This window comes from Streptomyces sp. NPDC052496 (assembly GCF_040679095.1).
GTDB lineage: Bacteria > Actinomycetota > Actinomycetes > Streptomycetales > Streptomycetaceae > Streptomyces.
On record NZ_JBFAUH010000017.1, the window covers coordinates 172467 to 213621 of the forward strand.

Below are 41155 nucleotides of genomic sequence, written 5' to 3' on the forward strand. Positions count from 1 at the left end.
TCCTCGCGCATCTCGACGATGACGGTACTGGCGCCGTCCGGGTGCTCGGGACCGCTCTCCGGGCGGGCGTACGGGTAGCCGTGCAGCTGGACGACGCCGTGCTCGGTCTCGGCGATCTCGAAGCGGAACGCGTCGAAGGCGAAGTCGGCGGCGAGCCAGATGTAGCGGCAGCGGTGGGTGGTGACGGACGGGCCGAAGACGTCGGCGTGCGCGGTGCGGGTGAGGCTGTGCACCCCGTCGGCGGCGATCACCAGATCGTGGCGGGCGGCGAGGTCGGCGGCGGGCGGGGCCTGGGTGCGGAAGTTCAGCCGTACACCGAGGGAGTGGCAGCGCTCGTGCAGGACGCGCAGCAGCGTACGGCGGCCGAGGGCCGCGAAGCCGTGGCCGCCGGAGGTCAGGGTCCGTCCGCGGTGCACGATGTCGATGTCGTCCCACCGGACGAACTCGCGCTGGAGCGCGCGGTGCACCTGCGGGTCGGCGTGCTCGATGCCGCCGAGCGTCTCGTCGGAGAGGACGACGCCGAAACCGAAGGTGTCGTCGGGGGCGTTGCGCTCCCAGACGGTGATGTCCCGCTCCGGACGCAGGCGTTTGAGGAGGACGGCCGCGTACAGGCCGCCCGGACCGCCCCCGATGACGGCCACCTCGCGGGCGCCCACCCTTACTTCCCCTGCCACTTGGGGGGCCGCTTCTCGGTGAAGGCGGCGTGGAACTCTGCGTAGTCGGCGCTGTTCATCAGCAGGGCCTGGGTGGCGGCGTCCATCTCGACGGCGGCGCCGAGCGGCATGTCCAGTTCGGCGGTGAGCAGCGCCTTGGTCTGGGCGTGGGCGAGCGCGGGCCCGTCGGCGAGCCGCCGGGCGAGGGTGTGGGACGCGGCGTCCGCGCGGCCTTCCTCGGTCAGCTCGCTGAGCAGGCCGATGCGTTCGGCCTCCGGTGCGCGGACCGGTTCGCCGAGCATCAGCAGCCGGGTGGCGTGGCCGAGGCCGACCACGCGCGGCAGCAGGTAGGCGGCGCCCATGTCGCCGCCGGAGAGGCCGACCTTGGTGAAGAGGAAGGCGAAGCGGGCCGAGGGGTCGGCGACGCGGAAGTCGGCGGCCAGGGCGAGGACGGCGCCGGCCCCGGCCGCGACGCCGTGCACCGCGGCGATCACGGGGAACGGGCAGTCCCGTACGGCCCGTACGACCTGGCCGGTCATCCGGTTGAAGTCCAGCAGCTGCGCAGTGTCCAGGGCGAGCGTGGCGCCGATGATCTCCTCGACGTCACCGCCGGAGCAGAAGCCGCGGCCTTCGCCGCCGAGGACCAGGGCGCGCGCCGACCGTTCCCTGGACAACTCGGCGAGCAGGTCCCGCAGGTCGGCATACGCCTCGAAGGTCAGCGCGTTGAGCTTGTCCGGGCGCGCGAGGGTGACGGTGACGATGCCGTCTTCCCTGGTCACGCGGATGTGCTGCCATGCGTCGGTGGTACGGGCGGAACCTGTGAACGGGCTCATCGGGCTACTGCCCCCTTCAGCCGGACGGCTGGTGCGGTCACGCAAGCGCGCTTCGAAGCTATCACCGTTGCGTGACCGTCGTCACGAGTGCGCGATACCGGCACGGGGGCGTCGGCGCCGCCGGCAGGCAGAGGTCGCTGTCGGCCGGCAGGGGGTGCACGAGACGAACCGGGGCACGGGACGGTCCCTGCGTGGTGGAGGAAGACGCCCACGCGGGCAAAAAGAAAGGGCAGGAGGAGAACCCACTCCTTGCCACTACTAACATATATCGCACCGGGGGCCTTGCCGCAAGGCCCCCCTCGTGCCGCACAATCACCGTCCTGAGCTGGAGAATCTGCGGAGACGGTGGTTGTTGATGTTCGACGTGATCGTTGTCGGCGGCGGGCCCACGGGGCTGATGCTGGCGTGCGAGCTGCGGCTGGCCGGGGTGCGGGTGGCCGTACTGGAGAAGCAGCCGGAGCCGACGGAGGTGGTCCGCGCGCTCGGTCTGCACGTGCGCAGCATCGAGGTGATGGACCAGCGCGGTCTGCTGGACCGTTTCCTCGCGCACGGCACGCGGTACGAGGTCGGCGGTTTCTTCGCCGGGATCAGCAAGGCGTGGCCGGACCGGATGGACACCGCGCACGGGTACGTCCTCGGCATCCCGCAGCCGGTCACCGAGCGCCTGCTGACCGAGCGCGCCGCCGAACTGGGCGTCGAGCTCCGGCGCGGCTGTGAGGTGGCCGGGCTGAGCCAGGACGAGGACGGGGTGACCGTCGAGCTGGCGGACCGTACGCACCTGCGCTCGCGCTACCTCGTCGGCTGCGACGGCGGCCGCAGCACGGTGCGCAAGCTGCTGGGCATCGGCTTCCCCGGCGAGCCCACCAGGGTGGAGACGCTGCTGGGCGAGATGCGGCTGACCGCGTCGCAGGAGACGCTGACCGAGGTGATGACCGAAGTGCGCAGGACCCAGAAGCGGTTCGGCGCCGGGCACCTCGGGGACGGGTGGTACCGCGTCGTCGTACCCGCCGCGGGGGTGACCGAGGACCGTTCGGTGCCGCCGGCGTTCGAGGAGTTCCAGCAGCAGCTGCGGGCCGTCGCGGGCACCGACTTCGGCGTGCACTCACCGCGCTGGCTGTCCCGGTTCGGTGACGCCACCCGGCATGCCGAGCGCTACCGGGCCGGCCGGGTACTGCTGGCCGGCGACGCGGCGCACATCCACCCGCCGACCGGCGGGCAGGGGCTCAACCTCGGCGTGCAGGACGCGTTCAACCTGGGCTGGAAGCTGGCCGCCGCGGTCAACGGCTGGGCGCCGGAGGGGCTGCTGGACAGCTACGAGGCCGAGCGGCACCCGGTGGCCGCCGACGTACTGGACAACACCCGCGCGCAGATGCTGCTGATGTCCACCGAGCCGGGGCCGCAGTCGGTGCGCCGGCTGGTGGCGGAGCTGATGGACTTCGAGGAGGTCAACCGGTACCTGATCGAGAAGATCACCGCGGTCGGGGTCCGGTACGACTTCGGCGCGGGCCACGAACTGCTCGGCCGCCGGCTGCGGGACGTGCAGCTGAAGCGGGGCCGCCTCTACGAACTGATGCACGGCGGCCGCGGGCTGCTGCTGGACCAGACCGGCCGGCTCTCGGTGCCGGGCTGGGAGGACCGGATCGACCACGTCGTCGACGTCAGCGAGGAACTGGACGTGCCCGCGGTGCTGCTGCGGCCGGACGGGCATGTCGCGTGGGCCGGCGAGGACCAGCAGGAGCTGCTGGCCCAGGTGCCGCGGTGGTTCGGCGCCCCCGTCAGCTGAGCGTGCCCCCGGGGCCCGCTGGGACCGGCCGGGCGTCGTCGCTCCCGTCGCCCGCCGGTTCCGTACCTCCCGTACCGCCCTGGCCCAGCCGGGAGTGCCGGCGTCCGTACAGCGCGTAGACCAGGGCGCCGACCACCAGGAAGGCGGCGAACTGGAGCCAGGTCGCCGGGCCCGTGCCGTAGATCAGGTAGGCGCAGAAGGCGATGCCGAGGACCGGGCTGAGCGGGAAGAGCGGCACCCGGAAGCGGCGCGGCAGGCCGGGGCGGGTGCGGCGCAGCACCATGACGCTGACGTTGACGACGGCCATCACGGCGAGCGTGCCGATGGTGGTCAGGTTCATCACGACGTCCAGCGGGACCACCGCGGCGGGCACCGCGAAGAGCACGGCGACGATCCAGGTGCCCGCCACCGGGGTGGCGGTCTTCGGCGAGATGCGTTCGAAGACCCGCGGGACGAGCCCGTCGCGGGACATCGCCATCAGGATGCGGGTCTGCCCGTACATGACGGCCAGGACGACGGAGGCGATGGCGACGACCGCGCCGAAGGCGATGACCCCGCCGCCGACGGCGGAGCCGGTGACCTGGTTGACGACGAGCGAGAGCGCCGCGGGCTTGTCGCCCACCTCGCCGGCGGAGAGCGCGCCGATGGCGGAGAGCGCGACCACGCAGTACAGGACGGTGACCAGACCGATGCAGATCATGATTGCGGTGGGGATGTTCCGGCGCGGGTTCCTCACCTCTTCGCCCGCCGTGGTGATCGCGTCGAAGCCGATGTACGAGAAGAAGGCGACCGAGGCGCCGGAGGTGATGCCGGCGATGCCCTCCGGGGCGAACGGCGTGAGGTTGCCGTCCTGGAAGGCGGTGAAGGCGATCGCGCAGAACAGGACCAGGATGCCCAGCTTCAGCACGGCCATCGCGGCGGTCGCGCGGGCGCTCTCCCGGATGCCGCGCACCAGCAGCACCGCTGCGAGCAGCATCACCACGACGGCCGGGACGTTGACGATGCCGCCGTCGCCGGGCGGGCTGGACAGGGCGGCGGGCAGCTGCCACCCGACGAGGCTGTTCAGCAGCTCGTTCAGGTACTGCCCCCAGCCGACCGCGACCGCCGAGACGGAGACGCCGTACTCCAGCAGCAGGCACCAGCCGACGAGGAAGGCGGTGCGTTCGCCGAGCGTGGCGTACGCGTAGGAGTAGGAGCTGCCGGACACCGGAATGGCGCCGCCCAGCTCCGCGAAGGAGAAGGCGGTGAAGACGCAGGTGACGGCGGCGAGCACGAAGGAGACGAGGACGGCGGGGCCGGACTGGGCGACGGTGTCGGACAGGCCGACGAAGATGCCGGTGCCGACGATGGCGCCGATGCCGAAGCACACGAGCTGGAAGAGCCCCATGGTGCGCTTGAGGCCGTGGCCTTCGAGATCCGCGCCGGATTCGGCGACGAGGACGTCGGGGGACTTGATGCGCAGTCCGGACGGACCTGACGAAGGCATGGGGGTGGTTCTCATCTCTGGTGGTGCGTGGTGCGTGGTGCGTGGTGCGTGGTGCGTGGGTCTGGCGCGGGGATGCGGGTGCGGCGCATGGGCCGCGCGGGGAACGGGGCGGGATCTGCAGGCCCGAACCCGCGCTCCCGTTCGATGGTAGCCCGTACCCCTGCATGATCGCCCATGAGGCCGTATAGCCATGCAATACGGACGTACGGGACCGGGCCCGCGCGGCGCCGGGCCGCGCGGGCGGGACAGCGGCCCGCTCAGGCCAGGGTGGCGACCAGGACCGCCTTGATCGTGTGCAGCCGGTTCTCCGCCTCGTCGAAGACGACGGAGTGCGCGGACTCGAAGACCTCGTCGGTGACCTCCAGGGAGGTCAGGCCGTGCCGCTCGTGGATCTCGCGCCCCACGGCGGTGCCCAGGTCGTGGAAGGCGGGCAGGCAGTGCAGGAACTTCACGTCCGGATTGCCGGTGGCGCGCAGCACGTCCATCGTGACGGCGTAGCCGCCGAGCAGCGCGATCCGCTCGTCCCAGACCTCCTTGGGCTCCCCCATGGAGACCCATACGTCGGTCGCGACGAAGTCCGCGCCGCGCACCCCCTCGGCCACGTCAGCGGTGATCGTGACGCGGGCGCCGCTGTGCGCGGCCAGCTCCTTGGCCCGGGTGACGACCTCCTCGTCCGGCCACAGCCCCTCGGGCGCGACGATCCGTACGTCCATGCCGAGCAGCGCGCCGGTGATCAGGTAGGAGTTGCCCATGTTGTAGCGGGCGTCGCCCAGGTAGGCGAGCGCGATCTCCGTCAGCGGGCGGCCGGGCGCGTGCTCCTTGACCGTGAGCACGTCGGCGAGCATCTGGGTGGGGTGCCACGCGTCGGTCAGGCCGTTGAGGACCGGCACGCCGGCGTGCGCGGCCAGTTCCTCGACGACGGCCTGGGAGCTGCCCCGGTACTCGATGGCGTCGAACATCCGGCCGAGGACCCGGGCGGTGTCCCTGACCGATTCCTTGTGCCCCATCTGCGACCCTGCCGGGTCGAGGTAGGTGGTGGAGGCGCCCTGGTCCGCGGCGGCGACCTCGAAGGCGCAGCGGGTGCGGGTGGAGGTCTTCTCGAAGATCAGGGCGATGTTGCGGCCCCGCAGGCGCGCGACCTCCTCGCCCGCACGCTTGGCGGCCTTCAGCTCGGCCGCCAGGTCGACGAGGCCGTGGAACTCCTCGGCGCTGAAGTCCAGCTCCTTGAGGAAGTGGCGGCCCTTGAGGTCTGTCGCCATGGTGGGCTCCTAGTCGCGGCTGTCAGAACACTGGAAGTGTATACGATCAGACGTATCTCTATTCAGGCGGACCTCCCGCGCCGCACCCTTCCCTTCCTACCCGGCCGCGGCTCCCGCCCTACACCGGATCGCGCTCCACCGGGCAGCTCATGCAGCGCGGCCCGCCCCGGCCGCGCCCCAGCTCGCTGCCCGGAATGGTAATGACCTCGATGCCGCGCTTGCGCAGGAAGGTGTTGGTGGTGACGTTGCGCTCGTAGGCCACCACCACGCCCGGCTCGACGGCGAGCACGTTGCACCCGTCGTCCCACTGCTCGCGCTCGGCCGCGTGCACGTCCTGCGTCGCGGTCAGCACCCGGATGTCGTCCAGGCCCAGCGCGGCCGCCATGGCCCGGTGCATGTGCTCCGGCGGGTGGTCGGTGACCTTCAGCTCCTCGTCACCGGCGCCCGGCTCGATGGTGTACGAGCGCAGCATCCCCAGCCCCGCGTACTGCGTGAACGTTCCGCCGTCCACCATCGTCATGACCGTGTCCAGGTGCATGAAGGCCCGCCGCTTGGGCATGTCCAGCGCCACGATCGTCCGGGCCGACCCGGCCGCGAACAGGCCGCGCGCCAGCATCTCCACCGCCTGCGGAGTGGTCCGCTCACTCATCCCGATCAGTACGGCGCCGTTGCCGAGCACCAGCACGTCACCGCCCTCGATGGTCGACGGATAGGCCGCCTGCCCCTCCGACCAGACGTTGAAGCCGCCGCCGCGGAACAGCTTGTGGTGCCGGTAGATCGCCTCGTAGTGCACGGTCTCGCGCTGCCGGGCCGGCCAGCGCATGGCGTTGATGGACACCCCGTCGTAGACCCACGCCGAGGTGTCGCGGGTGAACAGGTGGTTGGGCAGCGGGCGCAGGACGAAGTCGTCGAGGTCCATCACGTGGAAGCGGACCGAGGTCGGCTCCGGGTGCGCCGCCAGGTACTCCCGCTTGGTCATCCCGCCGATCAGCGCCTCCACCAGTTCGGGCACGGCCATCGAGTCGAAGACGGCCCGCAGGTGGTCGGTGGCCAGCGGCCCGTACTCCTTCTCGTGGAAGACCCGGTCCAGTACGAGCGCGCGGGCCTCGGGGAGCTGGAGGGTCTCCGCCAGCAGGTCTGCGAACAGGTGCACCTCGACACCCCGGTCCCGCAGGATGTCCGCGAAGGCGTCGTGCTCGGCGCGCGCCCGGCGCACCCACAGCACGTCGTCGAAGAGCAGAGCGTCCTTGTTGGTCGGCGTGAGTCGCTTCAGCTCCAGATCGGGGCGGTGCAGGATGACGCGGCGCAGCCGCCCGGCCTCGGAGTCGACGTGGAATCCCATGCCCACCATCTTCGCCGTTCGGGGCCCGCGGCGGAGGACTCCGGAGGGACCGCGACACGGGGTTTCCGGGGCTGCCCGGCCGCGCGCCCGCTAGGAGCCCGCCACGAGGATGACCGCGATCAGGATCACCGCGACGGCTATCAGCGCGAGCAGCGCGGTGACCCAGAGTTTGCCGGCCGCGTCCTCCGCGCGGCCGTACACGTCGTCCGGAGGGCGGCTGTCGCCGGACTGCCGGTCGCGGGAGCGGGGGTCGCGGAAGCGGCGGCCGGTGAGCCGGAAGCGGCCGGTGGTGCGGCCGGGCGGTGGTTCCTCCCGCACCGCCGTCGCCGTCGTCGCCGGGTGGGTCGCGGCCTCGAACAGGGCGCGCCAGCCCTGGTCCCCGAAGCCGGTGGACCGGCCGTCGGCGATCAGCTGCCGCAGCATCGCGCGGCCCCGTCCCTGGTGGCCGTGCCACAGGTCCGGCAGGACGTGCCGCAACAGACCGGGGGTGCCGCCCCGTTCGCCGTACGGACGCACCAGCTCGTTGTACAGGTGCACGGCCGCCGCGACCCTCCGGCGGCCGTCCGGCCCGGAGACCGGGTCCTCGTCGCGGTCTTCGCCGTACGGGCCGAGGAACAGGTGTGCGCGCAGGAGCCGTTCGCAGACCTCCTGGGCGTCGGCGGCGGAGCGGTGCGGAGCGCGCAGGACGAGCGTCTCGGCGACCCGGTCGGCCTGTTCGGCGGGCAGGCCGCCTTCCAGGACTTCCAGGAGGACCCGGTCCGCGCCGGCGTCCAGGTAGTCCCCGGCGTCCTTGTGGTGCAGTGCCCGGCGCAGCTCGCCGGCGGTCACCTCGCGGACGAGTCCCGTACCGGCCCGTACGGCCGACCGCTCCTGGTCCTGCCGCATGTGGTCGAAGACCGCGGTGTCGTGCGGCTGGTTCTCGTAGAACCGGTCGCCGTGCGGCTGGTTCTCGTAGGACCGGTCGTCGTGCGGCTGGTTCTCGTACGGCCGGTCGTCGTGTGCCCGGCTCTCGTACGTCCGGCCGTCGTCGGCCCGGTCCTCGTAGCTCCGGTCCTCGTACGCCCGGCCCTCGTACGCCGTGTCGTACCGCTCCGTCCTGGACCGGTCGTACCGCGGCTCGCGGGGCTCGGTGGCCCGGTCCGTGCGGGTGCGGCGGTGGCTCCCGGCGTGGCTGAGCCACTTCAGCGCCTCGTGCACCAGGCGCACCCGTTCGTCGAGGCGTTCCTCCTCGAAGACGTGCCGTTCGGCCAGCGCGTCGCGCGTCCCGCGCAGCGCGCCGGGGTCGTGGCGGATCTCAAGGTAGTGCTCGGCCAGCCGCGCGGCGGCCTCCCCTGCCTGGTCGCCGTGGTCCGGCACCCGGCCGTCCCGGCCGTCCCCGCCGCGGCCCGGGCGCGCCGGGTCCAGGCGGGTCAGCTGCTGGTCGCGGGTGGCCGACACGGGCCACTCCGGTACGAAGACGTAGCGGAACGGCCGGGCGTCGCGGGTGTCGTGGGTGGCGAAGGACCAGCCGGGCAGTGCGCGTCCGGCCAGGTTCCACAGCGCCCACAGGACGTGCACCGGGCCGTCGCCGTCCGTGTGGTCGAGGACGGAGAGGCGCCGGCGCGGTGCGCGCAGGCGCTCGGTGAGCACCGCGGTCAGTTCGCCGGCGAACAGTCCGGCCCGTTCGGTGAGGGCCGGCGCCTCGGGCTCGGTGGCCGCCCGCAGCACCTGGGCCGGTACGCACTCCAGGGACCGGCCCTCGGCCTCCCGCAGGTTGATGTCGCTGCCGTCCCAGCGCCAGGCGTGCAGGCCCAGGCAGCGGGCGGGCGTCAGCACGGACGCGCTGCCCAGCAGCGCGTGGGAGGTGGTGCTGGGGCGGCCGCCGCGGTCCTGGTCGGGGATGCGGCGGATCAGCAGCACCGAACTCTCGTGCCCCGGCTCCCCCCGCAGTTCCACCCGGGCCAGGTTCTCGCGCGCCTTGTCGCCGGGCACGCTCAGCAGCGAGGCGACCTTGCGGTAGATGGGCTCCAGCCCGGCCCGGTTGCCCGACCAGGCGACCGGGCCCACGCCCGCGCCGCCGACGGCGAGGTCCGCGTCCCAGCGGAAGACGATCTGGTGCACCGGCGCGTCGGTCCCGCTCACAGTCCCACCTCCTGGGGGTCGGCTCCCGGCAGGAGCCCGCACATCGCGAAGACCGACAGCAGCGGGGAGAGCACCCGCCTCGGCCGTACGCCCTGGGGAAAGCCGCCCGCGTCCTCCTGGCCGCCGGTGGCCGACGCGAAGTGCAGGGTGCACCGCGCGCAGTCGCTGAACGGCTTGAGCCACGCGGGCCCGCCGTGGTGGCGCAGGAAGGCGTACACGTCGCGGCTCTCGTCGCGCAGCGCCCGCGCCGTGGGCCGGGCGCTCTCGGGCGCGGTCAGCCAGCGCGCCACGGCCGGCTCGAAGCGGATCAGGTCGCTCTTGCCCACGACGACCGCGGCCGCCGCGTCCACGTACGGCCCGTCGCGGGGCACCCGGTCCAGCACGGTGCCGAACGAGCGGTCGCCGAGGTCGTCGGCGCGCTGCTTGGTGCGCTCGCGTACGGCGTCCAGGTACGGCAGCGGCAGCGCGCGCAGCGGGTCGACGACGAAGAGGAACGCGTTGACGGCGGCCAGGAACCGGGTCACCCGGCCGGTACGTTCCAGATCCTCGCCCGACAGGTCGAAGAAGACCACGGGCCGGGTCGTACCGCCCCGGCTGACCAGCAGTCCGTCGGCGAACTCCGCGAAGTCCGTCTGCTCGGTGTGCGCCAGCATCTCGCCGGCCCGCAGCCGCAGCACCCGCTCGTTGAGGTAGGCGCGGTGCGAGTCGGTGTGCAGCGGGGTGGCCTTGAGGCCGTGGGCGTCCAGCGCGCCGCGCTCCACCTCGCCGATCATCGAGGCGAGCAGGTGGGTCTTGCCGGCGCGGGAGCTGCCGACCAGGGCCACGGTCAGCGGTTCGCCGTTGGTGAGGTAGGGGGCGGGCAGGTAGTGCTCGGGCATGCCCGCCGTGTTGCCGCACACCTGGAACGCCGCGCGCAGGGCGTCCTGGCGGCGCAGCGGGTTGTGCTCGCCCGACAGGTCGAGCCGGACGAAGCTGCTGGTCTCGTCGCGTACGTACAGCCGGTCCTCGTCGAAGCTGATCGGGTCGAGGCAGTACGGGCACACCACCGGCCGCCGGGGGCCGGGCGGCGTCGTGTAGGTGCTCACCGGCGCCCTCCCGTGCCCGTGCGGCCGGCGCCGAACAGGGCGCGCAGCCCGCGGCCCGGCACCCGGCCGGGCCCGGCCTCCGCCTCCGGGCCGTCGTCCAGGCCCAACGCCGCTCTCTTGCACGCCAGTTCCTCGTCGAAGGCGCGGCGTCCGGGCTCCAGGGGGTCGGCCGGGAGGGGGCGTCCCTGGAGCGGGTCCTGCCGGTTGAGCATCCGCAGCACCTCGACGGGGTGGCCGCGCTCCGCCGCCCTGGGCGCGTACGCGGTGGACAGCACGCCGAGCGCGGGCAGCCGCGCCAGGTCGCGCGGCGGCCCGTCCGGCTCCCCTTCGCGGCCGGTGACCAGGTGGTACATCACTTGGGCCACGCTCCACAGGTCGTCGCGCGGATCCGCGGTGCCGTGCCCGGCGCGCTGCTCCGGGGAGGCCCAGGGCGCCTCGCCCAGCGCCTCGCGGGGGTGGCCGGCTCGGGTGGCGAGGCACGGCTCGGGCAGCCGGACGTGCCGGCCGTCCCACCGTACGGAGTACGGGGTGAGGCCGCGGTGCACGACGCCGATGGCCTCCAGCAGCCGTACGGCCAGCACCAGTTCGCTGCGGATGCGCTCCTGCTCCTTGACCGTGGCCCGGCCCGCGAGCGCCGACAGCGGGCGGCCGCGCGCGGGTTCGTAGAACACGAACGGCTCCCGTACGTCCAGGTGGTAGCCGCCGAACCGGGCGAAGAGCTGGTGGTACGGGGCGTCGCCGAACGCCCGGCGCACGGCGAGTCCGACGCCCACCTCCGCCTCCAGCCGGTCGCGGGCCCGGTGGTCACCGCGCGCGGTGTGCGTCAGGCGGTACTGCAGCACCCGCCAGTCCTCGCCCAGCGTCACCGGCCTGGCGCGCAGCCCGTGCCGCTGCTGCCCGGGCGGCAGGTCGCCCCAGTAGGCCGCCGACAGCCGGGCGGGCGCGCCCTCGTCCGTGAAGAAGGCCAGTTCCGCGCGGCCGCGGGCCGGGCGGCCGCCGTTGCCCGCGGCGGCCGTCCCGTCCGCGGGCGCGGCGCCGTCGTGCGGCGCGCGGCCCGGCATCCGTACCGCGCGGTCAGGCGTCCGTACCCGGTCCTGCCGGTCCGCCCACTCGTCCATGACGTCCCCTCATTCGTTCGCGTTCGCCGGCAGTTCCGGCCCGGTGGTGCCGCTGCCGCCGCGCAGCCGGACCGTGCGTACCGATCCGGTGCGCAGCGGCAGCAGCCGGAAGACGCCCGCGTACCGGCCGGCCGGGGTCCACACCATGTCCTCGGCGCCCGGCCCCGGCCCGTCGTCGGACAGCGGGTCCTCGCCGCGCCGTGCCACGTCGGGGGCGAAGCGCACCCCGCGTCCGGCGTGCCGGTCGCGGGAGAGCAGCCGGCGGTGTTCGGCCGCGCACAGCGGCACCGTGCCGGTGCCGTCGCCGTGTTCGCGCAGGATCCGGGTGACCCGGTCGGGTGCCAGGCCGAGCAGGACGGCCGGGTCCGGCCGGGCCGCGGGATCGCGCGCGAACGCCGGGGCGGCGGCGACGCCGTCCCGGGCCAGCCGGGCGGTCTCGTCGTCGATCAGTGCCCGCACCTCGCGGTCGAGGGGCAGCGCGGTGGCCGCGCCGGGGTCGCGTTCGATGGCGCCCCAGTACGGGTCGAGGAGGTCGGCGATACCGTCGGCGAGGTCGCCGACGAGAGTGGCGACCAGTTCGGGCCCGCCGTCGCCCGCCTCGCGCTCCAGCCAGGGGACGGAAACGTCGTCGGGCGGCGGCGCGGCGGGGGTGGCGGCCGGGGTGTCGTCGCCCGGTGGCCGGGGCGGCGGCATCGTGTCGGCGAGCGGATCCCGCCAGGGGGTGTCGCGGCCGGTGGCCGGTCCGCCGTCCGGTTCCGGTTCCCCGTCCCAGTCGTCCCAGTCGTCCCAGCTCTGGGCCGTGGCGTCGTCGTAGCGGGGGTCGGCGCTCTCGAAGGAGTCGTACGCGGCGCGGGGCGCGGCGTCCTGGCCGTACGACGGGCCGAACCAGTCGTCGTCCGGCAGGCCGGCGGCCGGCGGGCCCGCGTCCCGGGCGCCGGCCGCCGTGCCGCCGTCGCGTCCCGCCGTCACCGGTACGGGTTCCCGGCCCTCCGCGGCGGCTGCGGCCCGGCGGATCATCCCGGCGACCGCCCGCGCGCCGTCGGCGCAGTACAGGCGGGCGTCCGCCAGCAGCCAGTCGTGGTTGACGGCATCGGTCAGCAGTCCGTCGAGGGCGCGCAGCGCGTCCCGGCCCCCGGCGCCGCCGCCCGCCGCCCACCAGGTGTCCAGGGCCTCGGTCCAGCGGCGTACCGCGAGCAGCGGCAGCACGATCAGCGCCAGCAGCAGGGTGCTCAGCCCTAGCCAGGCGGGCACCGCGAGCGCGTGGCCCAGCGCGATGCCGGCGCCCGCGCCGAGCAGTCCGGCGCACCACTGCGCCAGGGCGCCCGACCGGCCGCCGCCGTCGAGGCGGCCGTCCCCGGTGCGTCCGGGGCGGCGGGCCAGGGCGAGCGCGGTCAGCCCGGCGGCGGCCGACGCCGTCAGGGGCCCCAGTGCCCAGCCGGGGCCCGGCCACAGTCCGGCCGCCGCGGCGACCGCGAAGCCGCCGGCCAGTTCGGTGACGGCCGCGCCGCGCACCTCGAACGGGCGGGGCCCGGCCAGCTGCCGCGGCAGGCCGGGCGGGCACACTTCGTCGAGACGGCCGAGGCGGGCCGCGCTGCCGGCCGGGGTGGCCAGGTCGGCGACCGCGCCGAGCCGGGCCGCCGTCGAGCGCAGCGGCAGCCGCTGCGTCAGCAGCTGCTGGGTGTAGCCGCGCAGGCCGGGGCCGATCCGTTCGCGGTCGGCCTCCGGTACGCGGGGCAGGTCGATGCCGCGTTCGTGGAGCCGTCGGCGCTGTTCCGGGGGGAGTCCGACGCCGTCCCCGTCGCGGAGGGTCTCGGCGACGGTCTCGCGGTACGCGGCCAGTTCCGCCGCGGCCGCTTCCAGGCTCTCGGCGAGGTCCAGGCCCTCGGCCCCGCGCAGCAGGCCGCCCGCGCCACGCTGCCGTTCGTACGCGTCCTCGGCGTCCAGCAGCGCCGTCTCGCAGGCGCGGTGGCGCTCGTCGGCCTCGCCGCCCGGCCGCCGCCAGTCCTCGCTCTCCACGGGCCTGGCCGTGCCGGCGCCGACCAGCGGCGCCAGTACGGCGGGCACCCCGCCCGCCTCCGGGTCGGTGACCGAGACCCGGCCGCCGGGGTCGTCCTGGCCGACGAGGCCGGCCAGCGCCTGCCGCCGGACCCGGTCGCGGGCGGTGGGCGACAGGTCGTGCTCCAGGACGCGCAGGGCGGGCACGGCCACGCCGTCGGGGATCTCCGACACCGCGTGCAGCACGGCGTCGAACACCGCGGGGGTGGCGAGGATGTCGAGCAGCGGGCGCAGCGCGCCCTCGTCCTCGTCCGGGGCGGGGGCGGCCACCGTGCCGCAGTGCGGGTCGAGGATCCACAGCACGCCGACGGCGGGCGGGCGCAGCGGCGAGGGCCGGTCCAGGGCCCAGGGGGTCGGTGCGGGCGGCACCGCGATGCCGTCCCCCGGTTCCGCGGGCGGGGCGCCGACCGCGACGCACAGCGCGCGGCCGGTGCCGTAGGCCAGGACCTGTTCGTAGACGCGCTGGTGGCGGGCGAGGCCGGTGGCGGTGTCCACGAGCAGGAAGCGCTCGGCCTCCTGGGCGGGGGCTCCGCCCAGCGCGGTGCGGACGGCGCGGTGCAGCCCGTCCGCGCCGTCCAGGCCGGCGTGGCCGCCCCGCAGGTCGAGGGTGACGACCGGTGCGGCGATGCGGGCGCTCACAGCAGGTCCTCCTCCCTCGGCTCCTCGTCCCACGGGTCGGCCCACAGGTCGCGCCCGTCGTCGCCCGCCGCGCGGCCGTCGCCGGGCTTGGCCTGCGGCTCGTACGGGTCCTTGGAGTGGCGGGACAGCGGCTCGTACGGGTCCGGGTCGCGTGGGCGCGGGGCGCGCCGCTCGGTTCCGTTCCGGTCCCGCTCGAAGCGGTCCCGCTCCTGTCCGCCCGGATCGTTCCGGTCCCGCTCGTACCGGTCCCGTTCCTGCCCGTCCGCACCGTTCCGGTCCCGTTCGTACCGTTCTCGTGCGGGCCGGTCCGGCTCGTACGGCTCGGTGTGCCGCGTACGTGCTTCCGCACCCGTTCCGTGCCCGTTGGCCTGGTGCAGCGGGGCCGGGGAGGCGCCGGTCTCCCGCGCCTGCTGCGCCTGGGCCAGGGCGCGCAGCGAGGGCCGGTTGGCGCGCAGGCTCCTGGGGAAGCGCAGGTCGAGGGCGCCGTCCAGGGTGGTGGTCCAGAAGTGGAGCAGCGGCTCGATCCAGTCCTGCTCGTCCTCGTTCAGGTCGTGGGCGCGCTGCCGGAGCCGTCTGCCCTCGGCCGGGGCGACCCGGCGCAGGAAGGTCCAGAACAGCGGGTGCGGTTCCCTCGGTGTGGTGCTCAGGTCCTCCGGCAGGGCCTCCATCAGCACCGAGCAGAAGTCCTTGACCGCCGAACCGGCGTCCAGCAGCGCCCAGCGCTCGTACGCCCGCAGCAGGTCGGACCAGCTGGAGACGTCCCGGTCGTACGGCTGGAGGGCGAGGGTCATGGTGGCCGAGTCGCCGCCGCGCAGCCGGAAGCAGACGCTCTCCGGGGAGAGCGGGTCGCCGGTGACCTCGACGCGCCCGTTCCACATGGCGCTCAGCATCCGTTGCAGCACCCGCTGCCGGTCGCTCTCCGTGCTGGCCAGCCAGGAGTCGCGGTAGCCGGTGCGCTGGCGCCACTGGAGGTGGTCCTCGCGGCCCTCCCGGTCCCTGGCCCGGCCCCATAGGCGCAGTACCTGCCGCACCTCGGAGATGTCGGTCAGGCTCATCTCGCTGCGGAACAGCACGACCGTGATCGACTCGGTGACCACGGCCCGGAACTCCGGCGGCAGCCGGTTCTCGTCGCGCGGCAGCAGCAGCGACTGCTCCAGGAAGCGGTCCACGCTGCCCTTGGCCTTGGTCTGCGGGCGGACGATGAGGGTCTTGAGCTTGCCGGTGCCGTCCGGGGTGAAGCCGGCCGGCAGCAGCCCGGCGAGCTGCGAACGGAACTGCTCCAGCCACTTCTCGTCGACCGCGTCAGCGGCCTCCTCGTCCCCGGACGCCGCCGCGAGGAGGTCGCCGAGGGACGGCAGCAGCGGCCGCTCGTGGTGGACACCGGCCTCCCCGAACAGCTTCTTGATCCGGCCCTCCAGGACCTGCTTGACCTCCTTGACGGCGGCGCGCGGCGAGCGCTGGACGGCCTCCAGGGCACGCTCCCAGTGCCGCGGTTCGACGATCCGGGCGAGCAGCGCGGCCTCGTCCTGGTTGTCCGGCATGCCTTCGCGCTGGAGCAGGCGGGTCAGGACGTCGTCGTAGAAGGCGTCGAGGGAGTTCTGCGGCGGGAGCAGGTACGACACGCCCGTACGGTCCTCGCGGTACAGCTCGCGGCGCCGCTCGCGGAACTGGCCGTTCTCCCCCTCCTCGTGGTCGCGGAACGCCCGTACCAGCGCGGCGAGTTCCTTCAGCGTACGGTCGGCGATCGGCCGCCAGCGGGACTCCTGCGCCTTCCACCGCTCGTGCCAGGTCCGGTTGGCCGCCCAGCGGTACCAGGCGTTCTGCTCCTGGATGGCGGCGTCCACCTCGGGGTCGCCCCAGCGCGCGGGCACCACGCCGCCCATCCGGCGGCCGATGCGCGGCACTTCCGGCGGGTTGGTCTCCACCCCCGGCGGGCACTCGGGGTGGTTGCGCCGGTTGTCGAGCATCCCGGAGAAGCCCGCCTGGGCCACCCGGTCGCTGTCGCCCGGATTGCCGGTGAACACCCGCTCCAGGCGGAACGGGTCGTGCTCCTTGAGCAGGTGCAGCAGCGCACGGCGCGGGTTGAAGCGCTCCGCGCTCTCCGCCAGCCGGCGCGAGAGGTCCTTGCCGAGCAGGCGGAGCTGGCTCTCCATGTTGGCACGCCGGTTGTTCAGTTCCTCGCTGATGGCCCGGACGCCCTTGGGCACCTGGTCGGGTGCCTTCACGGGCCGCGCCTCGCGGACCCACACGTCCTCGATGCCGGAGCCCTTGAACGCCTCGACGACGAGGGCACGGTGGTCCTCGCCGCCCTGCCGGGCCCGGTCCAGCAGGCCCCGTACGGCGCAGGCCAGCATCCGGGCGGCGACGATCTCGGCGAGTTCGTCGACGGGTACGGTCATGGAGGCCGCGAGGCTGGTGGACATGCCCTGGAGGCCGATACCGGTGGCGGCGGCCGCCGACCGGCTGGCGCCGCGGTTGACGAAGCTCGCGGCGAAGGACTGGTACGCGTCGTCGGCGCGCCCGCGGGCGTTCTCCTCCCCCAGGTCGGTGCCGATCAGGGACGTGACCATGGCGGTGATGGAGCGGCGCAGGTCGTCGGGGCGCATCCCGGCGGTGCGGCTGAAGAGGAACGCGGTCTGGACGGTGGAGGTACGCAGGCTGACCGGCACCATGTCGGGGTACTTCACGCTCAGCGAGCCGCGCTGTTCCACGTCGCCGAGGTCGGCGGCGGCGTCGGCCGCGTTCTGGTCGTCGACCAGGTGCGAGAGGTCCACCAGGGCGCGGGCGGCGTTCAGTTCGGCCTCCCGGCCGCCGCCGGACTCCGGCGGGAACGCCGACGGCATCACGACCAGCGGGTAGATCTTCGCGCCGGGCAGGTTCACCGAGTGGAAGGCGTGCCCGATCAGGTGCAGGAAGTCGTAGAAGATGCCGGCGCCGGTGCCGCCCGCGACGGAGAACGCCACGAACACGTCGTAGCCGCGGATCTGTCCGCCGCCCAGCTCCTGGAGGTCGCCGGCCGACTTGCTGAGCGCGTCGATCGCCTCGCGCAGCGGGCCGAGCACCTGGTCCGGTCCGTTGCGCAGGGTGGCGAAGAGCGCGGCCCGGCCGACGGTGGGCAGCTGCCCGGCGCCGGTGTGCAGCGGGGAGACCCGGGGCTCGTCGACCCGCGGGGGCAGCCAGCCCGCGGTCTCCTCGTGCTGGGCGATGCGCAGCATCCGGGTCATCTCGGGTGAGTTGTCGTAGGTGGGCAGCAGGTTGTGCACGGCCCGGGACGTACGGGCGAACGCCGCTGCCTGCGGGCCGCGGGCGCTCAGGTGCGGCAGCCGGTCCAGTTCGGACTCGCTGAAGTCCGCGTAGACGAACTGCAGGCAGTCGGGCAGCTGGAAGGGAACCCGTTGTTTGCCGCGGCCGACCAGGTCGGTACCGTCCGGGCCGCACAGTTCGCGGCGCAGGTTCCGCTCCAGTTCGGCGCCGATCCGGGCGCCGGTGCCGCCCAGCCCCACGAACAGCATGGGCTGGTAGATCTTCATGTCGTCGCTCCCCTCGTCCGCCCGTCGGGGGCGGCCTGTGCTGCGAGATGTGGTGCCGCCGGTGGTCCGGACTGCCGGCCGCCCGGACCATGGCGCCGTGGCGCGGGCGCCTCAGAACGCGGAGTCATATCCGGACGCCCCGCCCGTCCCGCCGGAACCGCCCGAGCCGCCCGGACTGCCCGCGCCGCTCGTCCCGGCCGGCCGGCCGGTGCCGTGGGCCGGGGCGCCGCGCCGGCCCCGCGCGCCGGCGCCGTTCGCGCCGGTGCCGCCCCGGCCGGTGAAGCTGCCGAACCGGCCGGCCGTGGCGCGGGAGCCGGCTGCCGTGCCCGGCCGGCGCCCCCGGCCCGTACGTGTCCGGCCCGGCCGGCTGCCGCCGCGGGCGAACAGCTCCAGGTCGTTCCCGAGCCGGGCGGGCGCGCCGCGCGGCACGGACTGCTCCTTGCCGTCCGGGCCCCGCAGCCGCAGCCCGTCGCCCTTGCGCCGGAGCCGGTACGTCCTCGCCGCGCGCTTGCTGCGGACCTGAAGACCGGGGCGGTCCGAGGTGGGGTCCTCCACCGCGAACCAGAACCTCTTCGTACGGGAACCGCGCACCTCCAGTTCGTCCAAGGGCCGCCCGCCGCGGCGCAGTTCGAGGACGAGCCCCTGCAACGAGCTGCGCACCCCGCCGTACCAGACGCGTACGGCGATCACGGCGGCGACGGCGAGCACCAGGCCCGCGCCCCCGATGACCGCCCACCACCACCGGTCCCACCAGGTGGGCGCGGGAGTGACGGTGACGGTCAGGAAGGCGGAGCCGACCTCGCGGCCCCCGTCGGTCCGGTCGGTGACGGTGATCCGGCCGCCGGTGTCGCCCGTGGGCGCGCCGGTGCCGAAGGACACGGCGAAGGGCACCGGCTCCTGGGAGCCGGGCGCGACGGTGACGGTGGCCGGGCTGATGCGCAGCGCCGCCGCCGAGGACTGGTCGGCCAGGCCGAGGCGCAGGGTGTGCGGGCGGCTGTCGTTGTTGCGGGCGACCAGCTTGCCGGTGACCGTGCCGCCCGGGTGCACGTCGTGGCCCTCCAGCGTCACACCGGCCGCCACGGGCGCGGTGCCCGGGACCGTCCGGGTGTCGTAGGGCCGCCGGTCGCCGGTGACGCCGGGCGCCGCGATCGCGCCGGTCAGCCGCAGGGCGCCGGTGGCCGTCTTCGGCACCGTCACCTTCCCCCCGTACAGGACGTCGCCCGCCCGGTCGTCGGGGCCCGCGCCGTCGTCGCGCAGCGGGACGTCCACCGGCTCGAAGCCGTCACCGGACAGCTGGGCGGCGGCCCGTACCCCGGCGAGCTGTCCGGGGTCGGTGATCACCACACCGCGCCGGGTCTGGAGGCGCATCCGTACGACGACGTCCTCACCGGGTCTGGGCGCGGACGGCTCCAGGGTGACCGAGGAGCGCAGCACGCCCTGCCAGATGGCCCGTACGGTGGCGGGCTGGTCCCGGTGCCCCTCGGGCGCGGACAGCCGCACCCGCCACGTCCCGGGCAGCGGGTCCTTGACCCGCAGCGCCTCGACCGGCCCGTCCTGGCCGCTGACCTCGAAGCGGGAGCCGTCGAAGTCGCCCTGCAGGGGCACCTTGCGGCCCTTGGGGTCGTAGTACGTGGCCGTCACCCGCGGGTCGCGCTTGGTGACGGTGATCGAACCGTCGGTCGCGATGGGCGGGATGGTCACCGTCAGGTCGCCCGGCGGCTTGGCGCTGGTGCCCTCCTCGACGCGGGCGCAGCGGGCGGCGGCGAACGCGTTCTGGAGCGCCTTGTCGACGTCCGCCGCGCCGTCCACGACCTCCGGCCGGGGCCGGGAACCGGGCAGGTCGGCGCAGCCGTTGCGGTAGCCGCCGTCGGCCATCTGCTGGAGGGCCTGCTGGTCGATGCCCTTGCCGAAGCCCAGCGGCCAGATCTGCACGTGTTCGCGGCGCGCCTGGTCGAGGACCTCGCGCAGCCGCTTCTCGCCCTCCTGTCTGCGGGCGTCGGGGTCGGCTCCGTAGGCGGGGCTGTCCTCGACGTTCAGCTTGCCGTCGGTGAGCAGGAAGACGACCTTGGGCGTGTCCTGCGTACCGCTCTCGCGCAGCCGGGTCAGGGCCTGGGTCAGGGCGGCCGGGAAGTCCGTGCCGGGGCCCAGGCTGCTGCCTTCCCGGTCGGTGAGCCGGCGGGCGCAGTCGCTGATGCGCTGCCGGCCGGCGGCGTCGACGACGGTGGGCGGGCACACTTCCCGTACGGGCTGCTGGCCCTCCTTCTCGGCGCTGCCGAAGCCGATGACGCCGGCCCGGGACCGGTCGGAGATCTCACCCTGGCCGATCAGTGCGGCTGCTTCGGCCTCACGGGCCAGCGCTTCCTCGCCGATGCTGGCCGAGGCGTCCACGACGACGGAGAAGTCGACGGGCGCGGGGCCCGCGGACGGTGCGGCCGGCGTCGGGACGGCCCACGCGGGCGGCGGGCCGAGCGGCACGGCCGCGCAGAGCGCGGTGAGGGCGGCGACGGCGGCGCGGCGCGCCCCGCGCCGGGTCCGCGCGGCCGCCGGTGCGGTCCGATGCGTCATGTTCACCACAGCCCCCCGGTCAGGGCGCAGCAGCCGCCGGCCGCCAGGCAGCCTACTCCCCAGCGCAGCCAGCGGTACTTGGCCCCGAGGATGCGGCCGAGCGCACAGGCCTGCTCGACGGCCCACTGCCCGGTGTCCCGGCCCGCGAGGGCCACCTGGGGCAGCAGCGCCTCGGCGGTGACGCCGCGGGTCAGCTGCGGGAAGAAGGTCAGCTGCCCGTCCGCCGAGGTACGGGTACGGGGCAGCACCGCCGCCACGAACATGGCCATGCCCAGCGCCCACAGCACGGTGCCGGCCAGCAGCAGGGCGGTCCCGGCGGCGGGCAGCACCGGGAACCGCACCTCACGGCCGAACAGCAGGACCAGCGCCGCCGTGGCACCGGTCAGCATGACGGACGCCTTGGTGTCGGCCCGGCTGATCTCTTCGCGTACGACCTTCAGCAGGCGCTCGGCCACGAAGTCGGAGCCGGCGGCGGTCACGCATGGGCAGGGGGTGGGGCAGGAGCAGGGGGCGGGGCCGCGGGTGGAAGTGGGCGGAGGGACGGGGGCGGGGGCGGGGGCTGATATGCGGGCGGGGGTGGGTGCGGGATCGGCTACAGGCGCGGGTGCGGGCGGAGCGCTGGTGGTCATCACTTTCCCCAATCCAGGCCCGCGCCACGGCCGCGGCGCGGTGCGGGGCCGTCGCGGTCGTCGTCGCGGCGGTCGTCGCGGCGGTCGTCGCGACTGCATTCCCGGTGGTCGTCGTGCCGGTCGTCGTACCGGCTGCCGTACCGGTCGTCGTACGGGTCGTCGTGGAAGTCCCCGGGCCGGCCGGTGTCGTAGTCCTCGCGTTCGGCGGCCGACTGGACGCGGTCGGGCTCGTAGACGCGGCCGCGGTCGTCCCGCTCGTGCGGGGCGTCGCGGCGGGCGGCGTATCCGTCACCGTCACCGGACTCGTCGTCCTGGCCGTCCCGATAGAGCTCACGGTCGCCGTCGTACACCGCCTCCCGGCCGGAATCGGAACGAGGTCCGGCATCACGGTCCCGGTCCCGTTCTCGTTCCTGTTCCCGGTCCCGTTCCGGTTCCCGTTCCCGGCCCCGTTTCGGCTCCGAGTCCGGATCCGGCTCCTGCGCCCAGTCCATCCGCTGCCGCCCGCGGTCCCGGCCCTGTTCGCGGTCCGTTCCGCGCTCCTGTTCGCCGCGGGGTCCGCCGCCTTCCAGCGCGCGCCGCCGCGGCTGTTCCAGGAGGTGGTCGGACGCCCGCCCCACCACGCCGCTCGTCGTCGACCGCAGGAAGTCGATGGCGGCCAGGGTCTGGTCGTTGAGGTCGTGGCGCTCGATCAGGCCGCCGTCGACGAAGCGGAACACCGTCTCGATCGACAGGGCCCGCTCCTCCCGGCGTTCCTGGCGGAACGCCTGCTGGATGTCCCACTCGTGGGCGGAGTCGCGGGCCATGAAGTACGCGAGCCGCCGGTCGTCGCCGCCGCTGAGCATCTCCTGGAGCTCGGCGGCCTTCATCCGGGTCAATTCCTGTTCCTGCCGTTCCCTCTTCAGTGCCTCCACGTGCTGCCGGCGCGCGAGGTCGCCCTCGTGGTCGATCTCGGTGCGCTGCCGCTCCGCGCTGATGCCGCGTTCACTCAGGTCGATCCGTACGAACACCTCGGTCTCCAGGCCGAGTTCGCGTCCGAGGCGCAGGTCGGCCAGTTCGTCCTCCACCGCCCGGTCCGCGCGTTCCGCCTCGCTGATGCGGTAGCGCCTGGTCACTCCGCGCAGCTCCCTGAGCAGGACCGGCGAGAAGTACTGGGCGAGGTTCCAGACGTTGGCCCGGACCGCCGCGTACGCGTCCACGACGCGCCAGCGCACCTCCACCTCCACGCGGAAGGACTCCGCGTCACCGGCCGCGGGCAGTGCGGTGCGGAACTGGGTCACATGCCAGCCGGCCCGCACCTCCATCACCTTGAAGGGCCCCCTGAACAGCGGCTTGTCCACGTCCTCGCGGCGGTCCGGCCAGATCACGCTGTGGCCGCCGTTGTTGTACGTGAGCACCGCGGCCACCTGCGTACCGGGCCGCCGGAACCGGCCGGACGACTCGTACTCCCGCACCAGCGGGCCCGCCACCGTCCCTCCGGGCCCCTGGCCGTGTCCCCCTGGCGCACCCGGCCCCGGGACCTGCCCGTCACCGTGCCGCGCGCCGTTCCGGCCGTCTTGCGTCATCGTCGTCCCTCTCCTTCCAGCACCGCCCGCATCCGCGCGGCCGCCCGGGGGGCGAGCGGTTCGTCACTGTCCCGCTCCAGCCGGGCGACCAGCAGCAGCAACCGGTCGCGGTCCCGCCGCCCCGTCACCAGCAGCGGCAGGAACCCGCACAACACGTCGAGCTGCCGCTCGTCCTTGGCCGCGCGCCGCATCCAGCCGCCCGTCTCCTCCAGCGCCGCGGCGCCCGCCCGCGCGGTGTTCAGCGCTTCGTGCACCAGGTCGGCCAGCCAGGGCGCCCGGTCGGGGTGGGCCGCGGCCAGGGCCGCCGCCAGCGGCCAGGAGCCGTACGACTCCAGGACGGCGCTGTCGCCCTGGAGCCCCCACAGGTGGGAGGTCCGGGTGGACAGGGCGCGCAGCACCACCATCAGCGCGAGGTCCTGCCGGATCCGCCGCCGGTCGCCGAGCCAGCGGGCCAGCCGCCTGAGCACCACTTCCGGCTCGGGGCCCGCCAGCAGCCGCACGACGCTGTACGAGGCGACTTCGGCCGCATCGTCGTCGTCCTCCCGGCAGCCGATGTACGCCAGTTCGTCCAGGGAGCCGGCGACCGAGCCCGCCACCATGCCGTAGCCGTGGGCGAACGCCGCGATCTGGCAGGCGGCTTCGTCGTCGCCGCGTGCCCAGCCGCGCAGCAGGCCGCGCACGGCGGGCCGCACCTGCGGGTCGCGGGCGGTCTCGGCCAGCGCGGTGGCCGCGGCCATCTGCTGCACCGGGCTCTCGGCGCGGGCCAGCGGCAGCAGCAGTTCGGAGAACCCGTACAGGTAGTCGCGCCGGCACAGCGTGCCCGCGACGATCGCGGCGGGCACCCACATCTGGGGGCGCTGGTCGTCGCACAGGGACCGCAGCCAGCGGGTCAGCGGGCCGCGTACGTTGTGGTAACCGTCCCACGCCTCGTACAGGACGGCGGTGGCCAGCTTGCGGCCCTGGAAGCGGCTCACCCGTACGGGGATGGCCGCGTCGCCCAGGTCCTCGACTCCCGTGCCCGGCACGGCGCGGGCGGCGGCCAGCCGGGCCTGGGTCTGCGCGGTGAACAGCGGGCGGCCCGGCGCGTACTGGGGGTCGAGGGTGACCGCCAGCTCCCAGGCGAGCAGTTCGCCCACCTCGGTCACCAGGCTCTCGGCGGCGCCGTTGAAGACCGCGAGCGACAGCCGCAGGGCCGCGGCGCGCAGGGCGGGCAGCGCCTGGGGCAGGGTGCCGGGCCGGTCGGCCCCGGCGAACCACTCCCGCGCCTGACGCTGCGCGAACCCGGCACAGGCGGCGAGCAGTTGGCCGTCGTCAGCGTCGCCCCTGGCGTGCGCGGCGAGGTGGCAGGCGAGCCGCGCCGCCTCGCCGGGCCGCAGTGCGTCCAGGCCCAGCGCCTGCTGCACGTCGGCACGCCGGGCGTTGTCCCGGGCCAGCTGGAGCAGCTGCACGGGGGCGTCGGCGAGCAGGTCGGCCACGTGCCGTTCGAGGACGTCGTCGGCGGGCGGGGGCGTGCACTGCGCGCCGTAGCGGCCGCGCACCAGCCGGTCGGCGAAGTCCCCGGCGCCCACGACCAGGACGCCGTACGCCCCGCGTCCGGCGAGCAGGGCGCTGAGCCGGTCCAGGTGCAGGTCGGAGGGCCGGGGTCCGGCCCCGCGCCCGTTGCCGCCCTGGTCGGGGACCGCGGCCTGGGCAGGTACGGGGCCGGCGTCCTCGGCGGGCAGTTCGAGGAGGTAGCCGCGGCCGGCCTCGAACTTCTCCTGGGCGACGCTGTCGAGCGCGGTCGCCGGGTCGAGGCGGGACACCCCGGCCGCGACGTCCCGGAGCAGGGCGAGCCCCGTGGAGGTGCGGCCCGTGCCGTGCTCGCCGCAGAGCGCCAGCAGGTGCGTGCGCCGCAGCCGGGTCCGCATCGCGTCGTAACCGGGGGCCCGGCAGTAGACCCGGCCCAGGCGCTCCAGTTCCTCGACGGGCACCGGCCCGTCGACGAAGACGTCGTCGGTACCGACGCGGACCTGCGTCTGGTAGAAGGTGTTGCCGTCGAAGATCTGGCTGTCGCCCTCGACGTGCAGATTCGTACGGGCCTCGCGGGCGGTACGCGCGCCGCCCGCCTCCCCCGCGCCGCCCAGCGGACTGCCCTTGGGGGCGCCCAGGCGGGGCTTCTCCTCGGGCTGTTCGGTGCCGTCGCCCTTGCCGTCCTTGTCGTCCTTGCCGTCCTTGGCCGGCTTCCCGTCCCTGGGCGGCCGGCCGGCGTCGTCCCGGCCGCCCGGCCTGCCGTCGGGCTGCGGCGGGGGCTGGTCGCCGGCGGGCGGCGCCCCCTCGTCCGTACCGGTCACCGGTCACCGCCTTCGGGTGCGGCTTCGGTGCCGGGGGTGTGGGCGCGGGGCGGTCCGGGCTCGGTGGCGGGGGGCGGCGCGGGCCGGGATGCGGGAGGCGGCTTGGCGGCGGTGCCGGCCTTGCGGATGCCGTTGAAGTCCCCGCCGATGTGGAAGGTGCCGCCGTCGACGGTCTGCTGGTCGCCACCGATGTAGCCGAAGTGGTACTTGGTCCGGTACGGGGCGGGCGCCGGTGCCGTACCGGCTGCCGTCCCCGCCTCTTCCCCCGCCCCCTCCCCCTCCTCTTCCCGTCCGGAAGCGGGCGGCGGGACCGCACCCCCATGCCCCGCCCCGCCGCCCTGCTCCGGCGGCGGGTCCTGGACCGCGCGCACCCCCGTCGCGTACGGCCGGTCCCGCGCCGGCACCGCCGGGGACGGCGGTGCCTCGTGCGACGTCTGTGCCGGAAGGGGCGGGAACGGCAGCCGGGGGACGTGGAACCACGCCTCCGTGTCCGTCTCCTTCTCCGACACCCGCGCCCGGCGGTAGTGCTCGGGCTCGATGCAGGTGCCGCCTTCCGCCACGACGTCGTGGTACAGCGCGTCGGACACGACGAACACCAGCGGTGCCCGGCCGGCCAGTCGCATGACGCCGCGGGCGGTCTCGCTGTCGCACAGCCGGCAGGCGAGGTCCACGGCGCGCCCGGCCAGCCCCTTGGCGTCCTGGGCGACCGGGCCCGCGTGCATGGCGACGCGCATCCGCAGCGGCTCCGCGCGCCCCTCGTTGACCTGGCGCAGCTTCTGGTAGACGCCTTCGAGCCACGGTCCCACCAGGTGCGCGGACGGCACGTCGGGCGCGAGCGCGACCAGTACGCCGTCGCCGCGGTCCTCGATGTGGCAGGACCGCTCGGTGACCCCGGCGGCTTCGAACCCGGCCTCGAAGACCTCGTACATCGCCTCGCGCATCCGCAGCTTCGCCCGCCACCCCAGCAGTCCGGAGCCGCAGACGTCTCCGTTGACGACGAGTCGGTGCAAGGCTTCCGTGCTCACTGGACCTCCTGGTTCGTGCCGACATGAAGCAGCATGGCCGGGGCGGGAAGGCGGGGCTGTAGCCGTTTACACAGCCGGCGGAGATTGCTCGGGGCGTATCGGAGCGGGGCCGGCCGGGGTGCGGCCGGCGACCGTGCGCCCCTCGGCGAGCAGTCGCAGCAGCGCGAGGTCGAGCACGGCCAGCCGCCGGGGTCCGGTCTGCACGACGCCCTGTTCACGCAGCAGGCGCAGCGCCTTGGCGACCGCTTCGCGGGTGGAGCCGACGGCCGCCGCGAGGTCGTGCTGCGGCAGCGGCAGGTCGACGTCCACGCCGCCCGAACCCGGGTGGCCGGTGCGCTCGGCCAGCTCCACCAGGCGCGCGGCGAGCCGTTGCAGCACCTTCTCCGAGGCCAGGGACCGCCGTTCACCGTCCGAGCTGCGCAGCCGGGAACTGAACTGCCGCATGATCAGTACGGTCGCCACCGGCCGCGCCGCCAGGTAGCCGCGGAACCGGTCACCGGGGACGACGACCCCGTCCACCGGCCCGAGCGCGGTGACCGTGGCGCTGCGCGGCCGGTGGTCGACGGCGGCCTGGTCGCCGACGACCTCGCCGCTGCCGCGCAGCGCGAGGATGAGCCGTACTCCGCGCTCGGTCTCCAGGGAGACGCTGGCCCAGCCGTGGACGATGGCCACCACGAAGGTGGTGGTGTCGTGTTCCCTGAGGACGACCTCGCCCGGCGCGTAGCTGCGGCCCCGGCCGAGCGCGAGCAGCGCCCGCCGGTCCTGCGCCGGCAGCGCCTTCAAGAAGGGCCTGCCGTCCTCGAAGAGGCTCATCCGCCCCCTCCCCCCGCTGGTTCGCACACCCCGGCCCCGGACGCCCGTCGGCACGGCGGACGCTCCGCCCTTGTGCATCTGGTCGCCCCAGGGCCCCGACCCGGTTCCTCAGCCTGACGGAGAAACGGGCTCGTCTCTGATTTCTTTCGTTACAGGCGGGGGTCTTGCGCAAATTGATCGAGCTGCGCTCGGTCGAGTGACAGAAGATTAGGGTCGCGATCAGCCCCCGTCAACGCTTTCTCCTCCCCCAACTGCCCGTGTTCACAAGCCATTTGACCTCACCGAACACGTGTACCTGAGGCCGCCCGGTCCCGCGCGGGCACGACGGCCGCGGCCCACACCGCGAGCCCCGCCATCGCCGCGACGAGCCACCAGCCGTACCGCACCGCCCCCGCGTCCAGCTGCCGCTGCCCGCCCGTGACCGCCACCAGCGCCGCCACACCGAGAGCCGTACCCCCCTGCCGGGCCACCATCAGCACCCCGGACCCGAGCGAGAGCCGGCCCGCAGGCAGCCGGCCTGCCGCGGCGAACATCACCGGCTGGTACAGCCCGGTGCCGACGCCCGCCAGGACCAGCCCGGGCAGGAACCCGGTGGCGTAGTGCGACCCGTCCGCCGGAGCGGCGACCAGCCACCACACCGGCACGGCGACGAAGCTCAGCGCCCCGGCGAGCGCCGCGCGCCGCTCCCCCACCGCCCGTACGATCCGCCCGGACACCGCCGAGACGACCAGCACCGTCAGCGGCCACGGCGCCAGGGCGAGCCCCGCCTTCTCGGCCGGGTAGTGCCACACCTCGGTGAACAGCAGCGTCGCGCCGAGCGTGGTGGCCGCGTACGCGACGAAGTAGGCGAGCAGGCCGAGTGCGGCGGCGGCGAACCCGGGCGTACGGAAGAGGTCCGGGTGCACCACAGGATCCCCGGCGCGGCGTACGTGCACGGCGCACAGCACCCCCGCGGCCACTCCGGCGGCGAGGAAGCCGAGGGTGCCGGGCGCGGCGTAACCCCACTGCGGCGCCTGGGCACAGCAGGTCACCAGCGCACCGATGCAGACGAGGACCAGGGCCGTACCGAGCGGGTCGAGCCCCGGCCTGCGCTCCCGCCCGGCGTCCGCCGCCGCGCGCGGCAGGAACCGTACGCCCGTGGCCACCGCCGCGACCACCACCGGCACATTGACCAGGAAGATCCACCGCCAGTCCGAAGCGGCCAGCACCCCGCCGACGACCGGCCCGGCACTGGCGGCGATCGCACTGACCGCCGTCCACACCCCGACGGCGGTGGCCCGCTCCCGGGCCGGGAAGGCAGGCAGCGCCAGCGACAGCGAGGTGGGGATGAGCACGGCCGCCGCCACGCCCTGCGCGACCCGGGCCGCGATCAGCACCGCCAGGGTGGGCGCGGCACCGCACGCCGCCGACGCGAGCCCGAAGAGGACCATGCCGACGAGGAAGCTGCGGCGGCGGCCGGACGCGTCGGCGAGCCGCCCGCCCGGGACGAGCAGGGCGGCGAGCACGACGGTGTACGCGTTGAGCACCCAGGAGAGCGCGGCGGGGGACGCGGACGCGAAGTCGGCGCCGATGGCCGGGAACGCGATGGTGACCGCGATCATGTCGAGTACGGCGAGGAACTGTGCGGCGGAGGCGATGGCCAGCACCAGCCAGCGGCGCGGGTCCGGCGCGGCCGCACGCTCCGCGGGGCCCGTCGCACACGGGCCGCCGGCACCGGCCGCGGAGACCGCCGTACGCGGAGCGCCCGTACCGGCCGCGGACACACCGCGCCCCTGGCGGGAAGAGATCGGATTCGTCATGCGCAGCAAGCATCGCGGCCCCGCACCACCGTCACGAGTGGCAGGACTGACAGCACCCGCTACATTACTGCCATGCCTTCCCTGGCCATCGCCGTCACCGACGGACTGCCCTTCTTCGAACTGGCCATCCCCTGCCACATCTTCGGCACCGACCGGCCCGAAACCCCCGCCGACTGGTACGACCTGCGGCTCTGCGCCGTCGGCACGGACGGCGCGCCCGCCCTGGCCCGCTCCTGGTTCAGCACCCACGCCCCCTGCGGCCCCGAAGAACTGATCACCGCCGACACCGTCCTGGTACCGGCCGCGGCGGACGTGCGCGGCGACCCGCCGCCGGAGCTGACCGAGGCGCTGCGCACCGCGCACGCCCGCGGCGCCCGCCTCGTCTCCCTCTGCTCGGGCGCCTTCACCCTCGCCGCCACCGGCCTGCTGGACGGGCGGACGGCCACCACGCACTGGATGTACGCGGCGCTGCTCGCCGAGCGCTTCCCGGCCGTCACCGTCGACCCGGCGGTCCTGTACGTCGACCACGGCGACGTACTGACCGGCGCCGGCTCGACCGCGGCCATCGACGTCTGCCTGCACCTGGTGCGCGAGGACTTCGGCAGCCGGGCCGCCAACACCCTCGCCCGCCAGCTCGTCGCCCCGGCCCACCGCCCCGGCGGCCAGGCGCAGTTCATCGAGACGCCGCTGCCGAACCGTACGGACGACTCGCTGGCGCCGCTCCTGCACTGGGCGGGTGAGCACCTCGACGAGCCGCTCACCGTGGCCGCCCTCGCCGCCCGCGCCCACACCAGCCCGCGCACCCTCGTCCGCCGCTTCCACGCGGCGACGGGAACCACGCCCATGCAGTGGCTGCTGGCCCAACGCATCGCCCGCGCCCGCGAGTTGCTGGAGACGACCGGCCTGCCGGTGGACCGGGTGGCGGAGCTGTGCGGCCTGGGCACGGCCGCCAACCTGCGCCGCCACTTCACGCGCGCGGTCGGCGTACCGCCCATTGACTACCGGCGGTCGTATCGAGGCGGGCGGAGTGTGGCGAGGGCTGCGGCGGGGGTGGGGACGGAAACGGGGGCGGGGGCCCGGCCTTGATGGGCCGGGCTCCCGCCCCGGGGTGCGGGCCGACGGGCCCGTGGACGCGCGGGCCGACAGGCCGGCGGACCCGTGGACGCGCGGGCTACAGCCGCGGATCCACCGGCTCCGACTCCAGCGCCAGGACCGCGAAGACCGCCTCGTGCACCCGCCACAGGGGCTCGCCGCCGGCGAGACGGTCCAGCGCCTCCAGGCCGAGGGCGTATTCGCGCAGGGCGAGGGAGCGCTTGTGGCCGAGGTGGCGTACGCGCAGCCGGTCCAGGTTCTCCGGGCGGGTGTACTCCGGGCCGTAGATGATCCGCAGGTACTCCCGGCCACGGCACTTGACGCCCGGCTGCACCAGCCGCCCGTCCCCCTTGCGCACCAGCGCGCCCAGCGGCTTGACCACCATGCCCTCACCGCCGGCGGCGGTCAGGTCGAGCCACCACCGCACACCGGCCGCGACCGACTCCTCGTCCTCGGTGTCGACGACCAGGCGGCCGGTACGCCGCAACAGGCCCGTACCGTCGTGTTCGACGAGCCGGTCCAGCCAGGCCAGTTGCTCGTCGTGCGGTACGGCGGCCAGGCTGCGGCCCGGCGCGGCCAGGATCTGGAACGGTGCCAGCCGTACGCCGTCCAGACCGTCGACCGGCCAGCAGTAACGCCGGTACGCCTCGGTGAACGCGGCCGCGTCGGCGGCCCGGTCCCGCTGCCGCGCCAGCAGGTCCGGCACCTCCACGCCACGCGCCGCGGCCGCCTCCAGCGCGTCCAGCGCCCCGGGGAAGGCCGCGCCGGACGCCGCGCCGACCGCCGCGTACTGACCGCGCAGCAGGCCGGACGCCTTCAGTGACCAGGGCAGCAGCTCGGCGTCGAGCAGCAGCCAGTGGCCGGAGCCGGCAGCGGCGGGGTCGGCCGCCGTGGGGGCGCCGGCTGCGGAGACGGTCGCCGTGGTGGCCGTGGCCGTGGGGGCGGCCAGTTCCTCCCACAGGCCCGCGCCGTCCACGGCCTCGCGTACGGACTTCAGCACCTGCTCGGTCATGGCCGGGTCGGCGAAGAAGGGCCGCCCGGTGCGCGTGTAGACCGCGCCGCTCACGCCCTCCGGCGTACCGAACCGCTCCCGCGCCACCGCCTCGTCCCGGCACACCAGGACCACGGCCCGCGAGCCCATGTGCTTCTCCTCGCACACGACCTCCCGCACGCCGTCCGCCCGGTACGACGCGAACGCCTCGGCCGGGTGCTCCAGGTAGCCGTCCTCCTTGGACGTCGCGCAGGGCGCCATCGTCGGCGGCAGGTACGGCAGCAGACGCGGGTCGGCCGCGAACCGGCTCATCACCTCCAGCGCCGCCGCCGCGTTCTCCTCCTTGACGGCGACGCGGCCCATGTGGCGCGTCTCCACGACCCGCCGCCCGGTGACGTCCCCCAGGTCGAGCGGGCGCCCGTCGGCGCCGCCCGGCGCCTCGGTGGCCAGCGGCTTGGCCGGCTCGTACCAGACCTGTTCGGCCGGTACGTCGACCAGTTCCCGCTCCGGCCAGCGCAGCGCCGTCATCCGGCCGCCGAAGACACAGCCGGTGTCCAGGCAGATGGTGTTGTTCAGCCAGCTGGCGCGCGGCGCCGGGGTGTGCCCGTAGACCACGGCGGCGCGGCCCCGGTAGTCCTCGGCCCACGGGTAGCGCACCGGCAGCCCGAACTCGTCCGTCTCGCCGGTCGTGTCGCCGTACAGCGCGAAGGACCGCACCCGGCCCGACGTCCGGCCGTGGTACTTCTCCGGCAGTCCGGCGTGGCAGACCACCAGCGCCCCGCCGTCGAGCACGTAGTGGCTGACCAGGCCCTCGATGAACGCGGCGACCCCGCCGCGGAACGCCTCGTCCTCGCCCTCCAGCTGCGCGACGGTCTCGGCGAGGCCGTGGCTGTGCTGGACCTTGCGGCCCTTGAGGTAGCGGCCGAGCTTGTTCTCGTGGTTGCCCGGTACGCACAGGGCGTGCCCGGCGGCGACCATGCCCATGACCAGGCGGAGCACGCCGGGGCTGTCCGGGCCGCGGTCCACCAGGTCGCCGACGAAGACCGCGGTACGGCCCTGCGGGTGCCGGGCGTCCACGGCACGGCCGAGCGCGTCGTGCTCGACCTCGTACCCCAGCCGTGCGAGCAGCGTCTCCAGCTCGGAGCGGCAGCCGTGGATGTCGCCGACGATGTCGAACGGCCCGGTCAGGTGCCGCAGGTCGTTGAAGCGCCGCTCGGTGACGATCTCCGCCGCCTCGACCTGCTCCACGCCCTTCAGCACGTGCACCTTGCGGAACCCCTCGCGCTCCAAGTGCCGCAGGGACCGGCGGAGTTCGCGCTGGTGGCGCTGGATGACGCGGCGCGGCATCCCGGCCCGGTCGGCGCGCGCCGCGCACACCTCCTCGGGCAGGTCCAGGACGATGGCCACCGGCAGCACGTCGTGCTCGCGGGCCAGCTTCACCAGCTGGGCGCGCGCCTCCGGCTGCACGTTCGTGGCGTCGACGACGGTCCGCCGGCCTGCCGCGAGGCGCTTGGCCGCGATGTAGTGCAGGACGTCGAAGGCGTCACCGCTCGCGCTCTGGTCGTTCTCGTCGTCGCTGACCAGCCCGCGGCAGAAGTCCGAGGAGAGCACCTCGGTGGGCGTGAAGTGGCGCGCGGCGAACGTCGACTTGCCGGAGCCGGTGGCGCCGACGAGCACCACCAGACAGAGGTCGGGGACGCCCAGCGGGCGGCGGGCGGGAGGGGCGTCGGTGTCGGTACCGGTGTCGCTGCCGGTCATGCCTGGGCCTCCTTTGCGGGGGTGGTCGGGGCGGTTCGGGTAGCAGGTGCGGTGGGGGCGGTTCGGGTGGCAGGTGCGGTGGGGGTGGTCGGGGCGGGTTCCGCTTGGCGGAAGTACGCGAGCTGGGTCGGCGGGCCGACCTCGGGGTCGTCCGGTCCCACGGGCCGGAACTCCACCTCGTACCCGTGCCGCCCCGCCACCTCGGCGGCCCACGCCCGGAACTCCTCGCGCGTCCACTCGAAGCGGTGGTCACCGTGCCGTACGTGCCCGGCGGGCAGCGACTCCCAGCGCACGTTGTACTCGACGTTCGGCGTGGTCACCACGACCGTACGCGGCCGGGCCGCGCCGAAGACCGCGTACTCCAGCGCGGACAGCCGTGGCAGGTCCACGTGCTCGACGACCTCGCTCAGCACGGCCGCGTCGTACCCCTTCAGGCGGGCGTCGGTGTACGCCAGCGAACCCTGCACCAGGCGCAGCCGCTCGGACTGCCGCTCGGGCATCCGGTCCAGCCGCAGTCTGCGCCGCGCCTCCTGGAGCGCACGCATCGACACGTCCATACCGACGATGTCGGTGAACTGCCGCTCCTTGAGCAGCTCGCCCAGCAACTGCCCCTGCCCGCAGCCGAGGTCCAGCACCCGCGCCGCCTTCACCTCCCGCAGCACACCGAGGATCGCGGCCCGCCGCTGCACGGCGAGCGGCACCGGCCGGTCCTCGGTGTCGGCCGACTCCTCCACCGCGTTGTCGATCTCCTCGACGGCGGTGTCATCCGCCTCGGCGAGCCGCGCCAGCTCCAGCCGCTCCAGCGCGTCGCGGGTCAGGGACCGGCGGCGGGCGAGGTAGCGGCCGACGATGAGTTTCTGCTCGGGGTGGTCCTCCAGCCAGCCCTCACCGGTCCGCAGCAGCTTGTCGACCTCGTCGGGCGCGACCCAGTAGTGCTTGGCGTCGTCGAGCACCGGCAGCAGTACGTACAGGTGCCGCAGCGCGTCGGCGACCGTCCGCTTCCCCTCCAGGCCGAGCCGTACGTAACGCGACTCGCCCCACTCCGGGAACGCCTCGTCCAGCGGCACCGGCTCGGCCCGTACCGTCCATCCCAGCGGCTCGAACAGCCGGCGCACCAGGCCGGCGCCGCCGCGCGCGGGCACGGCGGGCAGCTCGACGCGCAGCGGCAACGGCTGCCCGGGCAGCTCGGGACGCGCCTTGCACTGCCCCTTCATCGCGCTCGCGAAGACCGAGCTCAAGGCGACGGCCAGCAGCGACGAAGCCGCGTACGGGCGGTCGTTGACGTACTGCGCGAGCGCCGAGTCCGGCGCACCGCCCCGGCCCTTGCCCCGGGCACGCCGCACCAGCGCGACCGGGTCCACCTCCAGCAGCAGCGCGGCCGTGCACCGGCTGTCGTCCGCTTCGGGGTAGAACACATGGGCCGTGCCGTGCGCCGTCGAGAACGCCTGCGCCTTGCCGGGGTGCTTGTGCAGCAGGAACCCGAGGTCGGTCGCGGGGCGCTCAGCGCTTCCGGTGGTGGATATCGTCAGGAACACGCGTACGAGTATTGCCCGGTAGCGCCCCGTTTGACGAACTGGTTTTTGCAGGTGGGAACGGGGCGGGCGGGGGCGGCGCCGGATCGCGCGCGGCACCACCGCACCGCCGTACGCCGCCCGTGCCTGTTCCCGGCGCCCGGCACCCGCAGGGCAAGATGGGCGGCATGGAACTCCGGATCTTCACCGAGCCCCAGCAGGGGGCCACCTACGACACCCTTCTCCGCGTCGCGCGGGCCGCCGAGGACCTGAACTACGGCGCGTTCTTCCGCTCCGACCACTACCTGCACATGGGCAGCACCGACGGCCTGCCCGGCCCGACGGACGCCTGGATCACCCTGGCCGGCCTGGCCAGGGAGACCAAGCACATCCGGCTCGGCACCCTGATGACCGCCGGTACCTTCCGCCTCCCCGGCGTGCTGGCCATCCAGGTCGCCCAGGTCGACCAGATGTCGGGCGGCCGGATCGACTTCGGCCTGGGCTCCGGCTGGTACGAGGACGAGCACAAGGCGTACGGCATTCCCTTCCCCAAGGAGAAGTTCGGCCGGCTGGAGGAACAGCTGGCCATCATCACCGGACTGTGGAAGACGCCCACCGGCGAACGCTTCAGCTTCGACGGGACGTTCTACCAGCTGACGGACTCGCCCGCGCTGCCCAAGCCGGCCCAGCCGAAGGTGCCGGTCCTCATCGGCGGGCACGGTGCCAAGCGCACCCCCGCGCTCGCCGCCGAGTACGCGGACGAATTCAACATCCCCTTCGCCTCGTTGGACGACACCGAGCAGCAGTTCAAGCGGGTACGGGCGGCAGCCGAGCACCGCGGCCGGGACGCCGGCGAACTCGTCTACTCCAACGCCCTGGTCGCCTGCGTCGGCCGGAACGACGCGGAGGTCAAGCGCCGCGCGGACGCCATCGGCCGCCAGGTCGACGAGCTGAAGGCCAACGGCCTGGCCGGCTCCCCCGCCGAGGTCGTCGAACGCCTCGGCCGCTTCGGGGCCGTCGGCTCCCAGCGGGTCTACCTCCAGATGCTGGACCTGACCGACCTCGACCAGCTGGAACTGATCGCGTCCGAGGTCATGCCGCAGGTGGCTTGAGCGGGGGCCCGAGTTCGGGGAAGCCTGAGTACGGAGAGGCCTAAGTACGGGGCTGAGCACGAGGGCCTGGGTACGGGGGCCTGAGCACAGGAGCCTGAGTGCGGGGCTGAGCACGAGGGGCTGAGCACGAGGATCTGGGCACGAGGATCTGGGCACGAGGGTCTGGGTGCGGGGGCCTGGGTGCAGGGGCCTGAGTGCGGGGGCCTGAGTGCGGGGGCCTGAAGACGGGTGGCAGGGCTTCGGTGGTACGGGGAGGGCCGGGTGCGCGGAGGGCCGGGTGCGGGCGGGGCTCGTACGCCCGCTGCCCGGCCGTCGGCCCTCACCCCACCGGCGCCTCCCCGCCCGGCCCCCACGGGCCCGGGCACCACTCCACCAGCAGCAGCGTGGCGTCGTCCCGCAGCTCGTTGCCCTGGTCGTCGACGATGAAGTGGATCAGGCGGCGCAAGGTCTCGAAGGCCAGCTCGCCGCCCGCCGTGGCCCGGATGATCGTGTCCGTGAACCGGTCCAGACCGAACAGCGCGCCACTGGAGTCCCGCGCCTCGGTCACACCGTCCGTGTAGAGCAGCACCCGGTCACCCGGCTCCAGGTCCGCCACGTGGACGGTACGCGGTTCCGGGCTCAGCGCCGCCGGCAGGCCCAGCGGCAGCTGGCCGGGCCGCTCCAGCGCGCGGTCGAGGACGCCGTGCCGGCGGATGAGGAGCGGCGGCGGGTGGCCGCAGTTCACCCAGCGCAGCCGCCCGTCGGCGAGGTCCAGTTGCAGGAAGATGCCGGTGGCGAAACGATCGGGCAGCCACTCGCACAGCGCCTGGTCGACGGTGTCCACCGTCTCACGCAGGTCCGCACCCGCCCGCCGGCCGCTGCGGCAGCCCGCCAGGGCGACGGACGTGGCCAGGCCGGCGGCCAGGTCGTGGCCCATCGCGTCGATGATGGCGGCGTGCAGCGTGTCCTGTGTGACGGAGTGGTCGAACGCGTCGCCGCCCAGCTCGTACGCGGGTTCCAGTACCGCCGTCGACACCGCCTGCTCGTTGCCGATCGTGCGCGGCGGCAGGAAGGCCCGCACCATTTCCGCGGGCAGCTGCATCGGCTGCGTCCGCGCCTGGCGTACGAACGTGTCGCTGTAGGCCCGCTTCGAGGTGATGATGGGGGCCAGCAGGGCCGCCAGCGCGCGGCAGCGGCGCATCCGGTCGCCGTCCAGCAGGTTCGTGCGCACCTCCACCACGCCCAGCCGCTCCACGCCGTCGACCAGCGGCAGCCACACCCGGATGCCGTCCTCCGGGTCGTCCACGTCCTCCACCCGCATGGCCAGGGTCCGGTACGTCCAGCCGGCGATGGAGGCGTCCACGGACAGCGAACGCTGCCCCACGCCCAGAGGGCACAGCTGCCGCTGCTGGATGTCGACCAGGTAGAGGCCGACATGGCGCAGGCCGAGCGCCGCTGCGTGCCGGTTCACCAGGTCGGGCAGGTCCGTGGGGGCCGCGCGCTGGGCCTGCTCCAGCAGCGTTTCGAGCATCCCGTAGCCCTCGGCGCCCGGGTAGGCGTCCGCAAAGGCTTCGCCGGCCATCGCGATCACCTCCTACCGCAGTCTCGCACCACGCTCGCGCCCCCGCCGTCCGGGCGATCCAGCGGCGTCGGTCATTCCCCCACTCGGGTCGCGGCCACGCCGGTCACGCCGGTGTCCCGGCCCCGTTCCCTGCCCCCGCCCTCGTCACCGCGTACGCCACTCATGCCCCGGAAGGAACCGCACGTCGTACTGTTCGGGAACCGTCCGGAACGTCTCCGCCTCCGGCACGACCGGCTCACGCGGCAGGCCGAGCTGCTCCGTAGGAACCCCGAGGCTTTCGAAGAACCGCTCGAACGTACCGCCGGGACCTGCGGCGACACCGACGACCTGGCTGTGGTGCCGCTCCATGCGATAGGCGTGCGGACAGTTCGCGGGGACGAAACCGAAGTCGCCCGGGGTCAGCAGCTTCTCCTGCTGGTCGCCCTCGGTGTCCTCGACGAACAGCCGGACGGCGCCCTGCGTGACGTAGAAGACCTCGTACGTGTCGGTGTGCAGATGGGCCGGTATGAGGTCGCCCTTGGGGCCCTCGCAGGTGAAGAAGTTGAAGGCGTTCCCGGTCTGCTCGCCGCCCGCGTAGATGGTGACCAGGTCGCCGAACAGGTGGGCCCGGTCCCCCTCGCCCTTCTCGATGAAGTACGGCCGGCCCGGCTCCGCCGGAATGCGCGAAGCCCGGCGGTATCGCGTGGCGTACTCAATAGTCACAAACCCTCCAAAAACCAACAGGCGTCGCCCAGGGCGTCAGGCACCCTGACACTCAACTCGTCAGGTACCCTGACACGCGCTCACCCCCACCGCAACCCACCCAGCCCTCCACCTCTTCACTCCCTCTATCCCCTTCACCCCCTTCACCCCCTTCACCCCCTCCATCCCAAGGCCGGCCATGTCCCTCCACCCCGACCCCACCCGCCGCAACCTCCCCCAACTGCTCGGCGACGCCCGACGCTGGTTCGAGGAAGCCCTCCTCGCCGCGATGAACGCGGCCGGCGGCCCTCCGGTGACGTCGACTCAGGTCCAACTGTTCGCCGTGCTGGACGCGGAGGGCACCACGGTCGCCACCCTGGCCCGGCGCATGGGCGTCACCCGGCAGACCGCCCACCAAGCCGTACACGGCCTGGTCTCAGCCGGGCTGCTGGAACAGATCCCCGACCCCGCCTCCGCCCGGCAACGCCTGATCCGCCGCACCCCGACCGGCGAACACGCCCACCACCAGGCCGAACGCCTCCTCAAAGACCTGGAGACCCAACTCGCCGAACGCATCGGCCACGAAACGCTCCAAGCCCTCCGCGCGGCACTGGAGGCCCCGTGGGGCCCACCCCCGGCGCACTGAAGACGCGAACCTGCCGATCCCCGCGGTCAGACGCAGCTGATGGGCCCGCCGGGAGCCGGCTGGTACAAGGCCCACACAACGCCAACGTGCCGCGCCAGCCGTCGAACACTTCAGGCGTACGTCGCTGAGCGCGCACCGACAGCCGCACATACGCAAGGACAGCGCCCACCCCGCACGCCGGCGCTCCATAGGCGAATACATACATCTACCAGCTGACCGGCAAGTCACCGCAGCGCGCCCATTCACCCTTCTCGTGCGCCTTTCTGGCCACGCACCGCCTTTCCGCCCCCCACCAATCCCTCTCCCACTCCCACCGCCGCTCCCCACCCCAACCCCCGGCCCGATCATGCGATAACGCATTCATATCTCCACCGAGAACTTTCCAGATGATCGCACGGCGCCCCTCAGTCCCTACGCACTCCCTCAGTCCCTACGCACTCCCTCAGCCCTCACACACTCCCCCAGCCCCGAAAAGCCCACCCGGCGGAACCCTCCAACCACTACCCGCTCTCCCCGCCCCCTCCACCCCACCGCCCCCACCCCCGCCTCACCCTTTCGGCTCAACAACCCGCACCCCCGCACCCATCTCTTACTGCGGCACGTTGATCAGTAAGTCGGAGATAGGACTTACTGAAAGAGGTATGACGTGCTCTGTCCCACCTCCCGCGCAGCCGCGATCTCCACCACGGCGCTGACCCTGGCCAGCGCCCTCACCGTCACCGCGGCCTCCGCACTCGACCACGACGACCGCCCCACTCCCCCCAAGCGCCTCACCGCAAAAGCGTTTTACGGCTCATTCGACGTACTGGCACGCCAAATCAGCGGCCTGAAGGCAAAGATCAGCGAAGTCGACGGCACCCCCGTAGCGGGCCTGCCGGTCCAGTTCACCGTGGCCGGCGAAAAGGCCGTGCTCTGCGAGGCCACCACCGACACCAACGGTTACGCCCAGTGCAAGAAATCCCACCTCCCCCAGCTCCTCGCCTCCGCCGTCAAACTCCTGACCGGCGGCTACGACGCCACCTTCACCGGCAATCCCCGCTACGCCCCCACATCCACCCACAATTCCGTCACCGTAGACATGCACTGACCCGACCCCGCCCTCCGCACAAATCCCCCGCCCCACCACCCAGCCAAGCCCACACCACCCCCTCCCCCCACCACCGGGCCAACCCCCAGCCCCAGCCGGGCCTCCCCCCGCCCGAGCCTCGCACCCCAACCGACCGGCACATCGGGCCGCCCAACCGCCGTCTCGGCTCGCCCGAGCCGGTCACCCGCTCCTTGGGCCCATGGACCCGGCCGATACCCAAGAAGCGCAGCCCGCTCCCATCCAGATCACACGCCCCGGACCACACCCCCGACCGGCACGCCGCCACGCCAGCCACGCCCCGGCCGACTGACCGACTGACCGGCCGGTCCGCCCATCACCCCAGCGGCCCGCACTCACCCCGGCCTCCCCCACCCCCAAGGGCGCAAGCGCCGGAGCCCGCGCCCCCTCAGGCTGTGTCCCGGGGGTGGAAGGCCAGGTGTTTGAGTATTCCGGTGACCCGGTCGCGGGACTCGTCGGCGACGTCCATGGCCTCCACGCAGGTCCAGTACATCCCTTCCTCGTCCGCCGCGCAGACCACTCCCACCAGGGCCTCGCACACCTCACCGAGGAGCCAGGACAGCCCGCGCAGGGCGGCCAGGGTGTCCCGCACCTCGGAGAGCTGGGCCGCTCGTGGGCCGCCGATCCTCGGCGCGGGGATCAGTAGTGCCGCGCTCGTCCTTCCTCCCGCATCGCCCAATCCCCGCGCCCGGGACCGCACTTCGTGCGGTCCCGATATCGCGAGATGACTGCCCACCGCCTCGGCCAGCGCCTGCGCCTGCCACGCCTCGACGACGATCTCCTGGACCGTCTGCGCCTGCGCCAGACCACGCCGACTGGCCGCGATGATGCGCACCGCGTCCATCCGCGACCCCCTCCCTCAGACCACTGTCAGCTTCGCCGCACTACCTGCCACTACCCAGCGTGAACTTGAAAGCCCAAAAAGGCCAGAGGAATTCGCAAATCTGTGGACAACCAAGACGATGTGGAAAGATCCTTCACTCCATAGAGTGACGATTGGCTCGTTCGGCCCCCTTCGCGGGAAAGCGCGTCTCGTTGCGTTCGATCTTCGCGGCCAGCGCCTGCAGCACATCGATGCCCAGGGCGTCGCAGAACTGCAGCAGGTACGCCAGCACGTCGGCGACCTCGTCCTCGACCCGTCCGGCGGCCGTCGCGTCGCTCATGACCTCCGCCGACTCCTCGGGCGTCAACCATTGGAAGATCTCGACGAGTTCGGAGGCCTCGACGCTGAGCGCCGCCGCCAGGTTCTTGGGGGTGTGGTACTGCTTCCAGTCACGGGCCGCCGCGAACTCGGCGAGCCGCTTCTGCAATGCATGGAGATCTTCACTCATACCCCTAGGTGTAGCACCCGCACCTCGGACAGCCCTTCGGCGGCCGACGCGTCCCGTACCGTCCCGAGCAGCCGGACGTGCCCACGCCCCACCATCCGTACGGCCAGCTCCAGCAACGCCCGCGCCTGCCGGCTGTCGAGGCTGCGGTCCATCCCGTCGGCCATCAGCCCCAGCACCTGGCGGGCGGCGAGCACCTCCCCCACCGGATCCATGGCCAGCACCTCCGGGCCCGTCAGGAGCACCAGCGCGAGGGCGACGTAACGCAGCTCGCCGTCGCCGAGCTGTTCCAGCGGCGTCGCCGGCAGCCCGCCGCGCTCGACCAGTGCCCGCATACCGACCGTGCCGCCGCGCTCCACCGGCTCGGCCCGCAACCCCGCCACCGGGCCGACGCACCCGGCGCGTACCGCCTCGACCAGCACCGCGTGCCGCCGCGCACACTCGCGACTGGTCCGCCCCAGTACGGCGGGGAGATTGTCGCAAGCGGTACGCAGCCGCCCGTCCCCGGCGGACCAGCCCCAGCTCCCGCCGAACGTGCCCCCGTCGTCCGCCGCCCCGTCGCCGTCCGCCGCGGCCGCGCAGCCGTCCGGCACGTCGGCCTCCGTACGCGCGTGGCCACGCGAAGCGCTGCTGGACCCGGCAGGACCGCCGGAATCGGCACGACGACCACCGGCCCCGGTACGGCCACCGGTGCCGGGACTGGTCCCGGCACCCGCCCCGGCGCCAACCCCGGTACCGAGATC

At 74.1% G+C, this 41155-nt stretch carries 29 protein-coding genes (1 of these 29 running past the window's edge); 5 read left to right on the forward strand and 24 right to left on the reverse strand.

What is annotated here, in order from left to right; all coding sequences use genetic code 11:
• On the reverse strand, window positions 1-674 hold the start of the coding sequence (locus tag AB0L45_RS23310; protein WP_365842841.1) for a bifunctional salicylyl-CoA 5-hydroxylase/oxidoreductase. The gene continues 1651 nt to the left of window position 1, outside the view; the window shows 674 of its 2325 coding nt (coding positions 1-674); it begins with the start codon at window positions 672-674; its stop codon lies off the left edge, out of view.
• Window positions 659-1486 (reverse strand): enoyl-CoA hydratase family protein, encoded by an 828-nt coding sequence (locus AB0L45_RS23315; protein WP_365842843.1) that lies wholly within the window; start codon window positions 1484-1486, stop codon window positions 659-661. The genes AB0L45_RS23310 and AB0L45_RS23315 overlap by 16 nt, the downstream gene beginning before the upstream one ends.
• Window positions 1487-1841: 355 nt before the next feature.
• Here AB0L45_RS23315 and rox point away from each other — a divergent pair, with 355 nt between their 5' ends.
• Window positions 1842-3269 carry a rifampin monooxygenase gene (rox, locus tag AB0L45_RS23320; RefSeq protein ID WP_365842845.1) on the forward strand — a complete coding sequence of 476 codons (1428 nt, stop codon included), beginning with the start codon at window positions 1842-1844 and terminating at the stop codon, window positions 3267-3269.
• On the opposite strand, the gene AB0L45_RS23325 is transcribed toward rox, so the two are convergent.
• The 15 genes from AB0L45_RS23325 to AB0L45_RS23395 all read right to left on the reverse strand — a co-directional run bounded on the left by AB0L45_RS23325 (window position 3262) and on the right by AB0L45_RS23395 (window position 28627).
• Complete coding sequence (locus AB0L45_RS23325; protein ID WP_365842847.1) at window positions 3262-4755, reverse strand: amino acid permease; 1494 nt, start codon at window positions 4753-4755, stop codon at window positions 3262-3264. The genes rox and AB0L45_RS23325 overlap by 8 nt on opposite strands.
• A gap of 257 nt (window positions 4756-5012) precedes the next feature.
• Window positions 5013-6014 carry an ornithine carbamoyltransferase gene (gene argF / locus AB0L45_RS23330; protein ID WP_365842849.1) on the reverse strand — a complete coding sequence of 334 codons (1002 nt, stop codon included), beginning with the start codon at window positions 6012-6014 and terminating at the stop codon, window positions 5013-5015.
• 118 nt (window positions 6015-6132) lie between these two features.
• Entirely contained in the window at window positions 6133-7356 is a 1224-nt protein-coding gene (locus AB0L45_RS23335; RefSeq protein WP_365842851.1) for an arginine deiminase, read from the reverse strand.
• 90 nt (window positions 7357-7446) lie between these two features.
• The gene (locus AB0L45_RS23340; protein ID WP_365842853.1) at window positions 7447-9477 is read right to left on the reverse strand and encodes a hypothetical protein; all 2031 of its coding nucleotides are present in this window, start codon (window positions 9475-9477) and stop codon (window positions 7447-7449) included.
• The gene (locus AB0L45_RS23345; protein ID WP_365842854.1) at window positions 9474-10562 is read right to left on the reverse strand and encodes a hypothetical protein; all 1089 of its coding nucleotides are present in this window, start codon (window positions 10560-10562) and stop codon (window positions 9474-9476) included. Before AB0L45_RS23345 ends, AB0L45_RS23340 begins: the two co-directional genes overlap by 4 nt.
• Complete coding sequence (locus AB0L45_RS23350) at window positions 10559-11680, reverse strand: hypothetical protein (protein WP_365842856.1); 1122 nt, start codon at window positions 11678-11680, stop codon at window positions 10559-10561. The genes AB0L45_RS23345 and AB0L45_RS23350 overlap by 4 nt, the downstream gene beginning before the upstream one ends.
• Window positions 11681-11689: 9 nt before the next feature.
• Window positions 11690-14374 carry a hypothetical protein gene (locus tag AB0L45_RS23355; protein ID WP_365842858.1) on the reverse strand — a complete coding sequence of 895 codons (2685 nt, stop codon included), beginning with the start codon at window positions 14372-14374 and terminating at the stop codon, window positions 11690-11692.
• Entirely contained in the window at window positions 14371-17904 is a 3534-nt protein-coding gene (locus tag AB0L45_RS23360) for a tubulin-like doman-containing protein (protein WP_365842860.1), read from the reverse strand. The genes AB0L45_RS23355 and AB0L45_RS23360 overlap by 4 nt, the downstream gene beginning before the upstream one ends.
• Window positions 17905-18015: 111 nt before the next feature.
• Window positions 18016-20469, reverse strand: a complete 2454-nt coding sequence (locus AB0L45_RS23365; protein ID WP_365842862.1) for a vWA domain-containing protein — start codon at window positions 20467-20469, stop codon at window positions 18016-18018.
• Between the two features lie 2 nt (window positions 20470-20471).
• Window positions 20472-20948 (reverse strand): Pycsar system effector family protein, encoded by a 477-nt coding sequence (locus tag AB0L45_RS23370; protein WP_365842864.1) that lies wholly within the window; start codon window positions 20946-20948, stop codon window positions 20472-20474.
• Window positions 20949-21097: 149 nt separating this feature from the next.
• Window positions 21098-22660 (reverse strand): hypothetical protein, encoded by a 1563-nt coding sequence (locus AB0L45_RS23375; protein ID WP_365842866.1) that lies wholly within the window; start codon window positions 22658-22660, stop codon window positions 21098-21100.
• Window positions 22657-24990: a hypothetical protein gene (locus AB0L45_RS23380; protein ID WP_365842868.1), complete on the reverse strand. Its 2334-nt coding sequence runs from the start codon at window positions 24988-24990 to the stop codon at window positions 22657-22659. Before AB0L45_RS23380 ends, AB0L45_RS23375 begins: the two co-directional genes overlap by 4 nt.
• Entirely contained in the window at window positions 24987-26015 is a 1029-nt protein-coding gene (locus AB0L45_RS23385; RefSeq protein WP_365842870.1) for a hypothetical protein, read from the reverse strand. The genes AB0L45_RS23380 and AB0L45_RS23385 overlap by 4 nt, the downstream gene beginning before the upstream one ends.
• A gap of 66 nt (window positions 26016-26081) precedes the next feature.
• The gene (locus AB0L45_RS23390) at window positions 26082-26828 is read right to left on the reverse strand and encodes a Crp/Fnr family transcriptional regulator (protein ID WP_365842872.1); all 747 of its coding nucleotides are present in this window, start codon (window positions 26826-26828) and stop codon (window positions 26082-26084) included.
• A 278-nt stretch (window positions 26829-27106) separates the two neighbouring features.
• Window positions 27107-28627 carry an MFS transporter gene (locus AB0L45_RS23395; protein WP_365842874.1) on the reverse strand — a complete coding sequence of 507 codons (1521 nt, stop codon included), beginning with the start codon at window positions 28625-28627 and terminating at the stop codon, window positions 27107-27109.
• Window positions 28628-28699: 72 nt separating this feature from the next.
• Between AB0L45_RS23395 and AB0L45_RS23400 the strand changes: the two genes are divergently transcribed.
• Window positions 28700-29713: a helix-turn-helix domain-containing protein gene (locus AB0L45_RS23400; RefSeq protein ID WP_365842876.1), complete on the forward strand. Its 1014-nt coding sequence runs from the start codon at window positions 28700-28702 to the stop codon at window positions 29711-29713.
• 85 nt (window positions 29714-29798) lie between these two features.
• Here AB0L45_RS23400 and AB0L45_RS23405 read toward each other — a convergent pair whose 3' ends face one another.
• Both AB0L45_RS23405 and AB0L45_RS23410 read right to left on the reverse strand, forming a co-directional pair.
• Window positions 29799-32468 (reverse strand): polynucleotide kinase-phosphatase, encoded by a 2670-nt coding sequence (locus AB0L45_RS23405; RefSeq protein WP_365842878.1) that lies wholly within the window; start codon window positions 32466-32468, stop codon window positions 29799-29801.
• Entirely contained in the window at window positions 32465-34003 is a 1539-nt protein-coding gene (locus AB0L45_RS23410) for a 3' terminal RNA ribose 2'-O-methyltransferase Hen1 (protein WP_365842880.1), read from the reverse strand. Before AB0L45_RS23410 ends, AB0L45_RS23405 begins: the two co-directional genes overlap by 4 nt.
• Before the next feature lie 164 nt (window positions 34004-34167).
• Between AB0L45_RS23410 and AB0L45_RS23415 the strand changes: the two genes are divergently transcribed.
• Window positions 34168-35091, forward strand: coding sequence for an LLM class F420-dependent oxidoreductase (locus tag AB0L45_RS23415; RefSeq protein ID WP_365842882.1), 924 nt, complete (start codon window positions 34168-34170; stop codon window positions 35089-35091).
• 319 nt (window positions 35092-35410) lie between these two features.
• Here AB0L45_RS23415 and AB0L45_RS23420 read toward each other — a convergent pair whose 3' ends face one another.
• Both AB0L45_RS23420 and AB0L45_RS23425 read right to left on the reverse strand, forming a co-directional pair.
• The gene (locus AB0L45_RS23420) at window positions 35411-36652 is read right to left on the reverse strand and encodes a PP2C family protein-serine/threonine phosphatase (RefSeq protein WP_365842884.1); all 1242 of its coding nucleotides are present in this window, start codon (window positions 36650-36652) and stop codon (window positions 35411-35413) included.
• Between the two features lie 144 nt (window positions 36653-36796).
• Window positions 36797-37354, reverse strand: a complete 558-nt coding sequence (locus AB0L45_RS23425; RefSeq protein ID WP_365842886.1) for a quercetin 2,3-dioxygenase — start codon at window positions 37352-37354, stop codon at window positions 36797-36799.
• Window positions 37355-37532: 178 nt separating this feature from the next.
• Between AB0L45_RS23425 and AB0L45_RS23430 the strand changes: the two genes are divergently transcribed.
• Both AB0L45_RS23430 and AB0L45_RS23435 read left to right on the forward strand, forming a co-directional pair.
• Complete coding sequence (locus AB0L45_RS23430; protein ID WP_365842888.1) at window positions 37533-37979, forward strand: MarR family winged helix-turn-helix transcriptional regulator; 447 nt, start codon at window positions 37533-37535, stop codon at window positions 37977-37979.
• Window positions 37980-38625: 646 nt separating this feature from the next.
• A complete protein-coding gene (locus AB0L45_RS23435) occupies window positions 38626-39066 on the forward strand; it encodes a hypothetical protein (RefSeq protein WP_365842890.1) in 441 nt (146 codons plus the stop codon).
• A gap of 406 nt (window positions 39067-39472) precedes the next feature.
• Here AB0L45_RS23435 and AB0L45_RS23440 read toward each other — a convergent pair whose 3' ends face one another.
• From AB0L45_RS23440 to AB0L45_RS23450, 3 genes are all read right to left on the reverse strand, one after another.
• The gene (locus AB0L45_RS23440; protein WP_365842892.1) at window positions 39473-39928 is read right to left on the reverse strand and encodes a DUF6099 family protein; all 456 of its coding nucleotides are present in this window, start codon (window positions 39926-39928) and stop codon (window positions 39473-39475) included.
• A gap of 133 nt (window positions 39929-40061) precedes the next feature.
• Window positions 40062-40415: a nucleotide pyrophosphohydrolase gene (locus AB0L45_RS23445; protein WP_365842894.1), complete on the reverse strand. Its 354-nt coding sequence runs from the start codon at window positions 40413-40415 to the stop codon at window positions 40062-40064.
• Window positions 40412-41005, reverse strand: coding sequence for a hypothetical protein (locus AB0L45_RS23450; protein ID WP_365842896.1), 594 nt, complete (start codon window positions 41003-41005; stop codon window positions 40412-40414). The genes AB0L45_RS23445 and AB0L45_RS23450 overlap by 4 nt, the downstream gene beginning before the upstream one ends.
• Window positions 41006-41155 lie beyond the last annotated feature (150 nt).

Coding starts and splice junctions, on each gene's coding strand:
- AB0L45_RS23315 (WP_365842843.1), bottom strand. CDS start 1,486: ATGAGCCCGTTCACAGGTTCCGCCCGTACCACCGACGCATGGCAGCAC.
- rox (WP_365842845.1), top strand. CDS start 1,842: ATGTTCGACGTGATCGTTGTCGGCGGCGGGCCCACGGGGCTGATGCTG.
- AB0L45_RS23325 (WP_365842847.1), bottom strand. CDS start 4,755: ATGCCTTCGTCAGGTCCGTCCGGACTGCGCATCAAGTCCCCCGACGTC.
- argF (WP_365842849.1), bottom strand. CDS start 6,014: ATGGCGACAGACCTCAAGGGCCGCCACTTCCTCAAGGAGCTGGACTTC.
- AB0L45_RS23335 (WP_365842851.1), bottom strand. CDS start 7,356: ATGGGATTCCACGTCGACTCCGAGGCCGGGCGGCTGCGCCGCGTCATC.
- AB0L45_RS23350 (WP_365842856.1), bottom strand. CDS start 11,680: ATGGACGAGTGGGCGGACCGGCAGGACCGGGTACGGACGCCTGACCGC.
- AB0L45_RS23360 (WP_365842860.1), bottom strand. CDS start 17,904: ATGAAGATCTACCAGCCCATGCTGTTCGTGGGGCTGGGCGGCACCGGC.
- AB0L45_RS23365 (WP_365842862.1), bottom strand. CDS start 20,469: ATGACGCATCGGACCGCACCGGCGGCCGCGCGGACCCGGCGCGGGGCG.
- AB0L45_RS23375 (WP_365842866.1), bottom strand. CDS start 22,660: ATGACGCAAGACGGCCGGAACGGCGCGCGGCACGGTGACGGGCAGGTC.
- AB0L45_RS23390 (WP_365842872.1), bottom strand. CDS start 26,828: ATGAGCCTCTTCGAGGACGGCAGGCCCTTCTTGAAGGCGCTGCCGGCG.
- AB0L45_RS23395 (WP_365842874.1), bottom strand. CDS start 28,627: ATGACGAATCCGATCTCTTCCCGCCAGGGGCGCGGTGTGTCCGCGGCC.
- AB0L45_RS23400 (WP_365842876.1), top strand. CDS start 28,700: ATGCCTTCCCTGGCCATCGCCGTCACCGACGGACTGCCCTTCTTCGAA.
- AB0L45_RS23405 (WP_365842878.1), bottom strand. CDS start 32,468: ATGACCGGCAGCGACACCGGTACCGACACCGACGCCCCTCCCGCCCGC.
- AB0L45_RS23415 (WP_365842882.1), top strand. CDS start 34,168: ATGGAACTCCGGATCTTCACCGAGCCCCAGCAGGGGGCCACCTACGAC.
- AB0L45_RS23420 (WP_365842884.1), bottom strand. CDS start 36,652: ATGGCCGGCGAAGCCTTTGCGGACGCCTACCCGGGCGCCGAGGGCTAC.
- AB0L45_RS23430 (WP_365842888.1), top strand. CDS start 37,533: ATGTCCCTCCACCCCGACCCCACCCGCCGCAACCTCCCCCAACTGCTC.
- AB0L45_RS23440 (WP_365842892.1), bottom strand. CDS start 39,928: ATGGACGCGGTGCGCATCATCGCGGCCAGTCGGCGTGGTCTGGCGCAG.
- AB0L45_RS23445 (WP_365842894.1), bottom strand. CDS start 40,415: ATGAGTGAAGATCTCCATGCATTGCAGAAGCGGCTCGCCGAGTTCGCG.